The organism is Thermobacillus sp., from assembly GCF_003390775.1.
In the GTDB taxonomy this organism is placed as follows: Bacteria; Bacillota; Bacilli; order Paenibacillales; family Paenibacillaceae; genus Thermobacillus; species Thermobacillus xylanilyticus.
This window is the reverse complement of sequence record NZ_QEWA01000035.1, coordinates 1-57,671: the sequence shown is the minus strand read 5'-3', so window position 1 is coordinate 57,671 and position 57,671 is coordinate 1. Positions and strand designations below refer to the sequence as shown.

The following is a 57,671-nucleotide window of genomic DNA, read 5'->3' as shown; positions in this document are numbered from 1 at the left end:
AATCGACAAGATCAGAAACAGCAGAAGGAGCAAGAGCAGAATCGGCAAAAACAACAGGAGCAGTATCAACAGAAAAGGAGCTCAAACGACAAATATCGGAGTTATGGACAAAATTCCCGCGGCCGGCATGACGGAGCAGGCGAGCGGAAGGCGGAACGGCAGCAGGACGATCGACCCGGCTCCCGGGATGTTCAAATGGCCGGATTTATGCGGTCCGGAGCAGATTCCGCCGCTTATGCCGGAGGCGAAGGTCCGGGTCCCAGGCGGCAATGAGCGGCCCGGACCAGGAAGGAAGAAACGGCTTAAGCGACCACACAAATCGACAAACTCTTCGGTTGACACGCTGTCATGCCCGTCTCTATGATTAGGGTAACCGAGGTTTGGAATGACTGCGCATCCAGGATCAACAACGGAGGCGATGCCGATTGGTTTGGATGGCGGGTGGAACCCTTAGCCCAGGTGCCGACTTTTCCGTCCGGAATGCGGAGGAGGGCGGTTTGATGTTGTCGACCAGCAGGCGTTATTTTCCCGCGCTTGCAGCCTATTTGCGAACCGAATCGCCGGTCTCGCTTCAGAATGCGGTCGAATTGGGCCGTACATTGGAGGGGGTTCAGCCGGAAGATATCGTCGCGATGCACCACGCCGCCGTACAGATGCTGATTGCCAATGCGGAGCCGGAGGAAGCGCTTGGCATCTATGACCGGTCGTTTCCGTTTCTAATTGAAACCATGACGGCTTTCCGCGGCAAGAAACTGCAAACCGGACCGACGTTTGAATGGTACACGGAAATGAAGGAGCAGCTAAACCGCTCGCGCCGCTCGGTTGTTGATGTCAAAAACAAGTATGAAAGCGTTCTGCAGCACATGGATTGCGGCATCGCTCTGTTTGACAGCGAAGGCACGCTGTCCTTCATCAATCTGCAGGTGGCGAAGTTGCTCGACGTTCCGAGGAAAACGCTTGCAGGCTGCAACCTGCGCAATATTCTTTTCCACCCGCAGCTCAAGCGTTCCGTCAAACGGATGATTCTCCGGATTTGCAAGGAAATGGTGCTGAAGCGCTCCCGGTATTTCGAAATGCAGGACGCGCAGGGGCGCCATCTGCTCATCACCATCACGTACGGCGACCAACTGGACGGCCAATATCTGGTCAGTGTCAAGGATGTGTCCGAGTTCAAGCAGATCGAGCAGACGGCCTATCAGAACGACAAGCTCGCCATGCTCGGCAAAATCGCGGCATCCATCGCGCACGAGATCCGCAATCCCCTCACGTCGATCCGCGGCTTCATTCAACTGCTCAGGCCGCATCTGATGACGCTCGGCAAAGAGGAATACGCGTGCATCATCCTCGACGAGATCGACCGCGCGAACGACATCATCTATGAATTTCTCAACTCGAGCAAGCCTTCCGCACCGATGGCGCAGATCGTCACCATTGAATCGCTGCTGAAGGAAGTCATGCTGCTGTCGGAGAGCGAAGCGATCATGCGAGGCTGCCAGATGCATCTTGAAGCGTACGACGCACAGGCGAAAGTATCGATCGATGTCAAGCAGATCAAGCAGGTGATGCTGAACATCGTCAAGAACGCGCTCGATGCGATCACCGAACTCGGCGGCGCAAGGAGCGGGCGCATCGACATCATCGCACGGAAAGACGGCGCATTCGTCGAGATTGCCGTCCGCGACAACGGCAAAGGGATGGACCAGTCGACGATGAGCCGCCTGTTCGATCCGTTCTTCACGACGAAACAACAGGGTACCGGGCTGGGACTTTCGGTCAGCTACCGCATCATCCGAAATCACGGCGGAACGATCCGGGTGAACAGCCGTCCGGGCGAAGGAACGGAGTTCAAGATCTATTTGCCTTCGGTGGATTAAAGCATTAGAATCGGGTTAGCGCCCGATTCTTTTGCTTTTCATGGGATGGGCAAAGCATTGCGGTTTGGAGGATGGATCTTGGGAATCGAATTTCATTATACAAGCGGTCTGCAGGAAGCGCTGGAATCTGCCGGGACGGCCGTCGTCTTCGCGGGACCGGAAGCCGGAGAGGCAGCCGGCAAGGCTGACGGCCCGCTTCCCCCCGCACTGGCGGAAGCGATCGGCCGGTTCCGAACGTCCGGCCTGTTCAAGGGCGAGGCGGGCGGCACCCAGACCTTCCCGACGCTCGGGACGATGAAAGCCGGATATGTCGTGCTCGCGGGCATCGGCGACGGTACGGCCGATGCGCTGCGCCAGGCGGGAGCGGCCGCGGCGAAAGCTTGCAAGCAGCTCAAGACGGAGAACATCTGCGTCCTCATCGGCCCGGAACTGCTGAAGGGCGGGGCGGAGAAAGACGCGGAGGAGGCGGTGCGGCTCCGCGCGCAGGCGCTGGCGGAAGGCTTCATGCTCGGCGCCGCCGCCCGCGTGCCGCAGCGCCGGGAGCAGCCGGAGGAGCCGAAGCTGCGCGTCGTGTTCGCACCCGCGGAACCGGCGGCGGACCCTTCGGCGGAGGCGTTTCAGGCGGGCATGCGCCGGGGACGGATGTTCGGCGAAGCGGTCGCCTATGCCCGCCGGCTCACGAATCTGCCGGGCAACATGCTGACGCCGGAGATGCTGGCGCTCGAAGCTGAAGCGCTGGCCAACGAATTTGAGCTCGACATCGAAGTGATCGATGAATGGACTGCGGCGGAGCTGGAGATGGGCGGGCTGCTCGGCGTCGGCCAGGGTAGCGCCAATCCGCCGCGCATGATCGTCCTGCACTATGAAGGCGCGCCGGATGCGAAGGAGAAGCTTGGCCTCATCGGCAAAGGCATCACGTTCGACACCGGGGGCATTTCGCTCAAGCGCGCGGACGGCATGGAGGAGATGATCTCCGACATGGCCGGCGCCGCTGCGGTGCTCGGCGCGATGCGGGTGATCGCCGAGGCGAAACCCGCCGTCAACGTCGTCGCCGTCATTCCGGCGGCGGAGAACATGCCGTCGGACCGGGCGCTGAAGCCCGGCGACGTGCTCAAGACGATGAGCGGCCGGACGGTCGAAGTCGTCAACACCGACGCCGAAGGCCGGCTCGTGCTGGCCGACGGGCTGACGACCGCCATCCGGCGCGGCGCGACCCGGCTCATCGACGTGGCGACGCTGACCGGCGCCGTCATGGTCGCCCTCGGCGACGTCGCGACCGGCGCGGTGACGAACGACGACGCGTTCCTCGCCGAACTGATCGAAGCTAGCCGCAGGACGGGCGAGCGGATCTGGCAGCTGCCGTCCTGGCCGGAATACCGCAAACAACTCGAGAGCGATGCCGCCGATCTGAAGAACAGCGGCGGCCGCCATGCCGGCACGATTACGGGCGGGCTGTTCATCGGCGAATTCGCCGACGGACTGCCGTGGATTCACCTGGACATCGGCGGAACCGCCTGGTTGTTCAAGGACAGAGGCTGGGACATGAAGGGGGCAACCGGCGTCATGACGCGGACGCTGGCCGAATATGTACTGCAGCTCGGAGCGGCTCGGACAACGGCATGACGAAGACGTAACACCCGAGAAGGAGCATCGATATGCCGCAGATTGCGTTTCTGAAGGCGTTCCGCTTCCGGCGGAACGCCACCGAGCAGCGCCGCTGGCTGCAGACGTCGGTGATCGAGGGCATTCCCGCCACGATCATCGGCAACATTCTGGGCGGTCCGATTCTGACCGCCTTCCTTCTTTATTTGAAGGCGGGGTCGACGGCGGTCGGCCTCGTGCTCGCCATCCAGTCGCTCGCGAACATCGTGCAGGTGTTCGCCGCGTTCTTCATGCAACGGATGGAGAACCGGAAATTCTGGATGGCGCTGTCCGGGATTCTGCACCGGATGTTCTGGGTGCTGACCGGACTGATTCCCGTGCTGCTGCCGGTGCCGGCGCGCGTGCCGGCATTCGTCGCGCTGTTCGCCTGCTCGTTCATCAGCGCCGCCGTGAGCGGCGTCGTCTGGTCTTCGCTCATGAGCGACATGGTCCCTGCGCAGGTGCGCGGACGCTATTTCGGCGTGCGGAATACGGTGCACTGGGCGTTCGCCAGCATCGCGCTGCTCCTGTCGGGTCAAATTCTGGAAAGCGCCGGTTCCCCGGGCGCCGGATTCGCCATCCTGTACTTGACGGCGGCAATCTGCACGGTATGGAACGGAATCATGCTGCTCCGCTATCCGAATCTGCCGTTTGAGAAATCGCAGGAGACATCCGGCGTCGGCCGGCTGCTGAAGCCGGTCCGCGACCGGGCGTTCATGACCGCGACCGGATTCATCGCGCTGTTCATCCTGATCCAGAACGCGGCCGTCCCGCTGTTCTCCTACGTCATGCTGGATATACTCGGGGTCAGCTACACGGCGGTTACGGTCGTCACGACCGTCCAGATGATCGTCATGATGATCAGCTACTACGCCTGGGGAAGCCTGAACGCACGGTATCCGGCCTTCAAGCTGCTTCTGTGCAGCCTGCCGTTCATCGCGCTCGCGTGCCTGCTGTGGGCAGGGCTTGCGTTCCTGCCCGTGCTCGCCGTGCTGGTGCTGGTCCACGTTGCCCTCGGGATCGGACAGGGCGGATACAATCTGCTGAACTTCACCTTCCTGATCGGCGATACGCCGAAGGCGGACCGGCCGATGTATATCGCCGTATTCGCGGCGGCCACCGGACTTATGGGGTTCGTCGGGCCGCTCATCGGCGGCATCCTTTACGACGCCATTGCCGATGGTCCGGCCTGGATGGGACAGTACGGCGTCTCGATGTTCACGGGACTGATCATGATGGCGCTGACGGGAGCGGGACCGTTCATTCTGTCGGCTTCCCGGCGTTCCCGGTGATTTTTGCGGATTTTCATGCATTTTATCCATGATTTCTGAGACTTGTGCAGTAGACGCGCAGGCGCACCGGGGGTAAAATGGGACTCGTATTGTGACAATTGTGCGAAGGATTCCGGACAGAGAACGGCATCGCGATTATGGAGCGGGAGGCAGCATGGGCATACGGAGCAAGGAAACGCCTGATTTCGAACGCGTGTTCATGGACGCGGGCGGCCGCAAGGGCCGGCCGTTCAGGACGTTGTGGAGGCTTTATCGGGGACAGCGCATCAATCTGCTGCTGTCGCTTCTCTTTTTCATCATCAAACATTCGCCCGTATGGATCATGTCGGTGCTCACCGCGGACATGATCAACATCATCAGCAAGCCGGATGCCGATCTGAAGTGGTTCTGGATCGACGCGGCCGTCCTGTTCGTGGTCGTGCTGCAGAACATCGCCACGCAGACGCTGCATGTCAGCTTCATGAGCCGCTCCTCGCGGCTGATGGAAGCCGGGCTGCGCGGCACGATGATGCGGAAGCTGCAGCATCTGTCCATGTCGTATCACAGCGAGCTACGCTCGGGCAAAATGCAGGCGAAAGTGCTGCGCGACGTCGAGCAGATCGAGCTGCTCAGCAAGCAGGTCATGTATTCGTTCGTGCCGGCGATCCTGAACATCATCGCCGCCGTGACGATCGCGGCCGCCACGAGCCTGGCCGTCGCCTCGCTGTTCATCGTGCTGCTGCCGTTCGCGGGCGGACTCGTCTATTTCTTCCGGAACAAAATCCGCCAGCGCAATCGGGACTTCCGGCGGCAGATCGAGGAAATGTCCGGCGCCGTGGCCGAGTCGGTCGAGATGCTGCCGGTGACGAAGGCGCACGGGCTCGAGGACATCGAGATCGAGAAGGTGAACGGCACGCTCGTCAATCTGCGCGGCAAGGGGTACCGGCTCGACATCACGGAAGCGGTGTTCGGCGCCTCGGGCTGGGTGACGTTCACGCTGTTCCAGGTCATCTGTCTCACGTTCACCTGCATGCTGGCTTATCAGGGCCGGATCCAGATCGGTGACGTCGTCATGTACCAGGGGCTGTTCGGCACGATCATGATGTCGATCAGCAACCTGATCAACGTCTATCCGCAGTTCGCCAAAGGTTTCGAGTCGATCCACTCCGTCACCGAAGTGCTCGCCTCGACCGAGACGGACGAGTATCAGGGCACGAAGGTGCCGGACAACATCCGCGGCGAATTCCGCTTCGAGAACGTCCACTTCCACTACAAAGATACGGACAAACACGTGCTGAACGGCTTCACGCTGCACGTGAAGCCCGGCGAGACGATCGCGCTCGTCGGCGAATCCGGCGCGGGCAAGTCGACCGTGCTCAATCTGGCGATCGGCTTCTACCGGCCGACGAACGGCCGCATCCTGCTCGACGGCGTGCCGTTCGACGAGCTGGACATGCGCGCCTACCGCCGCCAGATCGCGGTCGTGCCGCAGAACACGGTGCTCTTCTCCGGCACGATCCGCCAGAACATCACGTATGGTCTTACGAATGTGTCGGAGGAAGAGCTCGAGCGCGTCATCCGGATGGCGAACCTGCAGGACGTCATCGCCGCCATGCCCGACGGGCTGGACACGATGATCGGCGAGCACGGCGGCAAGCTGTCCGGCGGCCAGCGGCAGCGGATCGCGATTGCGCGCGCGATGATCCGCAATCCGCGCATCATCTTCCTCGACGAAGCGACCTCCGCGCTCGACAACATCTCGGAGTTCGTCGTCCAGAAGGCGATGCGCGAACTGATCCGCGGCCGGACGACGTTCATCGTCGCGCACCGGCTGTCGACGATACGCGACGCCGACCGGATCGTCGTCATGAAGAACGGCCGCATCCAGGAAGTCGGCAGCTACGAAGAGCTGATGCAGCGGCGCGGGGAGTTCTATCAATTGAAACAGCTGCAGGCGTGACAATCGTTCGGCGAAGTCCGGAAAATACAGGGATGTTAATCCTGTATTTCCGGACTTTTTTAGTTTGTGTGAAGCGTGAGAATGGTCGTGTGTCCAATATGGAACCAAACCTTGCAAATTTTTAGGTTTAACGCAATAACAAAAGACGATTCATCATGCAAATCGCATACGGCTTTTACAGTGTTGAAAGCACTTTTAGTTATTGCATCATTGTCGTTCCTCCGGCAAATCCCACATCAGATGATTGCAAAGGGGATGCAAAGAACATGAGAAAGCGGACGGCCGTTGCGGTTGCCTGTTTGTTGTTCCTGACGGCATGCCAGTCGGCGCTGCCCGGCATCAGGCAGGATGAAAAAAGCAATCTGAGCGGCACGCTCAGGGTGGCGCTGCTCGGAGGGGCTGAGACGAAGGAGAGGGAACGAATGTGGAGATTGAAGTGCTGGATCTGGACTATTTTTTTGGGGAACACGAAGACCGTGAAGACGTTGCTGGAGAGCACGGCGGAATGGCAGCCGGACATCATCGAGATGACGCCCGCAGAAGCCCGGACCTTGGCGCAGGATCAGGTCGTCAGTCTGGCGGAATGGATCTGAGCCGATGGAAGGATGGACGATGACGGAGTTCGGCGAGCTTGTCCGGACGCTTGTGGATGCGAACGCACAGGTGTTGCTGACGTCCGATCTGGAAACGGCGCAGCCCTTCATCGAAAATCTGGGCGGTTCGTTCCCGGCCCAGTACGAGGCGACTGCGGGCATTCTGGATAGCGACGCGAACGCTGCGGCGCTGAAAGCTTACCTGAGCGTCGTACCCGAGGCCGCCTTGCTCAACAATCCATATCTCATGTCTGACGGCCTGCCCGCATTGGGTGTCGCCTGGGCGTCCCGGCATTACAAAGTGGACGGATCCGCTTTTCGGGTGGTAAATTGAAAGAAAATGCCAGAAAGCGGATCGGAGCGTGAACGGAGTGGGAGAAAGCCGTACATCGGTGGATCTTTTTCAGAGCGCATTGTACAAGACGAACGCCGCGGTGATCGCGACTGAAGATATGGTGCTGGTCGTCGACCCGTGCTGGCTGCCGGGAGAGGTGGAGCGGATCCGGGCGCATGTCGGGGACATCCGGGCCGGACGGCCGGTGTATCTGCTGTTCACCCACTCGGATTTCGACCATATTCTCGGCTGGGGCGCCTTCCCCGGCGCTTCTGTCATCGCGAGCGAAAGCTTCGCGGCCAAGCCCGGGAACGAACGGGAAGCAATCCTCGAAGAGATCCGCGCCTTCGACGACGGCTATTACCTTGACCGGGACTATCCGATCGCTTACCCGGCCGTCGATCACGTCATCTCCGGCGACGGCGCTACGCTGGACATCGGTGGGACGCGGCTCGTCTTCTACCAAAGCCCGGGCCACAACCCGGACGGACTGTTCACGATCGTCGAGCCGCTCGGCGTCTGGATCGCGGGAGATTATCTGTCCGATGTCGAGTTTCCGTTCATTCATCACAGCAGCCTGCTGTACGAGGAGACGCTGGCGAAGGCGGAGCCGATCCTCGGGCGGCATCGGGTGAGCCTGCTGATCCCCGGGCACGGATCCTGCACATCGGACGTCAATGAAATCCGGCGGAGGCGGGACAGGGACATCGCGTACATCGCGCGTCTCAGGGAGTTGGTCAGGGAGGGCGACCAGGCGGCAATCGACGCGCTGATCGATGGTTACGCCTATCCGCGGAACATGCGGGACGATCACCGGAAGAACCAGGAGCGCATCCGCGGCGAGCTTGGAATCTGAATCATGGCCGGCGTGTTACGGCTGGCCGCCGCCGAAGGGATGGTCGACGATATAGCGCCAGGTGCCGTCCGGCTGCCGTCTGACGATTTCCGAGGTATAGCCCTCGATTCGAATCGGACGGCCGTCCGGACCTTCGGCCCGAAAGACAAAGTGCCCGCGCAGCAAGGCGATGTTTTCGAAGCGGATGCAGTGGACGTTGCGGGATTCCATGCGGCCGTTCTGCCGCAGCAAATCCTCAAGCTCAATCTGAATCTGTCCGGTTCCCCGAAGCGGATTGCCGTCCGGTTGAACCAGTACGGCATCGGGTTCGTACAATGCGAGCAGGTTGTCGATGCTGCCGGAGTTGCAGGCTTCCGCAAACGCGGCGTTCATGTCTTCCGGATTCATGACCGGTTTCGGTTGAGCGGATGGATTCATGCCGGACGCCTCCTTCAATGGCATGTTGTCGTTTGCAAGTGTATCTGATTTTGATCAACCCGGGAAGTACGCAGAATATGTTGACTCAGTCAGCAAAAGCTGACCGCGGGAGGCGTGAAGTAATGCCTTATCAGGGCGGGGTGTACGGCTGTCCGGTCGAAGAGGCGCTGCACATGATCAGCGGGAAATGGAAGCCCCGGATCATCCATGAGCTGCTCGGGCAGACGAGGCGATTCAGCGAGCTTCAGCGGCTCATCCCCGGCATGTCCCGGCATGTGCTGACGACGCAACTTCGGGAATTGGAAGCCGACAACATTGTGGAACGCACCGTTTACCCGACCGTTCCCCCGAAGGTGGAGTACAGCCTGACCGATTTCGGGAGAAGCCTGGAGCCCGTGCTGGAGCAATTGGTCGGCGTCGGGGAGCGGTATATTTCGTTGCGGAAGAATGAAGCAGTGGAGAAATGATCGGAAGGAGAGGAGAAGCGTGAAAAAAGCGTTCCTGCTTGCGCTCGTCGCCGCTGCCATCATGGCAACCGCCGGCTGCATGAACGGCGAAGGCATGCAAGAGCAGAGCGGGCCGCTGCCGTTGCTGCAATACGAGCACATGCGAAAATCAGCGAGGGCAAGACAGGATTCGAACAAGCCGGAGATTCCACCATCCGGTTTCTGGAGATCGACCTGGAACAGGATCAGATTGAACGCATCATGGACTGGTACAATGATGTGGCTTCCGAAAGACACGCATGGCTGGCCGATGCCGAAGGTCATAGTGCCAGCGTCAATTTGGGATCGTGTTCCGTCTGGGCTCCCGTGATGAGGTTCGAATTCAATACACATCAAGCGGGGACACCCTGATCACGGCCTTTCATCCTTTCTAGGCCTGCAAGATCAACGACCAGGAGATCGCGGTGTTTTTCAATGAATTGTTGCATTCCCCAATATAAAATGGCGCTTCCGTGACGGCCTCAAAAATCTGTTATAATTGATCCGAACGATACAGATGATTCAGGGAGGGGCAGCTTTGGACACAGCAAAATACGGCATCCCGCTGCCGGGATTCGCCGAATTCTGTCGGAAGGTCGCGGCGGAAGGCGCGGTATTGCTGAAGAACGACGGACAGGTGCTGCCGCTTCGGCCGGGCGACAACGTCGCCGTATTCGGACGATGCCAAATTGACTATTACCGCAGCGGCACCGGATCGGGCGGCAGCGTGAACGTGCCGTACACGACGAATCTGCTGGACGGCCTCCGGAGCAAGAAGCAGATTCGCGTCAACGAGGAGCTGGCGTCCGTCTATGCGCGGTGGATCGGGGAGAACCCGTTCGACAACGGCGGCGGCGGATGGGCGGCCGAGCCGTGGCATCAGAAGGAAATGCCGCTGACGGACGAACTGGTGGCGGCCGCCCGGGCCGTGTCGAACAAGGCGGTCGTCGTCATCGGCCGGACGGCGGGCGAGGACAAGGACAACGTCATCGAACCGGGAAGCTGGCTGCTGACCGATGACGAGCTGGCGATGCTGGAGCGGGTGACGGCGCATTTCGAGCAGACGGCCGTCGTGCTCAACGTGTCGAACATCATCGACATGAGCTGGCTGGACAGCGGGCGCTTCAAGCATCCGATCCCGTGCGTCATCTACGCATGGCACGGCGGGATGGAAGGCGGCAACGCGATCGCCGATGTGCTCGCGGGCGATGTGACGCCGAGCGGCAAGCTGACCGACACGATCGCCCGGTCGATCGACGATTACCCGTCGACGCGCAATTACGGGGACGAGTTCCGGAATTATTACCAGGAAGATATCTACGTCGGGTACCGCTATTTCGAGACATTCTGTCCGGACAAGGTGCTGTTCCCGTTCGGGTACGGCATCTCCTACACGACGTTCCGGATCGAGCCCGAAGAGGCGAGACTGGCCATCCGGGACGGAGAAAAAAGAATCTCCCTGGGCGTCACCGTCACCAACACCGGCACGGAATACGCGGGGCGGGAGGTCGTGCAGCTTTATTACGAAGCGCCGCAGGGCAAGCTGGGCCGGCCGGCGCGCGAACTGGCAGCGTTTGCAAAGACGCGGCTGCTGGGGCCCGGCGAGTCGGAGCGGCTCGTGCTCGAGTTCCCGGTGCGCCGAATGGCCGCCTACGACGACGGCGGCGCGACGGGGCACCGGTCCGCCTACGTGCTGGAAGCGGGGACATACGTCCTGCATGCCGGGACGAGCGTCCGGGACGCGGCCCCCGTCCGCTTCGAGGGCGGGGAAGGCTATACCGTGCCCGAGCTCGTTGTCGTGGAACAGCTCGAGGAAGCGCTGGCGCCGACCGAACCGTTCAAGCGGATGAAGCCGGGGGCGCGCAAGGCGGACGGCACGTATGAGCTGGCATACGAAGAGGTGCCGACGCGCCGCATTTCGCTCGCCGAGCGGATCCGTGAGCGGCTGCCCGAGCCGATTCCGTATGCCGGCGACCGCGGCTATACGCTGCGGGATGTCGAGGCGGGCAAGGTGAGCCTGGAAGACTTCGTCGCCCAGCTGACCGACGAAGACCTGGCCGTCCTCGTCCGCGGCGAAGGCATGATCAACCCGCTGGTTACGCCGGGCACGGCTTCCGCCTTCGGCGGCCTGAGCGACCGGCTGTTCCAGAAGTTCGGCGTGCCGATCGGCTGCACGGCCGACGGCCCGTCGGGCATCCGCATGGACAGCGGGCACCAGGCGACGCAGGTGCCGATCGGCACGCTGCTGGCGGCCACCTGGGATGTTGAACTGGTGGAAGAGCTGTACGTGCTCGAAGGCAAGGAACTGGTCAGCAACGACATCGACGTGCTGCTCGGTCCCGGCATGAACCTGCGGCGCAACCCGCTGAACGGCCGGAACTTCGAATATTTCTCGGAAGATCCGCTCGTGACGGGCCTGTTCGGCGCGGCCTGCGTGCGGGGCATCATGCGCGGCGGCTCGAATGCGACGCTGAAGCATTTCGCCTGCAACAACCAGGAGAAATATCGGACGAAGGTCAACGCGGTCGTCTCGGAACGCGCGCTGCGCGAACTGTATTTGCGCGGCTTCGAAATCGCGGTGAAGCAGGGCGGCGCGAACGCGATCATGACGGCCTACAATCCGGTCAACGGCGTCTGGACGGCGTCGAACTACGATCTGAACACGACGATTCTGCGCGGAGAATGGGGATTTGAGGGCATCGTCATGACCGACTGGTGGGCGAGCATGAACGATCCCGTGGAAGGCGGCGAATCCAGCCGGCAGAATACGGCGGCCATGGTGCGCGCGCAGAACGACCTGTACATGGTCGTGCCGAACTACGGCGCGGAGACGAACGCGATGGGCGACAATACGATGGAAGCGCTGGCGGCCGGCAAGCTGACGCGCGGCGAACTGCAGCGCAGCGCCCTGAACATCCTCCGCTTCCTGATGCAGGCGCCGGTGTTCCGGCGCAAGCAGGAGCCCGAGAAGACGTTCGAAGCTTCTCCGGCCGATCCCGCGCAGGCGCCTTCGCCGGATAAGGTGCAGTCGGCTGACGGGCAGCATCAGATCAAGCTGCCCGCGGACGGCCCGGCGTGGCTTTCGATCAGCCGGTCCGGCGAATACCGGATGCTGGCGGGCGTCATGTCGCCGGAGTTCTTCACGGCCCAGAGCGCGTGCAACGTGTATCTGAATGGCCGGCTCACGGCGACGGTGCAGACGAATGGCACGGCCGGCCAGTGGATTCCGCGGAAACTGGCGAAGGTTCGGCTGGAAGCGGGGCTTTACGAGCTCAGGGTCGAACCGGTCAAGGCGGGCATCCAGGTGGATTGGATCGCGTTCAAACCGATTGAAGCGTAGTTTTTGGACAGCCCGGGATTCGGCATTTGCCGGATGCCCGGGTTTTTTTTCTCGGCCGGAAGGCGGGCTTGCCTCATAAGCGGCGACCGAACGGGAAGAAAGTCTCAGTTTCGTGGAAGCATTTTCCGATATATATACCGTCAATCTACACCAACACACGACATGGAGTGGGAAGAAATTGGAATATCTCAGAAACGGATGTCACAAAATCGCAGCAGCAATCGTCGCAGCAAGTCTCATGTTCGCCGCGTCGGCCACGGCCCTTCAGGCCGGACCGAAACAATTCGCCTATCTGGATGAGGATACCGGCAGGACGTTCGTCCCGCTGCGGCTGATGGGCGAATACGCCGGAGCGGCTGTCGACTGGCAGCCGGAGGCGGAGCGGATCGTCCTCCGCAGGGAAGGCAAGGAGATCGTGCTGCATCTCGGCTGGTCCGAAGCCGGTATCGGCAGCGAGGCCATGCCGCTTGACGCGCCGCCGTTCGCGCTGGACGGCGCAACTTACGTCCCGCTGCGGTTCGTCGGCACCGCCCTGGGGCTGTCGGTCGAATGGCAGAAGGAGATCAATGCGGTGCGCATTGCGCAGCAGGACGGAGATGTCCGGCTTCCGGTCGTGCCGCTCGGCTCGATCCGGACGGACAAATCGCCGATCGTCCATGAATCACGCACGTTCAAGGTGGGCGGCAAGTCGTTCAAGGCGCAGATCATCACGATCTCGCTCATGGACCCGCGCGTCGAGCTCGATGTCGTGCCGGCCGGCGGCAAGATCGGCCGGACGGAAGCGCTGAGCAGCATCGCCGAACGGCACGGTGCAATGGTCGCGATCAACGGCGCGTTCTTCGACGCTTATACGGAATCGGACATCAAAATGCCGTACGGATGGATCATGAACGACGGCGAAGTGCTGAACCGGGGCACCGGTGAAGTCCGCGCCACGTTCATCTATGACAAGAACAACCTGGCGGAAGTGGCGGATGGCGGCGATATGCCCGAGCTCATCCGGGAAGGAAACATCGATGGCGCGATCCAGGCGGGACCGCGGCTGGTGAGGGACGGCAAAGTGACTCTGGACGTCGAGGGCGAACGCTTCCGGGACCCGAAGATTCTGACCAGCAGCGGAGCGCGAAGCGCCCTCGGCATTACCCGCGACCACAAGCTGATGCTGGTCACGGTCCCGGCGGCGACGATCCCGCAGCTCGCGGAGATCATGCGCCAGGCGGGCGCCTGGCAGGCGATGAACCTCGACGGCGGCGCATCGAGCGGTCTGTACTACAACGGGAAATATGTGACGACGCCGGGCCGGCTGCTCAGCAACGTGCTCATCGTGAAGCTGGAACGCTGACCCGCCGGATGCCGGGCGGCTGCGGCGTCATTCGGGGCGGTCGCGCAGGGCGAACCCCGGTTCCGGTGCGAACGGGCGGAATCCGGCCATCCCTTCGGCGGCGAAGGCGATCGGCCGGCTGCTGCCCGCAAGCAGCACATTGCCGTACGGGCGGCCGGGCGATTCCGGCAGGAAGAAGGCGGCGGTATGGCGGAACGCCTCGGCAAGGGATGCGTGGATGGACGCAATGCGGCGGTCGCCGCGCATCCTGCCGGCCAGATTGAGGAGCACAAGGCCCGGGCTCCGCAACTTGCCGCCGGCCATGCGGAAACATTCGACCGTCGTCAGATGGCGGGGCGTACCGTCCTTCGTGAACGCGTCGATCAGGACGACATCGAGCGAAGCCGGAGGCTCCGCTTCCAGCAGCCTGCGCCCGTCGCCGATGACGACATTGTCCCACGGGTAGCCGAAATATTCCCGGCTCAGCGTAACGACCCGTTCGTCGATCTCGGCGATCGTGAACGCGCCTGCGGGATAACGCGACGGGATCGTGCCGATGCCGTGGCCGATCATGAACGCCCGCCCGAATCCCGGCGCATTCCGCTCCATCAGATGGATGAGCGCCCGGGGGTATTCCAGCACGATCCGGCCGGGATCTTTGAGGTCGATCGCTCCCTGCACCGCTTCGTCGGCAAAGCGGAGGCAGCGGAACCGGCCGGTCCTTCCGAACAAGGCGCCCGTCTCATAGACGGTAATCTCGTTCCAGAGCGTTGTCTCGTATGCGAGCCGGTACATGGCTCATCACAGCAGTTTGCGGATATCCGCTTCGATCTTCTCCGGCTTCACGGTCGGCGCGTACCGTTTGACCACGTTGCCCTTGCGGTCGACGAGAAACTTCGTGAAGTTCCACTTGATGGCTTCCGAGCCGAGAAAACCGGATTTCTGGCGCTTGAGCAGACGGAACAGCGGATGCTGGTTCGGGCCGTTCACGTCGACTTTGGCGAACAGCGGGAACGTGACGCCGAAGTTGAGCGAGCAGGCCGACGCGATCTCGGCGTCATCCCCTGGCTCCTGACCGGCAAATTGGTTGCACGGGAACCCCAGCACGGCAAACCCCTGATCCTTGTACTTCTGATAAAGCTCCTCCAGCCCCGTGAACTGCGGCGCGAATCCGCAGCGGGTGGCGGTGTTGACGATCAGCAGCACCTGTCCTTCGTACTCCGACATGGCAATGTTCCGGCCGTCAATCGTTTTGACCTCGATGGCGTAGATTTCCGACATGCGGCACCATCCTTCCCGGCTTGATTTTGGTATGATTGTAGCTGTCGGGAGATAAGCCGTCAACGCGAGCGGAAAACTGTTACCAAAGTTGTCACAGTTCCCGGACGGAAGGAGCGCCGGCGATGCCGTTCGAATTTCAACCGCACAAGTATCCGGAGCGGCCGGGCTGTTACATCATGCGCGGCGAAGACGGGCGCGTGCTCTACATCGGCAAGTCCGTCAATCTGCGCAGCCGGCTCCGTTCCTATTTCCATCAGCCGCAGAAAAGCCCCCGGTTCCGCGAACTGGTCCGAAACGTGGCCGCCATCGAGATCATCCTTGCAACGAACGAGACGGAAAGCCTGACGCTCGAGAACCATCTGATCAAAATGCACCAGCCGCCCGTCAACCGCGCCCTGAAGCGGGAAGACAGCGGGTTCGGCGAACTGGTGCTGACGAGCGGGCCGCACCCGATGCTGCGGGCCTGCTTTCGCAGCCGCAGAGGCGACCGGCCGGAACCGGATGACGACGGAGCCGTCGTCCGCTTCGGTCCCGCCGGGGAATGGTGCCTGAAGACGCTCGCCGAGTTCCTCAGCGATCGCTTCCGGCTTCGAACATGCGATCCGATGCCGGATGAAGTCTGCTTCCGCTGGCACCTCGGCCGCTGCGGCGGCGTCTGCGCGGGATTGCAGACGGAGGAGGAGTACGCGGGGCAGGCGCGGTATGTTGCGGAGTTGCTCGCAGGAGACGGGAGCGGGCTGGCCGGGCTGCTGCGGGCCGAGATGGAGCGGAGCGCGGATCGGCTCGATTTCGAGCGGGCGGGGGAGCTGCTGCGCCTGATCCGCGCGCTGGAACGCGAGACGGACGCGCAGGTCGTCGACCTGAAGACGCGGCACGATCAGGACGTGCTGTATCTCGGGGAGGACGGGATGCTGATCGCCCGGATCAAGCGCGGCATGCTGTCGGCGATGGAATATCGGGAGGCGGAGCGCATTGGCGGGGTGCCGGACGATCGGGCCATCATTGAATATTACGGCTCTTCGGGGGCTCACGTACCGGACGAGCTGATCGTCAACCGGATCGGAGACGTCCGGGGGACGGCGGAGCAGCTTCGGCGATTGAAGGGAGCTTCCGTACGCATCACGGTGCCGAAGCGCGGCACGAAACGCGCGCTTCTGGAGCTGTGCGAACTGAATTACGCGTATCGGCGCGAGGCGGCCGCATCGTGTGGCGGGATATGGGTGTAGGCTCGCTTGCGGGGCGGGATTGGTTAACGGAACGCTGCTCCGTTAATGGCGGTTTGCATGCGGTGTCGGGTCCGAATAACGGAACGCCGTTCTGTTACAGGAGGGCGCTGGCAATAACGGCAATTCGTGCCGTTATTGCGTGTCCGCACGGGGTGGCTGGCCCGATTAACGGCAAAATGTGCCGTTAGTGGTGGCGCGAGGCCGCCGGTCCAGGGCGAAGGAGGGCGATAACGGCAATTCGTGCCGTTATTGCGTGTCCGCACGGGGTGGCTGGCCCGATTAACGGCAAATTGTGCCGTTAGTGGTGGCGCGAGGCCGCCGGGGCCGGCTGAAGGCGGGCGGTAACGGCATTTCGAGCCGTTAACAGCGGCGTGAAACCACCAGGACCGGTCATAGGTGACCATCGTGACCGGCGGATCATGCAGGTCGAAGCTGCGCCGGCCGCCGGTGTGCAAGGGTGTTCGGTGCCGCTTTCCCCGCGGTGGACGAGGCGCTTCTGCCCGGGCCGGGATTTGCCTGCGCGGAACGCGCCCGCGGACACGTCCAAGCGTATCGCGGCAAAACGGACCACGAGCGGGCGTTCCGGGTGGCGTGTGGCGGATCGACTCTTTTTTTTTTGCAGAAAAAGTTTTGCGTTGCGGCGATTTTTTTCGTATGATGAGAAATTATAGATCGCAACGCGAAGGAGCTGGACAAGCCGATGACTTCCAACACCGGTCACTGCAAGATTGTCGACTGCACGATCCGCGACGGCGGGCTCGTGAACAACTGGGATTTCAGCGTCGAGTTTGTGCAAGATCTGTACCGCTGGCTGAACGAAGCCGGCGTCGACTATATGGAGATCGGGTACAAGAACTCGCCGAAACTGCTCAAAGGCGCCGATTCGGCGGGGCCGTGGCGGTTTCTCGATGACAAGTTCCTGCGCGAAGTCATTCCGCAGAAAGGCGAGACGAAGCTGTCCGCGCTCTGCGACGTCGGCCGCGTGGACGAGAATGACATTCTGCCACGCGAAGAAAGCCTGCTCGACCTGATCCGTGTCGCCTGCTACATCCAGGATGTGGACAAGGCGCTCCGGCTCGTCGAGCTGTTCCGCCAGCGGGGCTACGAGACGACGCTGAACATCATGGCGCTCTCGAACGTCATGGAGAACCAGTTGATCGAAGCGTTCAAGGCGATCGCGGACAGCCCGGTCGACATCGTGTACATCGTCGATTCGTACGGCAGCCTGCTGCCCGACGACGTGAGTTACCTGGTCGACCAGTTCCAGAAATATTTGCCGAACAAGCGGCTCGGCGCTCATATGCACAACAACCTGCAGCTGGCGTTCGCGAATACGCTGCTTGCGGCCGGCAAAGGCGTGGAGCTGCTGGACGCGTCCGTGTACGGCATGGGCCGCGCCGCGGGCAACTGCCCGACCGAGCTGCTCGTCGCGAAGCTGAAAAACCCGAAATACGAAGTGCGTCCGGTGCTCCAGATGATCGAGAAACATATGATCCCGCTCCGGGAAAAAGAAGAGTGGGGCTACATCATTCCGTACATGATCACGGGACTGCTCGACGAACATCCGCGTTCGGCGATGGCGCTGCGCAATTCGCCGGACAAGGACAAGGCGGTCGATTTCTACGACAGACTGACGACGCCGGAGACGGTGCGCAGCTAAGGCTTCGCATCGGGCTGCAATCCGGCATCGGGGGAGGGAATCGGCATGAGCTTGAGAGCGAAGGCGGAAGAATGGATGCGGCAGCTCGAAGCGCGCAGGCCGCTGCTGCCGCTTGCGCCCGAAGGTCCGGCGGACCGGGCGATCGACGAGGCGATCGGCAAGCTGCAGGCGGAAGCCGGCGGCGACCCGGACGCGCTCGCGGTCGTCTCGGGCCTGCTGCTGTGGAACGGCAATCTCGACCGGTCGCACACGATCTCCCAGGGAATCGAGAATCCGACGGGCAGTTACTGGCACGGCATCATGCACCGGATGGAGGGCGACTACTGGAACTCGAAATATTGGTTCCGCCGCGTCGGCCGCCATCCGGCCATGAGCCGGCTGCATGACGCGGCACGGGATCTGCTGGCTTCGTTCCGCCCGGGCGCAGGCGCGCCGGAAGCGGATCGGTTGATCGGCAAGCTGGCGACCGCGGGCGAGTGGGATCCGTTCCGGTTCGTCGACGCCGTGGAGGCGCAGGTTCAGGGACGGGGCAGCGACGACGCCCGCGCCTTGCTGGAGGAGCTGCAGCATCTGGAAATGTCGGTGTTGCTGAATTATTGCCTGGAGCGCGTCTGAACCGGGCGGCTTTGCGGGAGGTTTTCCCGCGAAGCCGCCTTTGTTTTTGGCGGACTGCAACCTTTTTCCAGCCGGCGCGTCTAGAGATTAAAAAAAATTTCATGGGGGTCTGCGTATGCCGGGAAAAAGACGCATGCGCCCGGTCTGGACGGCCGGTGTGCACCGATTGCTGCTGGCGGTGGTTTTGCTCTTGGTCGTTATTCTGGCGGGTTGTTCGGGAGCGGGAAGGAACGATGCGGCCGATGGAAGCGCTTCAGGCGAATCCCGCCCGGCGTCGGATGCGGCTTCTTCCGGAGGTACCCCTCGCGCCGATTCGGCCGACCGGCCGGCGGAAGGCGAGGCGGGGGGAAGGACATCCCGGATCGCCGGGAATCCGCAGGCGGCGCCGGGTCAGCTCACGGCCGGCGAATGGCGCGACGTTGAACGGTGGGAGGACTGGCAGAATCTGCTCCGGAGCCGTGAAGGTACGGACAACCGGCGTTACTGGGCGTATTACCGGTTCGACCGGCTTGTCGTCCGGGCCGAGGCGGGCGGGCAGCCGGTCGTCGACGCCGATGTCATCGTGAAAGACGCGGACGGCCGGCTCGTCTGGCGGACGAAGACGGACATGGACGGGTACGCCTATGCGTATGCCCGGATGTTCGAGCGGGACTACCCGGGCGTGAACATGCCCGAACCGGCAGAAGACCAGGGTTCGATGCCGACGCGCGATCGGGGACAGTACGAGGAAGGCGTGAGCCGTGCGCAGCCCGGCTACGACGTGGAGGTGCGCGCGGGCGGCGAGTCGAAAATTTTCAGCCATGTGCCGATTCCGCGCGAAGAGCCGCTCGTCGTCACGTTCGAACAGCGGCCCGAGCCGTCGGACGCAGTCGATCTCATGTTCGTCGTGGACACGACGGGATCGATGCAGGACGAGATTGATTTTCTGCGGGAAGAGCTCAAGGATGTCATCAACCGCGCGCGGAAGGGCGCCGGGCAGCTTGATATCGAAGTGAGCGTCAATTTCTATCGGGACCGTTACGACGATTACGTCATCAAGCCGTACCCGTTCACGGCCGACATCGACGAAGCGGTGAGACGCATTGCGAAGGAGAAGGCCGAGGGCGGCGGCGACTATCCGGAAGCGGTCGAGCAGGCGCTGACGAACGCGGTCAGCGGGCATGAATGGCGGCGGTCGGCGCGGACGCGCCTGCTGTTCCTCGTGGGCGACGCGCCGCCCCGGAACGAGCCGCAGATCGTGGACGAACTGCACGAGACGACGCTGGAAGCGGCAAAGCTCGGTATCCGGATCGTGCCGGTGGCTTCGAGCGGCGTCGACGTGAACACGGAGTATCTGATGCGTTTTCTGGCGGCGGCGACCGGCGGCACCTACGTTTTCCTGACCGACCACAGCGGCATCGGCAACGACCATCTGGAAGCGGCGGTCGGCGAGTTCGAGGTGCGTCCGCTCAACGATCTGCTGGTCGAGATCATCCGGCGCTACGCCGGCCTGCCGGAGGAGAACGGGTGAGCGGTGAGGTGCATGTGGTGCTGGCGTGAGCTGCGGCGAGCGAGGCCGCATGAGGTGCAGGTGGTGCAGGGTGTAAGCTGCATGCGGAGCGGGATGCGTGTGTTGCATGCTGTGCGGGATGCGTAGTCATCCGAGGCGCGTAGGTGCGGGTGTTGTGTATCAGCGTTGGGCGCTTGCGGTGCACATTCTGCGGCGGGTATGGGGGGGCATGTGGCGCAGGACGCGTAACTCATGTGACGGAAGTGCGGCTGTTGATGCACCGGGAGGAGTCGGCCCCTGGGCGTCGGAACGGGTCCCGGGACTGTTCGCGGAAGTGCGTGTGAGCACCGGAGAGCTGTCTCGGGCGGGGTAACGAAATGGGGAATCTTTATTTGTGAAAAAGGCGGGCGTTTTGGAATGCTAACGAAACCAGGGCGCGTTATTCGGATGAAAACGAGTCAAACTCCGCCCGCGTGAGGCAGATAAGAATACCTGGTTTCGTTAAGGATGCAAAAGAGGCCATGGATGGCGAAATAACCACCATGACTTTACAGTCATCACTATGAATGAAAATGGATCCGCCAGACGATCCCATCATCCTTCTTGCAAACCGACGATATATAGAGGACCGGTCAAAAGACGGTAAACGTATTGGTGCTCCCGTGAAATAACCCGTCTTCTATTGCAGCTCCGAGAATCGCCTATTGTCCTGAGGCTGAAATTCGCACTTTCGGCACAACCACTCGCGAAATCCTGGAGTTGCAGGATTGGCTTATGGAACGGGAGTGCCGGGGAGTCGCGATGGAAAGCACCGGCGTCTTGTTGATCCCCCCCCCTATGAAAAAGAGGTGAATTTGGTCGACACCATTCCCGGGATTGATCGTTCAGCAGCGATCATCCTTCTGGCGGAGATCACTCCCCGTGACGGAATATTTTTCATCCGATGCGAAACTGGCTTCGTGGGCGGGAGTAGCTCCCGGAAACAACGAAAGTGCAGGCGTAAAAAAGACCGCGCGGTCTCTCCATGGGAACAAATACGTCAAAGGCATTTGGTGTCAATGCGCATGGGCCAATTGCAGAAGCCCAAATCGAATCGGCGCACATTTCCGACGCATACGGAAACGACGAGGAGAACCAAAAGCGTCGGTTGCCACCGCCCATCTCATGATCAGGATCGTCTATGCCATTCTGAGAGACCGCGTAGAATACCGGCATATCGAGCAAACCATGTTCGAAGACTCCGCCGCAAAAATGGCGGAACGATTGACCTATCAACTGAAACAGTTAGAGTTTGAAGTGGAGTTAAAACCAACTGGGACAGGGTCCATTTAAAAAAATCGAACGTGATTTCTTGGTGCGGTGGGGCTTTTTTTGCCTTCTTTCGATTCGCATTTTCGTATAAACGGTAGGTGGTTTCGTTGGGGGCGCGTGTCCCTCTCGTTGAAGCCGGCATGACGCGAATCGCGCGGTTGTGCCGGTTTTTTTATAAGCGGGATGGCCGTGGCGGGGGGTGCAGCGCAGGTCATATGGACAGAAAATCGAAAATAGCCGAAACTGTAAAGTGGAAGTTGCAACATGCAAGACGGAGAGAGACAAAAAGCGGGGAGGAAAGCATGATGCGATGGGTGCCCGCGGGCGACCGGGCGGCCGTGGCCGAATGGGACGGCGGTGAAGCGGACGCGGAAATCCGTCCGGCGGCATGCGCGGTCCGGATCGAGGCGGCGCGGCTGCCGTGGGTCGTCGACGTCGTTCCCGCCTACGATACGGTGACGGTGATCTACGACCCCGTGGCCGCCGCGGCGCAAGCGCCGGTCGCGGGCGGCGAGCCGGCGGTATGGCCGTTCGTGGAATCGGCGCTTCGGCGCATTCTGGAGAGCGGCGAAGCGGGCGCGGAGGTGATGCCGCGCGTGGTCGAGATCCCGGTGCGCTACGGCGGCGCGGACGGCCCCGATCTGCAAGCGTGCGCGGAGCGGGCCGGGCTGGACCCGGACGCGTTCATCGCGGCGCACGCGTCGGCGCGCTACACGGTCGCGATGATCGGATTCATGCCGGGATTCCCGTATTTGAGCGGGCTGCCGGAGCGGCTGGCGCAGCCGCGCCTGGCCGTGCCGCGGCGCCGGGTTCCGGCCGGATCGGTCGGCATCGCGGGCGGGCAGACCGGCGTGTACCCGTTCGATTCGCCGGGCGGGTGGCAGATCATCGGCCGCACCGATCTCAAGCTGTTCGATCCGCATGCTGCCGAGCCGTCCCTGCTCCGCGCCGGCGATATCGTCCTGTTCGTGCCCGTTGCGGACGGCGGTGCGCCGGATGCGGACGCCCGAAAGGAGGGGTGCCGATGGGGCTCATCGTCCGAGCGCCCGGACTGCTGACGACGGTGCAGGACGGCGGAAGAGCAGGGTACCGCGCGATCGGCGTCACCGCGGGCGGTGCGATGGACGAGGTCGCGTTCCGTACGGCGAACCTGCTCGTCGGCAATCCCGAAGGGGCGGCCGGATTGGAGATGACGCTGGGTGGCGCCGAACTGGAAGCGGCGGATGATCTGCTCATCGCGGTGACGGGCGCCGAGATGCCGCCGGCCGCGGACGGGGGCCGGCTTCCCTTGCGGCGCCCGGTGTGGGTGCGGCGCGGGACGGTGATCCGGTTCGGCCGCGCCGCACGGGGCTGCCGCGCGTACGTCGCGGTCGCCGGCGGCATCGACATGCCGCCGGTGCTTGGCGGGCGCGGCACCGACGTCCGCGCCGGCTTCGGCGGCGCGGACGGCCGGCCCCTCCGGGCCGGCGATGCGCTGCCCGCGGGCGCGCCCTCGGCGTGGGCGGCCGCCTGGGCAGCGGCGCTGGCGGCGGAGGCCGCCGCAGCCGGGCGCGCGTGGGCTGCGCCCGGTTGGTGCGCGCTGCCGGAAGGCTTCGCCGGAGGCGGCAGCGCGCGGGATGCGGCGGACGGCGTCGTGCTGCGCGCCGTGCCGTCCGCCGGCCCGGAAGCGTTCACGGCGGAAGCCCGTGAACGCTTCTTCCGGGAGCCGTACACGGCGGCTCCCGATTCGGACCGGATGGGCGTGCGGCTCACGGGGCCGCCGCTGGAACTTGCGGTCCGCACGGAGATGCGCTCGCGCGGCGTGCTGCCCGGCGCCGTGCAGGTGCCGGCCGGCGGGCAGCCGATCGTGCTCGGCGCCGACTGCCAGACGACCGGCGGCTACCCGGTCATCGCCCATGTGGCAGCCGTCGACCTGCCGCTGCTCGCGCAGCTCCGCCCCGGCGACCGGGTGCGGTTCCGCCCGATCGGGGTGGACGAGGCGCACCGCCTGCTGCTCAGGCGGGAGGCGGAGCTGCGCCTGCTCGCCGCCGGCATTCGCTGCCGGCTTCCGAATCGTTGAACCATGCGGGAGGCGAATCATTGACCATGTCGAATGCCAGAACCATCGATCTGAACGGTGATGTCGGCGAAGGCTTCGGCCCCTATGCGATCGGCCGGGACCACGAGCTGATTCCACTCCTTTCGTCGGCGAACATCGCCTGCGGTTTTCACGCCGGTGACCCGCGCACGATGCGCGAGACGGTCGAGCGGTGCATCGAAGCCGGCGTCGCCGTCGGCGCCCATCCCGGTCTGCCGGACCGGGCCGGCTTCGGCCGACGGGCGATGGCGCTCACCGCGGAGGAAGCGGCCGACGACCTGCTCTACCAGCTCGGCGCGCTCGACGCCTTCGTGCGGGCCGCGGGCGGCCGCATCCGCCATGTGAAGCTGCACGGCGCGCTGTATCATATGGCGGACCGGTCGGAAGCGCTGGCCGAAGCGGTTGCACGGGCCGTCCGGAGGTTCGACCCGGCGATCGGCCTGTTCGTGCCGCCGGGCGGGCTGCTTGAGCGGGCGGCCGAGGCGGCCGGCCTGAAGACGGCGGCCGAAGCGTTCGCCGACCGGCGCTACGGCGCGGACGGCAGCCTGCTGCCGCGCGGCTCCGCCGGCGCGGTGCTGGAGCAGCCGGAAGAAGCGGCGGCGCAGGCGCTCGACATCGCGTCCCGCGGCGTCGTGCGGACGGCGGAAGGCGGGACGGCAGCGGTCCGCGCCGGCACCCTCTGCATTCACGGCGACAGTCCCGGCGCCCCGGAGATCGCGGCCGCGGTGAGGCGCGCGCTCGAGCGGGAAGGATGGCGGATCGCTTCCCCGTTCGTGCCCTGAAGAAGCGGGACGGCCGCGCCGGGTCGGATGAAGTCGGAATAATAACTTCCAAAACATGAAAAATATGCATTTCCGGCAGGAATCTGCAGATTGCGCGTGGAAATGGTTAGCAAGTTGCGAAAACACACGAATGAGTCCGAAATGTAGTTGATACGGGCACGGGGGTCGGAGCAATGTCGGTGAACAAGGCGGAGAAGCAGACCGTTTTGGTAATCGGCCTGGTGTTGATGTCGTTTGCAGCCATGCGATTGTTCCATGACATCATCCATCGATGGACGGAAATGCTGGATTTGCTGCTTGTCGCGACATTGCTTGGCTATGCGATCGTGGCTTTCTGTTTTGCGATGGTGCTGCTCGGCTGGGCGTTTTTCGTCCGGCAACTTACCCGAATCCGGCTGCATACGGCCAGCCTGTTCACCGTCGTCGGCATTCTGGAGCTGGCGCATGCGCTGACCTTCTTCGGCCAGCCGTTCTACCGCGATGCCGGCGACACGTCGCTCACGATGGTGTACGGCGCGGCGGCGCAGGTGATCGGCGCGGCCGGCCTGCTCCTCCTGCTCAGCCAGGCGGACGGGAAGGCGCACGGCGGCGAACGGCGGCGGTTGCTCTGGCTGGCACCCCTGTGCGGCATTGCCGTTGCGGCGATCGTGGCGGCGGCTGCGTTTTTCCGCGAGGGCGCGCTGCTTGCGGGGCAGGCGCTGGATATTTTGCGCGTCGCGGCCATCGTGATCATCCTGGGCGGCTATGCGGCTGCCGGGTCGATAATTCTGTACCGGAACCGGAGCACCCGTCCGCAGGCGCTGCTGAAAATCGTGCAAGCATTGTGCCTGCTCTGGTTCGCCAACCTGCAGGTGCTGTTCGTCGACGAACTGCTGGACGCGGACATGCTGCTGGCGCAGATGTTCAAGGCGGGCGGCTATTTTTTCCTGATGCAGGGGATTTACCTGGTGACGATCGAAGGCCCGATGCGCCAGCAGAAGCGGGCGGAAGCCCAGATCCAGTATCTGGCGTACCATGACGAGCTGACCGGACTCGGCAACCGGCGGCTGCTGACCGAGCGGCTGGAGGCGGAACTGAACCGCGCGGAGCGGTCCCGCACCCGGCTCGCCGTCCTGCTGCTGGACATGGACCGGTTCAAAACGATCAACGACACGCTCGGCCATTCCTGCGGGGACCAGCTGCTCATCGCCGCGGCGGAACGGCTGAAGCAGGCGGTTGCACCCTTGCCGCATGTCTATCGGATGGGCGGCGACGAGTTTACGGTATTGCTGCCCGGACTGACGAGAGTCGAAGAAGCGGAAGAGATGGCGGCCCGGCTGCTGAAGGCGTTCGAGACGCCGCTGTCGTTCGACGGCACCGGATACCACATCACGGTCAGCATCGGCATCGCGGTCGGGCCGGAGTTCGGGAATACGCCGGAGCTGCTGCTCAAGCATGCGGATGCGGCGCTGTACAGCGCGAAAGCAGAGCGGAACGCCTATCGGATCTATACTCCCCGGATGAGCGACCAGGCGCATGAACGGCTCAAGCTGGAGAACGATATGCGGCGGGCGCTCGAGGAGAACCAGTTTTATCTGGTCTACCAGCCGCTCGTCGACCTGCATTCCGGTAACGTTACCGGCGTCGAGGCGCTGCTTCGCTGGGAGCATCCGGAGCGCGGCGTCATTCCGCCCAATCTGTTCATTCCGATCGCGGAGGAGACAGGGCTCATCAACGAAATCGGCGAATGGGTCATCCGCACGGCCTGCTTCCAGAACAAAGCGTGGCAGGACGCCGGTCTGCCGCCGTTCATCGTGTCCGTCAATCTGTCCATGCGCCAGTTCCATCAGCACGATTTTGCCGACCGCATCCGCGCGATTGTGGAAGAGACCGGCCTCGAACCGCACTGGGTCGGCCTGGAGATCACCGAGAGCATGATGGCCGATGTTGAATTTGCCTACGAGACGCTGCGCAAATTGAAGGAAGTCGGGGTACAGATCAGCCTGGACGATTTCGGAACCGGTTACAGCTCGCTCAGCTATCTGAAGCGCTATCCGATCGACAAGCTGAAGATCGACCGCTCCTTCGTCGCGGATCTGGAGCGCAACGGGAACGATGCGGCGATCGTGTCGACGATTGCCGCGATGGCCCGCCACCTGAACATGCGCGTGACGGCCGAAGGGGTGGAGAGCGAGGAACAGCTTCGCTTCCTGCGCGCGGAATTATGCGAGGAAGCGCAGGGCTTCTACTATACCCGCCCGGTCACCGCCGACGCGTTCGTCAAATGGTACCACGAGCACCGGCAAGTCCAGGAGGCTTGCAGCGAACGATGATCCGCGCCGTGAATGTGTTCGTCTACGGCTCCCTGCTGCCCGGAGAGTTCAACCGCGGCATCGCGGCCCCCTGGGTGCTGGATGCGCGGCCGGGCGAGGTGCGCGGCAGGCTCGTCGATTGCGGCGCCTGGCCCGCGCTGGTGCGGGGCGAAGGCGCGATGGCGGGCCGCGTGCGGGGAATGTGGCTGACGGTCAGGCCCGAGGCGCTGGCGAAGCTGGATGAGCTGGAAGACTTCATCGGCTCGGAATCGCCGAACGAGTACGAGCGGATCTGGGTCCGCGACGCATCCGGACAGCCGCTGGAGGGATGGGCGTACGTCTGGCCGGATGCCCGGGGATTGCCGTACATGACCGGGACGTATTGGCCCGATCGAAGGAAAAAGCGTTAACGGCCGCCATGCCCGCAAGGCGCGGGTTGGGCGGCCGTTATTGTTGTATCCGGATTGGTGAATTTCGCGATTCCGGCCCTTATGCGGTGCCCGACGCCATGCCCGCGGCCGCGTGCCTGCGGCCCGCAGCCAAGGCCGCCGGCTTGCCGCTGATGGCGGGCCGGATGCACGCGGGTCCGCAGGCCTGCACCCAGGCGTGCTCCACCGGCACGCCGCCGTCCGGCACGGCCGCGGGCAGCAGGACGCGGAGCATGTCTTGCAGCACGTCGCTGTCCGTCAGGTCGAGCCTGACGGCATCCCGTCCCTCGGTGAGCGCGGTGCGCAGCACGCGCAGTTCGCCGAGCTTCTCGTCGGCGAACGCCAGCGCGTGGCGGGGCAGTCCGCGCGGCGCCGGCCCGCGCCCGAGCGCCACCGGCGCATGCAGCAGGCTGCAGGACGGCTGCAGCGCCAGCCGAACCTGCGGGATGAGGCGCCGCAGGTTCTCGAGCAGCGCGCACGCCGCCGTAAGGTCGGACCGCCAGACGCTCCGGCCGTCGACGATGCCGACGCCGAGCACCAGGGCGGCCGGGAAGCCGTGCTTCGCCACGGCTTGCAGCGCGCGGCCCCCGTCCGCCGTAAAGTCGAGGCCGATGCCGGCGGCGGGCAGCTCAAGCAGCCGCGCGCATTCGTCCGGCAGACCGAACGTGAGCTGCAGCATCAGGCGGAGCGGCGGCGCCGCGTCGTGCAGCGCCCGGTAGGTCCGCTCGATGAGCGGCCAATGCCGCGGCGGCACGGCCCGGGCGAGCTCCGGTTCCTCGAGCTGCACCCAGGCCGCGCCGGCCTCATGCAGTCCGCGCAGCGCCTCCGCGTACGCCGGCGCGATCCGTTCAAGCGCCTCTTCCGGCGGGAGCCCTTCCGCCAGTTTCGCGAATGTATAAGGGCCGATCATGACCGGCACGGGCAGCGCCCGCAGATGCGCGCGCGCCTCGCGGAACGCCTCGGCCCACGGATTGCGGACGAGGCGCGGCGCCGTGTCCGTGTCCGCCGCCGGTTCCGGCACGATGTATCGGTACGGCGTGCCGTACCACGGCTTCGTCCGGCAGGCCGCCGCTCCCGGAGCGCCTTCGGCCATGGCGAAGGCGAGCGCCGCCGGCCCGCGCGCGGCCGCCTCCGCGAACCGTTCCGGCACGAGGCCGAACGCGATGCTGTGGTCCAGCACATGATCGTACAATGCGAAATCGCCGACCGGAATCCAGTCGACGCCGGCTTCCTGCTGTTTCAGCAGACGGGCGAGCCGGACCGCCTTCAGCCGTTCTTCCAGCTCCCGTTCGCCGATGTTCCCCGCCCGGTACGCTTCCAACGCCGCTATGCCTTCCAGCCGTTCGCCGATTCTCGGGTAACCCAGGTTTGCAATGACAAGGTCAGGTTTCTCCACTTCCGATCCTCCCCGCGGCATGATCCGCAGTCAGTCTTTTCAATAAATATACACCAATAAGAATATTTATTCAACCAAGGCGCAGCAAACCGGGCAAATCCCCATGACCGGCCAACGGCGGCGGGCAGCGGACGTCCCTGCGGCTCTGGCGGCGGAGCCCGGCATGGGCGACGATGGAAAATGAAAAAGCTTGATAAAACGCCCAAATCGGTTTATAAATAGATTAGAATTATTATTAAATAGATTTAAATCTAACGGAACGGGAGAGATGGGAATGGACACGACGGCAAGCACCGGCAAATGCCCTTTTTCGCACGGCAGCGTCACGAGCCACAGGCCCGAGGCGACCACGAACAAACATTGGTGGCCCAACCGGCTCAACCTGAGCATCCTGCGCCAGCATGACCGGAAATCGAACCCGATGGGTGAAGATTTCGATTATGCGAAGGAGTTCTCCAAACTCGACTACTTTGCTTTGAAAGAAGATCTGCGCAAACTGATGACCGACAGCCAGGAATGGTGGCCGGCCGATTACGGGCATTACGGTCCGCTCATGATCCGGATGGCCTGGCACTCCGCCGGCACGTACCGCACCTTCGACGGCCGCGGCGGCGGGAACTCCGGCACCCAGCGGTTCGCCCCGCTGAACAGCTGGCCGGACAACGCCAACCTGGACAAGGCGCGCCGGCTCCTGTGGCCGATCAAGAAGAAGTACGGCAACAAGATCTCCTGGGCCGACCTGTTCATCCTCGCCGGTAACGTCGCGATCGAGTCGATGGGCGGCCCGACGATCGGTTTCGGCGGCGGACGCGTCGACGTCTGGCATCCGGAAGAGGACATCTATTGGGGATCCGAGAAAGAGTGGCTCGGCGACAACCGGTATTCCGGAGACCGCGAGCTGGAAAACCCGCTGGCGGCCGTTCAGATGGGCCTGATCTACGTCAACCCGGAAGGCCCGAACGGCAATCCGGACCCGGTCGCAAGCGCACGCGACATCCGCGAGACGTTCAGCCGGATGGGCATGAACGACGAGGAAACCGTGGCGCTCATCGCCGGCGGCCACACGTTCGGCAAGGCGCACGGCGCGGGCGACGCCGCGAAGGTCGGTCCCGATCCGGAAGCTGCGCCGGTCGAGCACATGGGCCTCGGCTGGATCAGCTCGCACGGTTCCGGCAAAGGCCGCGACACGATCAGCAGCGGCATCGAGGGTCCCTGGACGTCGAATCCGACGAAATGGGACAACGGCTTCTTCCAGAACCTGTTCGGCTATGAATGGCAGTTGACGAAGAGTCCGGCGGGCGCCTGGCAATGGGAGCCCGCCGATCCGAAGCCGGAACATCTGGCTCCGGACCCGGAAGATCCGTCCATCCGCGTCAAGCCGATGATGACGACGGCGGACATGGCGCTGCGGTTCGATCCGGTCTACGAAAAAATCTCCCGCCGTTTCATGGAAAATCCGGAGGAATTCGCCCGGGCGTTCGCCCGCGCGTGGTTCAAGCTCACGCACCGCGACATGGGTCCCCGAACGCGGCTGCTCGGTCCGGAAGTGCCGCAGGAAGACTTCATCTGGCAGGACCCGGTGCCGTCGGTCGATTACACACTGACGGAAGAACAGATCGAGGACATCAAGCAGCGGATTCTCGACTCCGGCCTGACGGTGAGCGAACTGGTCACGACGGCGTGGGCAGCGGCAAGCACGTTCCGGCATACCGACTTCCGCGGCGGCGCGAACGGCGCGAGAATCCGTCTGGCGCCGCAGAAGGATTGGGAAGTCAATCAGCCTGAACAGCTTGCGAAAGTGCTGCGGATCCTGGAAGCCATCCAGGAAGAGCTGGATCCGAAGGTCAGCCTGGCCGACCTGATCGTGCTCGGCGGAAGCGCGGCGGTCGAGAAAGCTGCGCGGGACGCCGGATTCGACGTCAACGTTCCGTTCGCGCCGGGTCGCGGCGACGCAACCCAGGAGCAAACCGATGTCGAAAGCTTCGCCGTGCTGGAGCCGCTCGCCGACGGTTTCCGCAACTACGTGAAGAAGGGCGTTCCGGTGAATCCGGCGGAGCTCCTGATCGACAAGGCGCACCTGCTGGGTCTGACCGCTCCGGAAATGACGGTGCTCATCGGCGGCATGCGCGTGCTCGGCACCAACTTCGGCGGCACGAAGCACGGCGTATTCACGGACCGCGTCGGTCAGCTGACGAACGACTTCTTCGTCAACCTGCTGGACATGAACATCCAGTGGAAGCCTGCCGGCGACGGCGTGTACGAAGGACGCAGCCTCAAGACGGGCGAAGTGCTGTACACCGCGACGCAGGTGGATCTCGTGTTCGGCTCCAACTCCGAGCTGCGCGCCATCTGCGAAGTATACGCCCAGGACGACAATCAGGAGAAATTCGTGCGCGACTTCATCGCCGCCTGGGTCAAGATCATGAACGCGGATCGCTACGATCTGGCTTTATCGCATTGATCGAAACCATAAGCAAGGAGCAGTATGGACGACATACTGCTCCTTGTTTTTGCGGCTCAGCCAATATTCAGCCGATATTCGTATTCATTTCGCTGTCCAGCCGCTCGTAGACGACGGCGCCTTCCGGGGCATGGGTCGTCAGGTTCATTTGCCTTGCCCGTTGAAGCAGCCGGTAGAGCGTCTCGAGATCGGACTGGGCGGCCGCGTCGCTGAGCGCTTCGAGCGCGGCGATCCGCTGGCGCAGCGCCTTGTTCTCTTTCTCCACCGCTTTCACGCGGTCGCGATAGCTGGTCAGTTCCTGGGCCAGATTCGCGAACAGCACCTGCACTTTCGGCACGGCGTCCAAAAGCTGCGAAAGCGCGGCGGGGAGCTGGGGCGTCTTCGCCAGTCCCTTCGTGAGCGCGGCGCTGTCCGCCGGGGCGGACGCCTGATTTCCGGCCGCTTCCTGGCGTTTCTGGCGCCGGCCGCGCCGCGGCTGCACGGGCAGGGTGTAATGGTTTTTGAGTTCGGTGTTCCAGCGGAATCCGCAGGCCGCCGCCGATCTGCCGGGCAGCAGTTCCGCAGCCGCGGCAAATGCCGCCGTCAGCGATGAACCGGATTCCAAATGCTGACGGATGACGCCGACCAGCGTCTCATCCTCGCCGGGTGTCCATCTTGCGCGTGTTTTCTCCGAAATCACTGGCATACACTCCCTTCGAATCTGTTAACCATTGTTGCCGAATCCGGACAATCTATTCTTGCGAAACTCGGAATTTCCCGAAATCGATTCGTGCAATTCACCGGATATGCGAGATGGCGTGCGGTAAAAATTTTTTCAAAAAGCCGCTTGACTCTCACGTTACGTGATACTGTAGATTGGGGTGCGAAAGGAGGTCAGACCTTTCCATGCGGGTGAAAGAAGTGGCCGAACTGGCCGGCATCAGCGTGCGCACGCTCCATCACTACGACGAAATCGGCTTGCTCGTGCCCGACGGGGTGACGGAAGCCGGTTACCGCATCTATTCCGAGCGAAATCTGGAAACGCTCCAGCAAATCTTGTTTTTCCGCGAGCTCGGTTTTCCGCTGAAGCGGATCAAGGAGATCATCACGGATCCGGATTTTGACCGGCTGGCAGCGCTGGAACTGCACCGGAACATGCTGGTGGAGCGGAGAAAACGGCTGGACAACATGCTCGCTACGCTGGAAAAAACGATACGACACGCGAAAGGGGAAATTGAAATGTCGGTGAAAGAACGATTCGAAGGGTTCGACTTCAGCAAGAACCCGTATGAAGAGGAAGCCCGCAAACTTTGGGGAGACGAGGCGGTCGACCATTCGAACGCGGCGCTCCGCAGCCTGTCGAAGGAAGAAATGGCCGAGCTGCAGGACGAGATGAACGCAATCTACCGGAAGCTGGCCGGGCTCAGACATACGGCGCCCGATTCGGATGAGGCGCAGGCTGCAATCGGAGAATGGTATAACCTGCTCCAGAGGTTCGGCAGCTATTCGCCCGAAGCGTTCCGGGGCCTCGGCCAAATGTATGTGGACGATGAACGGTTCACGAAGAACATCGACAAATTCGGTGAAGGACTTGCCGCATTCATGCGCGACGCGATGGCCGTTTACGCGGATCGTATGCAGGCGTGAAGCGGCGGAAGGCAAAGCCCGGAGGCTTTGCCTTCCTTGTGTTCCGCGGCCTGATTCGGCCGGATTAATCGGCTGAGCCTTCGCCGGCCGCGCCCGCTTCCGCTTCACCGGATTCGGCCGGCATGACGACCATGCCCGATTCGACCGAAACGCCGGCTTCGTTTCTGCCTGCAGCACCATTCGCTTCCTGGTTGGCAATCGCTTCATCCAGCGCCGCCTGCAGCCGGGTCTGCATGCTGGCGAGCGCTTCCGCCACGGTCTTCTGGTCGCTCGTGACGGCCTTCATCTCTTCCGAGCCGATCGTGTAAAATTCGTTGAAGAAGTTTGACGGCAAATCTTCGAAGCCGGGATATAATTCGGTGCCCGACGGTTCCAGCAGGTAGAACGCGGCCAGGTTCCGGCCCTCATCATCCCGGATATATTTCGTGCGGACCGGGAACTGGCCGTTGAACGCTTTCGACGTGACCCGCGCATATTCGTCGCTGTGGATGTAACGGATAAAGTCCCATGCCGCGTCGCGATTGGGCGACTCCGCATGGATCGCGAAAATGTTATAGAACGATACGTTGTTCGTATAATCGGGGTTGGCCGGATCGACCGGAATGGTGACGAGATCCCAGTTTTTGACCGCCTTGTCCGGAATGACCTCTGCGGCTTCACGGATTTGCTGCATCAGATACGTGCCGTCGATCGCCATGGCGACTTTGCCGCTGACGAACGGATTCTGAAGCAGATATTCCTCGTAAGATCCGCTGAAGCTCATATTCTCATTATTGTACAAGGTGCCGGACCGGATGGCCCTGAGCGCTGTCTCGTACGCGTTGACCCAGGATTCGGAGTCGATCGAAACCCGCTTGTCAGCCGGGTTCACCATACGAAGTCCCGAGGTCGATCCAATGGCAAGTCCAAGCTGGAACAAGTCCGTCGAATAACCCACTCTGAGGCCGTAGATCCGGTCTTCGTCCGATCCGTCCGTCGGGAACCGGCCGGCCAGGTTGAGCACTTCCTCCCAGCTCATTTTGTCGGTCGGATATTCGATGTTGTACCGGTCGAACAGGTCCTTGTTGTAATAGATAGCCTGGGAGTAGAAATTCGGCGTCAGGCCGTACAGTTCGCCGCCGCCCTTTTCCCGCATCAGATCGATGAGCCCCGGTATGAATCCTTCCAGATCCAGCTTGTCCCGCGTGAGATAGGATTCGAGCGAGACGAGCCGTCCGTCGGCGGCGAATTTTTCATATTGTTCCTGGTTCAGCATCAGAATGTCCGGCTTTTCGTCCTGGATGAACTGCTCAAATTTCTTCTCGTACTCTTCGCTGCTTTCGATTTCGGAGACCTGGATTTTGTTCGTGCTGACGACTTCGAACTCGACATTCGGATTCAGCGCGTAATACAGCATGCCGTATTCGGAGTTGAACGATTGCTCGTTCCAATGCATCACTTTGAGCGTTACCGGCTCGCCGCCGGATTCCCGGTTGCCGTCGCCCGAACTGCATGCGGTCAGCAGCAGGGCCAAGGCGAGCACGGCCGGCAGCCAGCGCTGCAGGAGCAGCCGGATCGTGCTGCGTTGAGTTGAGCGAATCAAGGAAAAACTCCTCCCCCTGTCCAGTATGTTTTGTACGTTGCGGTAATGTGTCGTTTTTCCGCAGGCAAAAGTCGACTCTTTATATAGACGTTGGACAAACGGGTTTGGTTTCATTTGGAAGATTTGGAGGGTCCGGGTTGTGGACAAAACCACCCGCCGCGCGGATAATGGAAGCGGGAGGAGAAATTCGTGGCAATTTTGCGGAACGATTGGGCCGATTACCTGGAGGCGGAGTTTTCGAAACCGTACTATCAGCAATTGCGCAAGTTTCTTGTCGAAGAGTACCGGACGCGGGTCATCTATCCGGATATGTACGATATTTTCAATGCGCTCCACTATACGTCCTATGCCGATACGAAGGTGGTCATCCTCGGGCAGGACCCCTATCACGGCCCGGGGCAGGCGCACGGCCTCTGTTTCTCGGTGAAGCCGGGCGTCCCGCAGCCGCCGTCTCTGCAGAATATTCTCAAGGAACTGCATGACGATCTCGGCTGCGCGGTGCCGCAGCATGGCTGCCTGGTCCGCTGGGCGAAGCAGGGCGTCCTGTTGCTCAACACCGTGCTCACGGTGCGCGCCAATCAGCCGAATTCGCACCGCGGCATGGGCTGGGAGACGTTCACGGACCGCGTGATCGAGACGCTGAACATGAAACAGGAGCCGGTCGTGTTCCTGCTCTGGGGCAGCCATGCGCAGAGCAAGGCGCAGCTCATCACGAATCCGCGCCATCATCTCATCCGCTCGCCTCATCCGAGTCCGTTGTCGGCGTACCGCGGCTTCTTCGGCAGCCGCCCGTTCTCGCGCGCGAACCGGTATTTGCGGGAGAACGGCGTGACGGAGATCGACTGGCAGCTTCCGCTCCATGCGGACGAGGCGATGTGACGGCATGGCTTGTATGCGCGGAGGCGTTGGGCGGAACAGCCGCCGCAGGCCGGGCGCAGCCGGAAGTGGTGCAAATCTGCACCAGATGAAGCTTTTTGGCATTACCGGGTCAAATGTAGTGCATTTGTGCACCAGAATGCCCATTACCGGGCAGGCGCCCGCCGCACCCTCCGCAACCTTTCCCCAAAACAATGGTTGACAGACCGTCGCCCCCGTGTTAAAGTGTTGGTCATCAGCCTATACCCACTAACCATATTGGAATTATAATAAATTTGTCGACCATTCCCGTGGAGACTTTCTGCTGCCCCCGCACGCGGAAAGTCTCCGCTCTGTTTCAAGGAAGGAATACCGATGGCTGATACCATGGGAGAGGTCATTCACTGGCCGGACTACAAGTTCGCGGAGTATTGCAAGAGCCGCTATCGGGTCAACCGCGGCGTGTACAATACGATCGATGTCTGGCTGTACGAGCACGGCTGCCGCGACATCGGGGAGCGCAGGCGGCTCATCCTGCTGTTTCTGGCGGCGTGCAGCGAGCAAGCCGACGAGGAGGACGGCAAATTCCTCAAATTCGGCAAAGGCGGTTTGACGGACCGCATCCGCCAGTATGTTTTCGGCGCCCGGCAGGCCGGGAGCCGGTTGGTTCACTGAAAAAACGATAACGTCGACCGTACGGACGGAGGCATTCTCGAAGCGGAGGATGCCTCCGTTCCGCTTGGGACAGGGAAAGGATGATTCGATGAGCCAGAGCCGGGCGGATCAACTCGACATTCGGCACGTCAGCAAAACGTTCATCACGCAGAAAGGCAGCGTCCACGCGCTCGACGACGTCAGCCTCCGCGTGCGGGAGGGCGAGTTCATCACGCTGATCGGTCCGAGCGGCTGCGGGAAGAGCACGCTGCTGAAGATCGTCGCGGGGCTTGACGACAGCTACGAGGGCGACGTGCTGCTGGAAGGGCGCCGCGTGGCCGGCCCCGGCATCGACAAGGGGTTCGTGTTCCAGGAGCCGCGCCTGTTCCCGTGGCTGACGGTGGAGCGCAATATTGCGGCCGACCTGTCGCTCCGGGATCCCGGGGTGCGGAAGCGGGTCGACGAGCTGATCGAGTTGGTGCGGCTGCAGGGATTCGCGAAGGCGTATCCGCGCGAGCTGTCCGGCGGGATGGCGCAGCGGGTCGCGATCGCGCGGGCGTTGCTCCGCAGCCCGAAGGTGCTCCTGCTCGACGAGCCGTTCGGCGCGCTGGACGCCTTCACGCGGGCGCACATGCAGGAAGTGCTGCTCGACGTCTGGCAGACGAACCGGACGACGATGCTGTTCGTCACCCACGACATCGACGAGGCCGTGTTCCTCGCGAACCGGATCGTCATCATGCGGCCCAGGCCGGGCTCGATCCGCGGCGTCATCGTGAACGATCTGCCGTATCCGCGCAAGAAGGCGAGCAGCGCGTTCCAGGAGATGCGTTTCCGCGTGCTGAGCGAATTCGAGAAACCGGAAGAGCCGGTCGCCGCGGACTGGGCCGGACTGTGACCGCGGCGCGGAGAGGAGGGTGAACATGGCCAAACCGATCGAATCCGGAGTCCGCCGGGAGCCGAACCGGGCGACGATCGTCGCGCTCGGCTCCATCCTGCCCGTCCTGCTGCTCGGCGGATGGCAGCTCGCCGGCGACATGGGCTGGATCTCGACGCTGCTCTTCCCGACGCCGCTCACGATCGCGGAGACGTTCGTGCGGCTTGTATCCGGAGGCGAGCTGTGGATGCATCTGCGCATCAGCTTCGTGCGCGCCGCCCTCGGGTTCGCGCTCGGCGCGGGGCTCGGCCTCTTCTTCGGCCTGCTCGTCGGGCTGTTCCGCCGGGCGGAGCGGTCGCTCGATCCGTCGATCCAGATGATCCGGATGATTCCGCATCTCGCCGTCGCGCCGCTGTTCGTGCTCTGGTTCGGCATCGGCGAGGAGTCGAAGGTGCTGCTGATCGCGAAAGGGGCTTTTTTCCCGCTCTACATCAACACGTTCCTGGGCATCCGGGGCGCGGACAACAAGCTGTTCGAAGTCGCGCGCGTGCTCGGGTTCAGCAGGGCGAAGCAGGTGATGCGGCTCGTCATCCCGTCGGCGCTGCCGAACATTCTGCTCGGCGTCCGGCTGTCGCTCGGCGTCGCCTGGCTCGGCCTCGTCGTCGCGGAGCTGATCGCGTCGACCTCCGGCATCGGGTACATGATGTCGGACGCGCGCCAGTTCAACAAGACGCCGGTCGTCTTCGTCGGCATCATCCTGTTCGCGCTCGTCGGCGTGCTCGTCGACGTGTTCGTCCGGCTGCTCGAGCGCCGGCTGCTGCATTGGCGGGAAGGGTACAAAGGCTGACCGGCCGGGACAGGCCGGCCGATGATCTCAGCCGATCATTCCGGCGAAAAGGAGGCTTACCATGAGCGAAAACATTGAAACGCTGCGCCCGGGACAGATCCGGGATGCGGCCGCCCCCGCCCGGAGAGGCTGGGGCGGGCGCCCGATCCGGCAGGCCGGCGCGGATTTCCTGGCGGGCGCAGCGCTTCCCGTCGCCGTCATCGCCCTGTGGCAGCTGGCGGGCGACGCGAACCTGATCGACCCGTTCTTCCTGCCGACGCCGCTCGCCATTCTGGAGGCGTTCCGCGACCTGATCGCCTCGGGCGAGCTCGCGCACCATCTCGGGGTCAGCGTCCGGCGCGCGGCCGTCGGGTTTCTGTTCGGCGGCGGGCTCGGGCTCATCCTCGGGCTGATCGCCGGGTTCAACCGGAACGCCGAATACGTGCTGGACCCGAGCATGCAGATGCTGCGCATGATCCCGCACCTCGCCATCGCGCCGCTCGTCATCCTGTGGTTCGGATTCGGCGAGACGTCGAAGATCATTCTCATTGCGAAGGGAGCCTTTTTCCCGCTGTACATCAACACGCTCATGGGGATCAGGGGCGTGGACGAGAAGCTGGTTCAGGTGTCCCGCATTCTCGGCTTCGACCGGCGCATGCAGCTGACGCGGCTCATGATTCCCGCGGCGATGCCGGGCATCCTGCTCGGCCTCAGGCTGTCGCTCGCGCTCTCGTGGCTCGGCCTCGTCGTCGCGGAGCTGCTCGGCTCGACGAACGGCATCGGCTTTCTGATCAACGCCGCGAAACAGAACGGAACGACGGAGATCATTTTCGCGGGCATCGTCATTTTCGCAATCGTCGGCAAATTGCTGGATTCGTTCGTGAGGCTGCTCGAGCGCAGGCTGCTGCACTGGCGCGACAGCTATCACGGATAAATCATAGATGAACAAGCATGAGGGAGGATGAAACCATGAGCATTGCGCACGCACGGCATAACGAGCTGTCCCTGGAAGCGGACGTGCTGATCATCGGCGGCGGTCCGGCGGGTACGTGGGCGGCGATCAGCGCGGCTTCCCGCGGCGCGAAGGTCATTCTGGTCGACAAAGGGTACTGCGGCACGAGCGGCGCGACGGCGCCCTCGGGCACCGGCGTCTGGTATGTGAAGCCGGATCCCGTCCTGCGGCGTCAGGCGAAGGAGAGCCGCTACGCGCTCGGCGGCTTTCTGGCGGACAACCGGTGGATGGACCGGGTGCTCGATCAGACGTACACGAACATGAACCGGCTGGCGGAGTGGGGCTATCCGTTCCCGCTTAATGAATTCGGCGAGCCGCACAAGCGCGGACTGCAAGGGCCGGAATACATGAAGCTGATGCGCAAGCTGGTGAAGAAGGCCGGCGTCAAAATTCTCGACCACAGCCCGGCGCTCGAGCTGCTGGCGGACGAATACGGCGTCGGCGGCGCGTCGGGCATCCGGCTCGAGACCGGCGAGCCGTGGACGGTGCGCGCGGGCGCGGTCGTCATCGCCACCGGCGGCTGCGCGTTCTTGAGCAAGGCGCTCGGCTGCAACGTCCTGACCGGCGACGGCTATCTGCTCGCCGCGGAGGCGGGGGCGGAGCTGTCCGGCATGGAATTCTCCAACGCCTACGCGATCTGCCCGGTCTTCTCGTCCGTCACGAAGACCGCGTTTTACCGCTACGCGACGTTCTATTACGAAGACGGAACGGTCATCGAAGGCGCGGGCTCGCAGCGCGGCCGCTCGGTCATCGCGCGCAAGCTGCTCGAAGGGCATCGGGTGTTCGCGCGGCTCGATCAGGCGCCGGAGGACATCCGGCCGCTCCTGCGCGTGAGCCAGACGAACTTCTTCCTGCCGTTCGACCGGGCGGGCATCGATCCGTTCCGCGACCTGTTCGAGGTGACGCTCCGGCTCGAAGGCACGGTGCGCGGCACCGGCGGCATCCACATCACGGACGAGACGTGCGCGACGAAAGTGCCGGGGCTGTACGCGGCGGGCGACGCGGCGACGCGCGAGCTGATCTGCGGCGGCTTCACCGGCGGCGGCTCGCACAACGCGGCGTGGGCGATGTCGTCCGGCACGTTCGCCGGCGAAGGCGCGGCGGATTACGCGCTGAAGCTCGGACAGCGCGGAACCGGGCGGCGGCTGCGCGGGCTGTCCTCGCAGGCGATCGCGGGCCGGCAGGGACAGACGCCGCAGCGGACGGCGGAGTTCATCCGCGCCGTCCAGTCGGAGGTGATGCCGTACGACCGCAACCTGTTCCGCACGGAGGAGCGGCTGAACGACTCGCTCGTCCGGCTTGACGGGCTGTGGCGCGACATCCGCAGCAGCAGCGTGCCGCTCACGACGGATGCGGTGAAGGCTCGCGAAGCGGCGGCGATGACCGCGACCGCGCGCTGGATGTACCGGACCGCGCTGCATCGGACCGAGACGCGCGGCATGCACAAGCGGGAGGACTTCCGCACGCTGGACGAGTCGCAGAAGCACCGCCTGGTCAGCAGCGGGCTCGACGAGGTCGCCGTCCGGACCGAGCAGGTCGGGAAGGAGGCTGCGCTGGTTTGATCGAGATCATCAGCGAAACGAAATGCACCGCCTGCAACCAGTGCGTGAACGTCTGCCCGACCCGCGTGTTCGACCGGACTGACGGCATCCCGGTCATCGCGCGGCAGGAAGATTGCCAGACCTGCTTCATGTGCGAGCTGTACTGCCCGGTCGACGCCCTCTATGTGGCGCCCGAGGCGGAAACGCCGTCCGGCGTCCGCGAGGAGGAGCTGGAGCGCTCCCGGCTCATCGGCGGCTATCGCGAGAAAGTCGGCTGGGGACCGGGCCGGACGCCGGTCGCGCAGCATGAATATCTGTATCAGCTGTACGTCAAGACGAATTTTGGCTGAGCCCGGGGAGGACGCGAATCAACGTGACAGCGAAAAAAAGACGCATGCGAAGACGAACCCTGTGGGCGCGCGCGGCCGCGGCGGGCGTGCTGGCCGCCGCCGCGCTGCTGCTTGCGGCATGCGGCGCGGGCAGCGGCGGGGCCGTGAGCGGAGACGCGGAATCCGGCGGCGGCGTGCCGTCCGTCATCACCTACGGCTACATCGGCCTGAACGATCTGAACCTGCCGACCGGCGCCGAAGGCTGGGGGTTCCACAAGGGCATCATCCAGGAAGAATTGAAGAAGTACGGCGTCGCCGAGGTGAAGCTGGTCGGTTTTCCGAACGGTCCGGACCAGAGCGAGTCACTCATCAGCGGCCGGATCGACTTCGGCAGCCTCGGCGACACGCCGGCGATCCTCGCCCGCTCGTCGGGGGCGAAGTCGCGGCTCATCGCGCAGGGGCTGACGGAAAACATCGGCTACCTGATCGGCAAGAAGGACGGGCCGAAGTCGGTTCAGGAGCTGAAGGGCAAGACGATCGCCACCCAGAAGGGCTCGTTCATGCACCGGTATCTCGTCGGGCTACTGGAGAAGGAGGGCGTCACCGACTACAAGCTGGTGCACATGCTGCGGCCGGACGGGGAGGCGGCGCTCGCCCGCGGCGAGGTGGACGCGATGACGAACAACGGCGTCAACGCGCTGAAGCAGATCGAGCAGGGATTCATCCACATCGACGACGCGTCGAAGCATCCGGAGTTGTACGGCACGAGCGTGACGGTGGCGTCGGAAGATTTTCTGAAACGGTTCCCCGATTTTCCGCGCGTCTGGAACGAGATCCGGCTGAAGGCGCTGGAAGATCTGCTGCAGCATGAGGAGGAGTACTACGAGCTCGTGGCGCAGATCCAGAAGACGACGCCCGAGCTGGTGAAGCAGGTCAGCCCGGTCTCGACGATCAAGGACACGCCGTTCACGGAGGAAGGGCTGAAGCTGCTCGAAGGCACGAAGGATTTTCTGGTGAAAGAGAAGCTCGCGGACAACGACTTCGAGATCGAAGACTGGATTCTGCGGGCGGAATAGGAGGGAGAGCGAAATGGGCACGCAGACGGCGGTCACACTCGCGCCGTTCAAGCTGGAGCAGGCGGACGGCACGGTGCTGGAGGGCGAAGTCCGGGTGATCGAAGGCGGCGGGCGAAAGCCGGCGCTGCTGCTCGGCCACGGTTTTCGCGGGCACAAGGATTGGGCGTTCTGGCCCGATATCGCGGAGCGGTTCGCCCGGCAAGGATATTACGCGGTGACGTTCAACTTCGCGCGCATCGCCGCGGCGAAGTCGGGCGACGCGCGGAAGGCGGCCGAGACCGTCACGCTGTCGCGCGAGCTGGAGGATTGGCGGACGATCGTGCGGTCCGCGGTCCGCGGGGAGCTGCCGCTGGCTGAGGGGGCCGACCTGGGGCGGCTGGCCGTGCTCGGCCACAGCCGCGCGGGGACGAGCGGCCTGCTGATCGCCGGCGAACTGACGGAGGTGAAGGCGGCCGTCGTCTGGAACGGCGGCGGCGCGCCGATCCGCCCCTCGGCGGAGGAGGGGCAAGAGCTGACGCCCGCGCAGCAGGCATTGATCGACGACCTCGACCGGAACGGCGAACGGTTCGACGCGCGGCGCGTGTTCGCTTCGCTCGCGATTCCCGTGTTGATCGTGCAAGGCGAAGCGGACGGCGAGCGGCTGTTGGAAAATTTCAAGGCGCTGCGGGATCTGGCCCCGCACCAGTCGTTCGTCGCCATTCCCGGCGCGGATCACCGGTTTGGCGCGGCAGACCCGTACGCGGGGACGACGCCCGCGCTTGACATCGCGGTCTCCGAGACGGCGGCGTTCCTGGACCGCGTCTTCGGCTGATGGCGCCGGGCTGGCTGCGGCAGTTCGGCGCGCTGCTCGCCGTGCAGCTGCTCATCTCGACATCGCACGGGATTTATGCGCCGATCGTCTCCCGCCATCTCGCCGAACTGGGACTGTCCGGAACGGCGCTCACGACCTGGACGGGCATCGCCTTCGCGGCCAACTTCCTCGCGATGATCATCATGCTGCCGATCCTCGGCCGGCTCGGCGATCGGATCGGGCGCAAGCCGATCATGGTCTGGTCCGGCTTCGGGATGGCGGCGGTCACGTCGCTCATGGCGTTCGCGAGCCATCCGGCCGAGCTGACGCTGCTCCGCTTCCTGCAGGGCTGTTTCACCGGAATTTTGCCCTTCTCCAACATTCTGGTGCTGACCGGCGCGCCGCGCCACCGGGTCGCGTTCTCGGCGGGGCTCATGCAGATGATGGGCGAGAGCGGCCATGTGCTCGGGCCGATCCTCGGCGCCGCCGCGATGACGGCGCTCGCGCCGCGCGAGACGTTCCCGCTCATGAGCGTGCTGCTCGTGGCGGGCGCCGTGATCGTCACGCTGCTCGTGCGGGAACCGCCGCGGCGGCCGGCGCCGGAGGCGGCGAAGACGAATCTCATCCAGGACATCGCCGCGATCTGGCGCCGGAAGCCGTTCCCGCATTTGCTGCTCGGCGCGTTCTGCACGAACTTCTGCATCACGGGCACCAGCCCGCTGCTCGCGTTCTACATCGAGCGCGCGGAGCACCGCTGGTGGGAGGGCGGCCTCAATCTCGGCTTCGCCCTCGCGGTCACGTCGCTCGCCGTGATCCTGTTCTCGCCGCTGCTCGGGCGCGTCGCGGACCGGATCGGTCCGCCCGTGCTGCTGAAAGCGGCGACGGGGCTCGCGATCGCGCTCAGCGTGATCCAGGCGGTGACCGACAGTTACGGCGTCATCGTCGTCTGCCGGTTCCTGATGGGCTTGTGCGTCGCCGGCATGCTGCCGAACATCCAGGCGCAGATCCGGCGGAACGTCGCGCCGGGGATGGAGAGCCGCACCTACACGATCGCGAACGCCTGGCAGTTCACGGGCAGCCTCGCCGGTCCGACGATCGGCGGCGTCATCGCCGGGCTGCTCGGCATCCACGGCTGGTTCTGGGCGATCGCGCTCGTGTTCGGCGTCAGCCTTTGGCAGGCGCATCTGGCCGGCCTGTCCGCGGCGGCGGCGCCCGCGGATCGGGTCAAACGCCCGTCGGCGGTGCAATCGTGAATGTGAAAAAAGCTTCCCGATGATCCACGGGTCGGATCAGCCGGGAAGCCTTTTGCATTTTCATTCCATCTTCAGGTCCAGATCCAAATACATCGCGATCGTGCTGCGTTCCGGCTGTTCGGGCTCCGCGATGTGCCCTTCGGCCAGCGCATGGCGCAGGCAGATCATCCGCATGTCGTACAGCTGCGCGCCGGAGACGTATTTGAGCTGTTCCGCGAGCCGCGCGGGGCAGCCCTGGCCGATGAGGTGGTGCACATCCCGGTACAGCCCGTTCATGATGTCCAGCAGCCTGATATAGGCGGGATGCTCCTTGTACGAGCGAAGCGCTTCCCTATGTTCGCGCCGGAACACGGGGAAGTTCGGGATGATCCGCTCCGGATGGTCGGCGAGAAAGCCGCGTTCGATCAGATTGCGGATCACGCCGGCTTCGACGCGGCTCAGGTTTTCCTGCGCGGCGCCTGCGCGGATGGCGTCAGCGAGGACGCGCGTCTCGAAATGGTTCAGTTCGCCCGCGCGGTCCCACAGGCCGGGCAGCCCGAGCTTGTAATGAAACATGATGCCGCGGCCTTCTCCGCTGCCGTTGTGGCCGATGAACAGGTTGTACGGCAAGTCGCACTTCTCGTATCCGACGATTTCCCATCGGCCGCCGTGCGGACGGAGGGTGTAGGCATGATAATCCGGCACGCCGCCGCCGCGGTGTGTTTCGGCGGCGATGCTGTCCACCGCCAGCGGAATCAGCGTCCAGAGCAGGAACCCGCGTTCGAACCTTTGTCCGATGGCCCGCTGCACATCCTCTATCGCCGCATCGAGCAGTTCGATGAGCAGCGGGGCGAACGTCCGCCCGGTCTCCTCCAGCTTGCGGAAAATGGCAAGCCGCGTGTCCTTGTCCAGAATGATGAAATCCGTCTCGTACCTGCCTTTCGCCACTTCCCTGAGCAGCGTCCCTTCCGTGAGCAGCCGCACCTCTTCTTCCATGTACGGCATGGCGACTCCGAGCTCGAGGGACAATTCCTCCAGCGTCATTGGGTTCCGGTATGCCGCGAGCAGAATGTTCTTCGGAATAAGCCGGTTGATCAGGCTCCACGGCGAGCCGTCCCGTCCGTTCGCTCCGCTCTTGCTGAAATCCACCTGCTCGGCTTTGAAGCTCCGCACGCCCGTCTCCCTGGCCATCTCGATCCCCTCCCGGATAGTCTTCCGGCAATCGTGAAGCCGCCGCTTGACCGTGCCTTCCGGCACGCCGAGCCGCGCCGCGATGTCCGCGATCCGCTCGCCCGCGAAATAGTAGGCGACGACGATGTCGCGGTATTCCGCCGTCAGCAGTGCCAGTTCGCGCCGAAGCGCTGCGATCTCGCCGGCCCGGACGAGCGAGGCTTCGGCGGAAGGGCTGTCGTCGGTCTGCGCGGACAGGACGCGTTCGTCATGGACGTCGGCCGAGCGCCTGCGCCGCTCCTTCGCCCAGCGGGCATAGCGGTTGCGCGCCACCGCCCAGAGCCACCGGTCGAAGTCGGCCGGACGGCTGCCGCCGGCGAGGCTCGCGAGCGCCTGCACGGCGATCTCCTGCGCGAGATCTTCCGCTTCGTGGCGGCTGCCCGTCTTCCGCAAGGCGAAATAGTACAGTTTCTCCAGATGGCTGCGCTCCAGCGCCGCACCCGCCGTTGCCGGAACATCAAGGTTTGCCACGCGGCTTCACCTGCCTTTCATGGATACAAGTGTCGCCCGGATCGGGTTGGTTCGGTGCAGGGAGAACATTTTTTTAAAAGGATATCGCCGGCGAACGGGGAGGGTCAATGATGAAATTGTCAGAATCTTCATTTGCAACAATAAATATTGTTTCAAATCTTTTTTAGTGGACAAATGAATTGTATATTGCAAAAATAATTGTCCCAAATTATAATTAAAAGCGATTACAAACAATAATATTTGTTCTAAACAACCTCTTTTCGAGTATGGTACAATTTTTATTGTCGCAAATTGAAGAAAAGAGGGGAAACCGATGAAAATCGAACGGGACGATTCCAGCCAGGAAAAGCTGAACCGCATTCTGACAACAAATCTTGATGAATTCATTCATATCGCGAAGGCGCTTTCAACCGACTTGCGCGTGGAGATCTTCAAGGCGCTGCTCGGGCAGCCTAAGAACGTTGTGGAGATCGCCGAGATGTTCGGCCTTCCCGCTTCGACCGCGGCGATCAACATCCGGAAGCTGGAGGAAGCCGGGCTGATCCAGACCGAGATGGTGCCCGGCACCCGCGGCACGCAGAAGCTCTGTTCGGCCGTGTACAGCCGGATTGTGGTCGACCTTACGCACGTCAGGTCCGAGCCTTCGGAATCGAGCGTGGAAGTGTCGCTTCCGATCGGCCAGTTTGTCGATTCACAGGTATCCGCCCCATGCGGCATCTTGAGCGAACATTCCATCATCGGGGAAATGGATGACCCCCGCGCGTTCTTCGAACCGGAACGGATTCAGGCGCAATTGATCTGGTTCCGCCGCGGCTATCTGGAATACCGGTTCCCGAACCGGGTTCCGCGGGGGGCGGTCACCCGCCATCTGGAACTGTCCATGGAAATCTGTTCGGAAGCGCCGCTCCACAAAAGGGATTGGCCTTCAGATATCACGCTGTGGATCAATGGAAAGGAGGTGGGAACCTGGACGAGTCCCGGCGATTTCGGAGGCGAGAGGGGTATGCTCACACCGGAGTGGTGGGGGGTTGAAAACACGCAATACGGACTTCTGAAAACGTGGCGCGTCAATTCCGAAGGCTCCTTCATCGACGGCAGGCATATTTCCGGTCTGACGATCGACGAACTGGAACTGGATGATCTGCCTTACCTGACGGTCCGCATCGGGATCAAACCCGACGCCGTGAACGACGGCGGCATGAATCTGTTCGGACGGAAGTTCGGCAATTATGAGACGGACCTGCGATTGAAACTGGATTATGTCAGACAAAACCAAAACTCGGGGGATGATTCGACGTGAAGCGTTTGAAATGGCTGCATTTCGCCCTGGCGGCATGTCTTGTCCTGGCGCTGACGGCCTGCGGTTCCGGGAAGTCTGATTCCCAATCCCAAACCCAGGACAATAACCAGACGGGCTCTTCGAATTCGTCCAAGCCGTCCGACACTTCCGCTCCCAAGGGCAAGACGGAGCTGGTGTTCTGGTCGCCGTTCTCCGGTCCCGACGGCCCGTTCATGAAGAAAATCGTGGACGCTTACAACGAGCAGTCCGACAGCTACCAGGTCAAATTCCAGATCCAGCCGAACGGCGACTACTACAAGCTGCTTGACAACGCGTTCGGCACGAAGAAAAACATGCCGGACCTCATGATCATGCACCTGGACGCCATCCCGACCTACGCAGGCAAAGATTTGCTGCAGCCGATGGATGATCTGGCCGCCAAGGCCGGCATCAAGAAGGAAGACTATGTCGAAGCGGCCGTCAATTACGCCACCATTGACGGCAAATGGTGGGGCATCCCGCTCGACATCCATCCGCTGATCATGTATTACAACAAGGATCTGTTCGCGGAAGCCGGCATCGAGCATCCGCCGACCAACCGGGAAGAATTCCTGGAGGCCGCGAAGAAGCTGACCGATCCGTCGAAAGGGCAATGGGGTTACGCCGTGCCGACGCTTTGGCCGCAGCAGTTCATCTTCCCGTCGCTCATCTATCAGCAGGGCGCGGATCTGGTGGACGCCGAAGGCAACCCGAATCTGAACTCGCCGGAAGCGGTGGATGCGCTGGCGTTCCTGAAGAGCCTTATTTTCGAACACAAAGTTTCGCCCGAGAACGTGGCCCAGGACGGCGAAGTGAAGCTGTTCCTGCAAGGCAAGAACGCGATCCAGTTCAACGGTCCGTGGATGAAGGACCAATGGGACAAAGCAGGCATCAACTACGGTGTCGCGCCGGTTCCGGTGTTCTTCGACCAGCCGGGCGTCTTCGGGGGTTCCCATACGTTCGTCGTGCCGAAAGAACAGACCGATGCCGCCAAGCTGGAAGGGATCGGCGACTTCCTGAAATATGTGGCGGGCCACTCGCTCGACTGGGCGGAGTCCGGCCAGGCCGTCGCGTCGAAACAGGTGCTCGCAAGCCCCGAATTCCAGCAGCTCACGCAGCAGCAAACGGAAGTGGCGAAGGAGTTCGACTATGTGCATTTCGCGCCGCCGATCCCGGACTGGGGTTCGATTGTCGGCGAGCTGTGGACGCAGGTCAACCTGACGCTGCTGGGCAAGGCGGAACCGCAGAAGGCGCTTGACGAAGCGCAGAAGAAAGCGCTTCAGGCGGCAGAAGCCAAAAAACAATGATGGACGTTCGTGCGCTTGAGCGGGCGGGTAGCAATACCCGCCCTGTCATTGACAAGGGGTGGTGGATCGGATGCGGGGCAGCTGGAAATCGAAATTGACCTCCAGTTTATTTGTCCTCCCCTATTTCCTTTGCTTTGCCGTGTTTCTGCTGTATCCGCTCGTTTCGGGCATCGTGCTCAGTTTCCAGGATTACGATATGCTCGGCTCACGCGAGTTCATCGGCCTGGAAAACTACAAGAACATCTTCACGCCGGACACGTACATTCACGACCAGTTCGTGCGCGGATTGACCGGAACGTTCAAGTTCGTGCTTTACTCCGTTCCGTTCCTCGTGGTCGTCGGGCTGGCGCTCGCGCTGCTCGTGAACGCGCTGTCGTCCCGGGTCCGGGGCCTTTACCGGACGATCTTCTTCATGCCCTACGCGATCTCGGCGACGGTCATGGCGACGATCTGGATGCGGGTGTTCGATACGGACACGGGGTTCCTCAACATCCTGCTCGACAGGCTGGGCTTTGCGGGTCCGCACATCGGCTGGCTGAACGATACGCCGTGGGTGTGGATTGCGCTCGTCTTTTGCACGATCTGGTGGACGGTCGGGTTCAACATGATCATTTTCATCAACGGTCTGAACGAGGTGCCCGAGGAGTTGTACGAAGCGGCGAGGCTGGACGGCGCGAACGGCTGGCAGCGGCTGATCCACATCACGCTCCCTTCGATCCGCAACATCAGCACGGTGGTGCTCATCATGACCGTCATCGCCTCGTTTAACGTGTTCGCGCAGCCGTTCCTGATGACCCGCGGAGGACCGGGCTACGAGACGACGGTGCTCTTGATGAATATTTTTGCCGTGGCATACGGACAGCATCAGGGCGGCGCGGCGTCCGCGATGGCCATTCTGCTCGGGCTCATCATGCTGGTCATCTCGACGGTCATCTACCGTCTCCTGTCGGGAAGGAGGGGTTGAGCGATGAGCGCGAAGATTCGCGGTTCGCTGCTGATCCTGCTGGCGACGGCGATCGGCGTCATGTTTATCGTGCCGCTGATCTGGATGGTTACCATTTCGCTGAAAACCGACATCGAGGCGTTCCTGCCCGATCTCAGCTTCATTCCGAAGGAACCGACGATGATCAACTACATCGAGGCGCTGAGGGGCGGCGATCTGGACGTGCCCATTATCCGCTGGATCTTCAACTCGCTGATCGTGTCCACCGTCGGGACCGTGCTCGTGCTGACGATCGACGCGCTGGCGGCGTACGGTCTGGCGCGGCTTGACGTGCCGTTTCGCAAGGCGCTGATCTCGTTGTTCCTGAGCACGATGATGATCCCGGGGATTGTCTGGTTCGTGCCGCAGTATATTTTGTTCCAGGATTTGCACCTGATCGGCACGTACGCCGCGTTCTTCCTTCCCGCCACCGCCGGCGTGTTCGGGGTGTTCCTGCTCTACCAGTTCTTCCTCGGGTATCCGGCGGAAATCGAGGAAGCGGCGTATATGGACGGGGCGAACAAATGGCAGATTTTCGTCCGGATGTTTCTGCCCGCCTCGAAATCGATTCTGTGGACCCTCGCCGTCATTACGTTCATGGGTATTTTCAACGACTACATCTGGCCGTATTACGTTTCCGGCGGGGACGAAGACATGCTCACGCTGACGGCGGGAATCGCGGTCATGACCCACGGCAGCTATGTGAACTACCCGAACAAGCTGATGGCGCTGTCGGTGATCGCCACGCTGCCGATCCTGATCGTCTTCCTGCTCGCCCAGAAGTCGATCGTGAAGGGCATCATTCATTCGGGCATCAAATGACGGACGGGGGAGGACGGGATGGCAATCGCAATGCGAACAAGATGGCCGTGGATCGCCGTGTGCGCGGTGCTGGCCGCCGCGGCCGCGATCGGCGTCCGGCTTGCGGTGAAGCCGCAGGCAGCCGAGAAGGCCCAGACCCCGCCGGCGCCCTATCAAAACCCGGTGTTCGAGCCGGTGCTGGCCGACCCTTCCGTCATCCGGGGGGAGGACGGCTGGTTTTACGCCTACGGCACGGAGGACACCTGGGACGACGGCACCGCGCACCTGGTGCCGATCATCCGGTCGCGCAACCTGACCGAATGGGAGTTCGTGCGGGACGCGTTCGAGGTGAAGCCGGATTGGAAGGACGAAGGCTGGCTGTGGGCGCCGGACATTTCTTTTCACGAGGATACCGGTAAATATTACCTGTACTACTCGTACTCCACCTGGGGAGACCCGAGTCCGGGCATCGGCGTGGCCACGGCCGACAGACCGGACGGGTCGTTCACCGACCACGGGGTGCTGTTCACGAGCGAGTCGATCGGCGTCGCCAATTCGATCGACCCCTTCTATTTTCGGGATGACGACGGGACGCCGTACCTGATCTGGGGCAGTTTCCACGGCATTTACGGCATCGAACTGTCCGCGGACGGCCTGAGCACGGTGGGCGAGAAGTTTCAGATCGCGGACAACCAATATGAAGCGCCGTATATCGTCAAACGCGGCGGCTATTACTTTTTCTTCGGCTCCGTCGGCTCCTGCTGCGAGGGAGCATTCAGTTCCTATCACGTCAAGATCGGGCGGGCCGAATCGATCCGTGGTCCGTTCGCGGACCGGGACGGCCGGGATTTGCTGACGGGCGGAGGCACAACCATACTGGCGGCGAACGCGGTTCCGGATCCGGAAGGAAGGCAGTTCGTCGGTCCCGGGCACAACGCCGTCGTCACCGACGACGCGGGAAGCGACTGGATCGTCTACCACGCGATCGATGCGGACGATCCCACGCTGCTCACGGGGGCGACCCGGCGGCCGATGATGATTGATCCGCTCATCTGGGAGGACGGCTGGCCGACCGTGCATCTGCAGGAACCGGGAACGGCGCCGCAGCCGGGACCCTTCGTACGGGAGAAATGAAGCAAGATACAGACACCAAATGGAATCAGGAGTGGTATGATGGCACGCCGCAACGAATATCCGAGACCGCAGTTTGTCCGGAAAGAGTGGCAGAATCTCAACGGCACATGGCAATTTGATTTCGACGACGCGGACATCGGGGTGAAGGAAAAATGGTTCCGCCCGGACCACCAGCTTTCCCGCCGCATCGAGGTGCCGTTCGCCTACCAGTCGAAACTGAGCGGCATTCATGATCCTTCGTTCCACGATTGGGTGTGGTACAAGCGCGGGTTCAAGGCTGACGCGGCCTGGAAGGGCAAGCGCGTCCTGCTCCATTTCGGCGCCGTCGATTACCGCGCGTGGGTATATGTGAACGGTCAGTATGTGGGGATGCATGAAGGCGGGCATACGCCGTTTCATTTTGACATCACGGACGCGCTGACCTGGGAGGAAGAGCAGGTGGCCGTGCGCGTGGAAGATCCTTCGACGGACGAGACGATTCCGCGCGGCAAGCAATTCTGGCTGGAGAAGCCGGACGCCATCTGGTACACGCCGACGACGGGCATCTGGCAGACGGTGTGGCTGGAGGCTGTATCCGACGCGCATCTCGCCCGGGTGAAGTTCCAGCCGGACCTGGACCGCGGCGACGTGATCGCGGAGTTCGAGACGACGCGCGCCGCGGCGGGCGCAACGCTCGAAATCGAAATTTCGTTCAAAGGCCGGACGGTCGTTACGGATCAGATCGTGATCCACGAGCCTTATGTGAAGCGGTCGTATCATCTGATAAACCGGAACATCTTCCGCACGGCGGTCCACCATGACGGCTGGACGTGGACGCCGGAAAATCCGAACCTGTTCGACGTGAAGCTCACGCTGAGGCAGAACGGCCGGGCGGTCGATGAGGTCGAATCGTATTTCGGCATGCGCAAGATCCACACCGAACGCGGCATGGTGTACCTGAACAACAAGCCGTACTATCAGAAGCTCGTGCTCGATCAGGGCTATTGGCCGGACGGCCTGCTCACCGCGCCGAGCGACGAAGATTTCAAGCGGGACATCGAGCTGGCGAAGGCGATGGGCTTCAACGGCTGCCGCAAGCACCAGAAGGTGGAGGATCCGCGTTTTCTCTATTGGGCGGACCGGCTGGGCTTCCTCGTATGGGGCGAATGCGCGTCGGCGCCTTCCTTCTCCACGGACGCGGCGGCGCGTCTGACGCGGGAGTGGATCGAGATCGTGGAGCGCGACTTCAACCACCCGTGCATCGTGGCGTGGGTGCCGCTCAACGAAAGCTGGGGCGTGCCGGATATCCGCAGCAGCAGGCAGCAGCAGTTCCACAGCCTGGCGATGTACAGTCTGATCCATTCGCTGGACCCGACGCGGCTGGTCGTCTCCAACGACGGCTGGGAGCTGACGAAGACCGATATTTGCGCCGTTCACAATTACAACCACGGCCAGCCGGATGAGATGGACAAATACGAATATTTCAAGGCGTCGCTGTCGACGAAGGAAGAGATTCTGCGGTCGCAGCCCGGCCGGCGCGCCATCTACGCGGGCGGGTTCACGCACGAAGGCGAGCCGATCATGCTGACCGAGTTCGGCGGCATCGCCTACCGGGTCTCCGATGAGCAAGGATGGGGATATACGTCCGCCGGCAGCGAGGAGGAGTTCGTCCGGGAGTATCGCCGGATCATGGAGGCGGTCTACGCATCCAAAGTGCTTCACGGATTCTGCTACACCCAGCTCACCGACGTGGAGCAGGAAGTGAACGGGCTGCTTACCTACGACCGCAAGCCGAAGTGCGATCCGGAGCAAATCCGTCGGATCAACGCGATGTGGCATCCGGGCGTCCTGCGGGAGCAGACATGAGTTGAATCCAGACGGGGAAAGGGGTGCTCAAACGGATGCAGACCGGTTTTCGAACAATCCGGACGGTGGACGTGAGCGGCATCCATATGCGCGATCCGTTCGTGTTTCCGTATGCCGCCGAGAAGAAGTATTATCTGTTCGGCACGACATTTGCGGACGGCTGCGGGGACAAGGATCCGATCTTTGAAGTGTACGTCAGCGAGGATTTGCGGAGCTGGACCGGGCCGTACGTCGCGTTTCAGCCGCCGAGAGGGTTCTGGGGCGTCCGGCATTATTGGGCGCCGGAAGTGTTCGAGGTGGACGGCAGGTTCTATATGTTCGCCTCGTTCAAGGGCGGCATCGGCGAAAACCGCGGGACGGGCATTCTCGTTGCCGACCATCCGGCGGGGCCCTACCGGCCGCACAGCGATGGTCCCGTGACCCTGCCGGGTTGCGAATGCCTCGATGGCACATTCTACGAAGACGATGAAGGGCAGCGCTGGATCGTGTTCTGCCACGAGTGGACGGAAATTTACGAAGGCAAGATCAAGGCGCTGCGGCTGACCCGCGATCTGAAGGCGTCCTGCGGCGAACCGGTGACGATCCTGAACGCGGCGGAGATGAAATGGATCCGGCTGTTCGGCGATCCGCGCATCGAGAAGCAGGGTTATCTGACCGACGCGCCGTTTCTGTACAAGGCCCGGAACGGGGAGCTCATTCTGCTCTGGTCGAGCTATTCGGTGCCGAACTACGGCGACGCGGGGCTGGGCGGCTATACGGTCGCGATTGCCCGCTCTGCAAGCGGCAGGATCGAGGGACCCTGGACGCACGACGACCGGCTGCTCCTTGACCGCAACGCAGGGCACTCGAGTCTGTTCCGCGATTTTCAGGGGCAATTGTGGATCAGCACGCACCATCCCGACACGCCGCACGGCCAGGAACGGCCGCTGTTCCTGCCGGTTGAGGAAATCGGGAACGGACTGAAGCTGCGGGAGTAAGGCTCCCGCAGTTTTTTTTGGCGGCCGGCTGCTCCTTTGTCAAGGTTCGGCCGTGTAGATATCCGACCCTTGCGCTCCGCGGTAATAAGGATAGTCCATGCGGCGCTGCACGTTCCTCACCGCTTCGGCGCCCGTCAGTTGTTCAACGACATAGAGGCCCAGATCGATGGAGGAAGAAACGCCGCCGCCCGTGATCACATGGCCGTCTCTGACCACCCGCGCCTTCACGACTTCACCGCAGTACGGCGCCAACAGATCATAAGCGGATGCGTTCGTCGTTGCCCTTTTTCCCTGCAAAAATCCCGCCGCGCCGAGCAGCAGGGCGCCCGTACAGACGGAAATCTTCCACTTGGCCGATTCCGCCGTCCGGATCCATCCGACAAAATCGTCATCGTGCCGGAGCGTTCTCGTGGCCATTCCGCCCGGCGCGAAGACGAGATCGTACCCGGACAGATCCGGCCGGACCTTGTTGACGCGGTACGTGATGCCCCGGTCGTCGGCGACTTCTTCCTTCACGGCGCAGAAATCCCATGACACGTTTTCGCCGCCTTCCATCAGCCGAAGTTGGGTTGCCGCCTCGAAAAAACCGATCCAGTCCAGCGAGGTCATGCCGTCGAACAGGATAAATGCCATCTTCAAGCATATCGCCCCCATTTTTTGACGTTATTGTACAATAGAAGAATGGCGAGCGACACCCCGCCATGTGGGAACAGCTGGTGCGCACGTATCCGGACGGCGATTACGACCGGATCTGGAACGCGCTGTTCGAGATGGCGGATCTGTTCCGGGCCGCCGCGGCGGCGGTGGCGGAGCGCTGCGGCTTCGCCTATAACCGGAGGGAAGATGAGCATGTCACGGAGTATCTGCGTCGTGTGAGACAGATGCCGCGTTGAGCGCGGCATTTATTATTGGCGGGCGGCGCGGTCTGCAGATGTTGCCGGCCGCTTGCACGGCGGATGCCCTGCACTTGACAAACCGGAGCCTGCCAGCTGCGTCCCCGCCGGCAAGCGCCGCGCGCCCCGGCAGCAGCAAAAAATCCGGCACAACCTGTGCCGGAATTCCGTTTTTGACAGTATTAAAGTAAGGGTGCGTTTTCCGCTCCTTATGATAGTATTATAACTCATCATTTTTTATAAGTCTATACTTTTCTTTCTCCTTTGGATATATTTTTTTCTGCAATTTGGGGACCAAACAGATCCAAAGGGGTGAAAACTTGAGTCTCATTACTATGCAGGGCATCGGCAAGTCGTTCAAAGTGGCGAAGCGATCGGCGGGGTTCGCGGAAGCGGTCAAGGCGCTCTTCGTCCGCGAGCATACGATCGTGGAGGCGCTGCGGGACATCTCGTTCACCGTCCGCGAAGGCGAGATCGTCGGCTACATCGGCCCGAACGGCGCCGGCAAGTCGACGACGATCAAAATCATGAGCGGCGTGCTCGTGCCGGATGCGGGATCCAGCTCCATCATGGGCTACACGCCCTGGAAAGACCGCGTCCGCTACGTCCGGCACATCGGCGTCGTGTTCGGCCAGCGGTCGCAGCTCTGGTGGGATGTGCCGGTCATCGACTCGTTCGAGCTGCTGCGCGACATCTATGCCATTCCGCCCGGCATCTACAGAAAAAATCTCGACATGCTGACCGAAATGTTAAGCCTCGCCGACATCCTCTGCACGCCGGTGCGGCAGCTCAGTCTCGGCCAGCGGATGCGCTGCGAGATTGCCGCTTCGCTGCTGCATGACCCGGCGATCCTGTTCCTTGACGAGCCGACGATCGGCCTCGATGCCGAGAGCAAGATCGCGGTCCGAAACTTCATCAAGGCGATCAACCGGGAACGCGGCGTGACCGTCATCCTGACGACCCACGATATGCACGACATCGAGGCGCTGGCCGGCCGCATCCTGATGATCGGCAAGGGAACGCTGCTCTACGACGGCAGCTTGTCCGAACTGCGCAGCCGCTACGGCACACAGAAGACGATCACGGTCGACTACAAGGCGGGCGCCAGCCCGATCGACGTGCCGGGCGTGCAGTGCCTGTCCTGGTCGTCCGGACGGGCGGTCTACACCTTCGACTCCGATCGGATCGACATCACCGATCTGATCAATCGGCTTTCGGCCGGAGGCGAACTGGCCGATGTCGAGATCGGATCGCCGCCTGTTGACGAATTGATTCTGCAACTGTACAAGGAGCATTGCGTATGAATGCGCCGCTGTCCCTTTTGAAAATGCGGTTCCTGACCGGCCTTCAGTATCGGGCGGCCGCCGCGGCCGGCATTCTGACGCAGCTGTTCTTCGGCCTCATCTTCATCATGGTGTATGTTGCCTTCTACACGCATAACGGCGCGGCGCAGCCGATGTCGCTGAAGGAAGTGGTCGCCTACGTCTGGCTGCAGCAAATGTTCTTCGCGCTGATCGTGCTCTGGCAGTTCGACGGCGAGCTGTTCGAACTGATCACCGGCGGCAACATCGCGTATGAACTGTGCCGGCCTTGGCGGCTTTATCCGATCTGGTACGCCAAGCTGCTGGCGGCGCGCCTTTCGTCCGCTTCGCTTCGTTGCCTGCCCGTCGCGCTTGTCGTCTTCATCCTGCCGGAACCGTACCGGATGCCGCTTCCGACGTCGCCGGCCGCGTTTCTATTGTTCACCCTGGCGCTGCTTTCCGGCCTCCTGCTCGTCGCGGCCATCTCGATGTTGGTTTACATCTCCGTCTTCTGGACGATGTCGCCGGTCGGTTCGGTGCTCATGATCGCGGTGGCGGGTGAGTTTTTCGCGGGGATGATCGTGCCGGTACCGCTGATGCCGGGCTGGATGCAGACGATCGCGGGTCTCCTGCCTTTCCGCTGGACGGTCGACTTTCCGTTCCGGGTGTACACCGGCCATATCGGCGTGCAGGAGGCAATTGCGGGAATCGGAATCCAGATGATCTGGCTTGCGGTGCTCGCCGCTGCCGGACAATGGCTGATGGGGCGGGCGCTCCGGCGCGTCGTCGTGCAGGGAGGATGATTCGGGATATGCGCCTCTATTTCAAATACATGTCCATTCTGTTCAAATCGCAATTGCAGTACCGGACATCGTTCTGGCTGCTCTGCGCCGGCCAGTTCTTCGTGCCGTTCACCGTATTCGCCGGCATCTATTTCCTGTTCGAACGGTTCGGCAAGCTGCCCGGATGGACGTTCCACGAAGCGGCGCTCTGCTTCGGCGTCATCCATATGGCGTTCTCGGTGTCGGAATGCTTCGTGCGCGGCTTCGACGCGTTCTCGAACCTGATTGTGCGTGGCGACTTCGACCGGCTGCTCGTCCGGCCGCGCGGCACGGTTATCCAGGTGCTCGGCTCCAATTTCGAATTCACCCGTTTCGGCCGGATGCTGCAGAGTGCGGTCGTCCTCGGGATCGCGGTATCGGGGCTTTCCGTCCAATGGACGCCGGCGAAAATCATCACGCTGATCCTCATGATATTCGGCGGGGTGGCCGTCTTCAGCGGCATCTACATCCTCGCGGCCACATTCTGTTTCTGGACGGTGCAGGCGCTGGAAGTCGCGAACATCTTCACGGACGGCGGGCGCGAGATGGCGCAGTATCCCCTCGACATCTATGCCAAATGGGTCACGCGTTTCTTCACCTTTATCATCCCGTTCGGCGCCGTCAGCTATTTGCCGCTGCTCTACATCCTCGACCGGACGGACGGCCCGGACCTGCTGTACATGGCCATGCCGCTCGCCTCGCTGCTGTTCCTCGCGCCGTGTCTTGCGGTATGGCGCGTCGGGGTAAGGCACTACCGGTCCACGGGATCGTGATGTTTGGGAGGTATGCTGTTAGACTGAAAAGTGGACACTCCTTAAGGGAACAACCCTTTATTATTTAAACTGAGCCTTTTGCATAATTTCGTTTTGAAGCCAGCTTCATAGGGAGTCCTCAACTAGCAGAAGTTAATTCCTGGCTTTAACGTTTAAAAATGTGTAATTGGAGTTTATTGGTCATAAAAATGGGCAGACCTGCAGAATTTTCGGGAAACGCTCGTTTTTAAGCGACCGCTTTTGCCAAGCGAGATGCGGCTACTGCAGATGCAAGCAGAACGATGGCGTTCAGATACAGGTGAGTTGTTACTT

Annotated in this window: 53 protein-coding genes (1 of these 53 running past the window's edge); 45 read left to right on the top strand and 8 right to left on the bottom strand. The window is 62.5% G+C overall.

Annotation, left to right across the window (positions count from 1 at the left end; genetic code table 11):
* The 8 genes from C6W55_RS08090 to C6W55_RS08055 form a co-directional block, all read left to right on the top strand.
* Positions 1 to 273, top strand: the final stretch of a protein-coding gene (locus tag C6W55_RS08090) for an anti-sigma factor domain-containing protein (protein WP_286892285.1). 1,530 nt of this gene lie to the left of the window's left edge; 273 of the gene's 1,803 nt are visible here — the last part of the coding sequence; its start codon lies off the left edge, out of view; its stop codon occupies positions 271 to 273.
* Positions 274 to 500: 227 nt separating this feature from the next.
* Positions 501 to 1,874 (top strand): ATP-binding protein, encoded by a 1,374-nt coding sequence (locus tag C6W55_RS08085; protein WP_286892284.1) that lies wholly within the window; start codon positions 501 to 503, stop codon positions 1,872 to 1,874.
* Positions 1,875 to 1,952: 78 nt separating this feature from the next.
* Positions 1,953 to 3,497: a leucyl aminopeptidase gene (locus C6W55_RS08080; protein WP_286892283.1), complete on the top strand. Its 1,545-nt coding sequence runs from the start codon at positions 1,953 to 1,955 to the stop codon at positions 3,495 to 3,497.
* A gap of 32 nt (positions 3,498 to 3,529) precedes the next feature.
* Positions 3,530 to 4,807, top strand: a complete 1,278-nt coding sequence (locus C6W55_RS08075) for an MFS transporter (protein ID WP_286892282.1) — start codon at positions 3,530 to 3,532, stop codon at positions 4,805 to 4,807.
* 154 nt (positions 4,808 to 4,961) lie between these two features.
* Positions 4,962 to 6,746, top strand: coding sequence for an ABC transporter ATP-binding protein (locus C6W55_RS08070; RefSeq protein ID WP_286892281.1), 1,785 nt, complete (start codon positions 4,962 to 4,964; stop codon positions 6,744 to 6,746).
* A 266-nt stretch (positions 6,747 to 7,012) separates the two neighbouring features.
* A complete protein-coding gene (locus tag C6W55_RS08065) occupies positions 7,013 to 7,339 on the top strand; it encodes a hypothetical protein (protein WP_015253965.1) in 327 nt (108 codons plus the stop codon).
* Positions 7,340 to 7,358: 19 nt separating this feature from the next.
* Positions 7,359 to 7,673, top strand: a complete 315-nt coding sequence (locus tag C6W55_RS08060; RefSeq protein WP_015253966.1) for a hypothetical protein — start codon at positions 7,359 to 7,361, stop codon at positions 7,671 to 7,673.
* 58 nt (positions 7,674 to 7,731) lie between these two features.
* Positions 7,732 to 8,529 (top strand): MBL fold metallo-hydrolase, encoded by a 798-nt coding sequence (locus C6W55_RS08055; protein ID WP_232427752.1) that lies wholly within the window; start codon positions 7,732 to 7,734, stop codon positions 8,527 to 8,529.
* A gap of 15 nt (positions 8,530 to 8,544) precedes the next feature.
* On the opposite strand, the gene C6W55_RS08050 is transcribed toward C6W55_RS08055, so the two are convergent.
* Positions 8,545 to 8,946: a YybH family protein gene (locus tag C6W55_RS08050; RefSeq protein WP_015253968.1), complete on the bottom strand. Its 402-nt coding sequence runs from the start codon at positions 8,944 to 8,946 to the stop codon at positions 8,545 to 8,547.
* A gap of 122 nt (positions 8,947 to 9,068) precedes the next feature.
* Between C6W55_RS08050 and C6W55_RS08045 the strand changes: the two genes are divergently transcribed.
* From C6W55_RS08045 to C6W55_RS08030, 4 genes are all read left to right on the top strand, one after another.
* Positions 9,069 to 9,413, top strand: coding sequence for a winged helix-turn-helix transcriptional regulator (locus tag C6W55_RS08045; protein WP_015253969.1), 345 nt, complete (start codon positions 9,069 to 9,071; stop codon positions 9,411 to 9,413).
* Between the two features lie 19 nt (positions 9,414 to 9,432).
* Positions 9,433 to 9,762: a hypothetical protein gene (locus C6W55_RS08040; protein WP_286892280.1), complete on the top strand. Its 330-nt coding sequence runs from the start codon at positions 9,433 to 9,435 to the stop codon at positions 9,760 to 9,762.
* Positions 9,763 to 9,969: 207 nt separating this feature from the next.
* On the top strand, positions 9,970 to 12,771 hold the full coding sequence (locus C6W55_RS08035) for a glycoside hydrolase family 3 protein (protein WP_015253971.1): 2,802 nt from the start codon (positions 9,970 to 9,972) through the stop codon (positions 12,769 to 12,771).
* Between the two features lie 178 nt (positions 12,772 to 12,949).
* Entirely contained in the window at positions 12,950 to 14,113 is a 1,164-nt protein-coding gene (locus C6W55_RS08030; protein ID WP_015253972.1) for a phosphodiester glycosidase family protein, read from the top strand.
* A gap of 27 nt (positions 14,114 to 14,140) precedes the next feature.
* On the opposite strand, the gene C6W55_RS08025 is transcribed toward C6W55_RS08030, so the two are convergent.
* Positions 14,141 to 14,887, bottom strand: a complete 747-nt coding sequence (locus C6W55_RS08025; RefSeq protein WP_015253973.1) for a spermidine synthase — start codon at positions 14,885 to 14,887, stop codon at positions 14,141 to 14,143.
* Between the two features lie 6 nt (positions 14,888 to 14,893).
* On the bottom strand, positions 14,894 to 15,373 hold the full coding sequence (locus tag C6W55_RS08020; protein WP_286892279.1) for a glutathione peroxidase: 480 nt from the start codon (positions 15,371 to 15,373) through the stop codon (positions 14,894 to 14,896).
* A gap of 122 nt (positions 15,374 to 15,495) precedes the next feature.
* Between C6W55_RS08020 and C6W55_RS08015 the strand changes: the two genes are divergently transcribed.
* The 10 genes from C6W55_RS08015 to C6W55_RS07975 all read left to right on the top strand — a co-directional run bounded on the left by C6W55_RS08015 (position 15,496) and on the right by C6W55_RS07975 (position 27,234).
* Positions 15,496 to 16,599 carry a GIY-YIG nuclease family protein gene (locus tag C6W55_RS08015; RefSeq protein ID WP_286892278.1) on the top strand — a complete coding sequence of 368 codons (1,104 nt, stop codon included), beginning with the start codon at positions 15,496 to 15,498 and terminating at the stop codon, positions 16,597 to 16,599.
* Positions 16,600 to 17,299: 700 nt separating this feature from the next.
* A complete protein-coding gene (locus C6W55_RS08010; RefSeq protein ID WP_286892277.1) occupies positions 17,300 to 18,259 on the top strand; it encodes an aldolase catalytic domain-containing protein in 960 nt (319 codons plus the stop codon).
* 45 nt (positions 18,260 to 18,304) lie between these two features.
* Positions 18,305 to 18,874, top strand: a complete 570-nt coding sequence (locus tag C6W55_RS08005; protein WP_286892276.1) for a hypothetical protein — start codon at positions 18,305 to 18,307, stop codon at positions 18,872 to 18,874.
* A 133-nt stretch (positions 18,875 to 19,007) separates the two neighbouring features.
* Complete coding sequence (locus C6W55_RS08000; protein WP_286892275.1) at positions 19,008 to 20,384, top strand: VWA domain-containing protein; 1,377 nt, start codon at positions 19,008 to 19,010, stop codon at positions 20,382 to 20,384.
* Positions 20,385 to 21,284: 900 nt separating this feature from the next.
* Positions 21,285 to 21,695, top strand: coding sequence for a transposase (locus C6W55_RS18085; protein WP_353682022.1), 411 nt, complete (start codon positions 21,285 to 21,287; stop codon positions 21,693 to 21,695).
* A 281-nt stretch (positions 21,696 to 21,976) separates the two neighbouring features.
* Complete coding sequence (pxpB, locus tag C6W55_RS07995) at positions 21,977 to 22,732, top strand: 5-oxoprolinase subunit PxpB (protein ID WP_286892273.1); 756 nt, start codon at positions 21,977 to 21,979, stop codon at positions 22,730 to 22,732.
* Positions 22,699 to 23,733, top strand: a complete 1,035-nt coding sequence (locus tag C6W55_RS07990; protein ID WP_286892272.1) for a 5-oxoprolinase subunit C family protein — start codon at positions 22,699 to 22,701, stop codon at positions 23,731 to 23,733. The genes pxpB and C6W55_RS07990 overlap by 34 nt, the downstream gene beginning before the upstream one ends.
* Positions 23,734 to 23,759: 26 nt before the next feature.
* Positions 23,760 to 24,533, top strand: coding sequence for a LamB/YcsF family protein (locus C6W55_RS07985; RefSeq protein WP_286892271.1), 774 nt, complete (start codon positions 23,760 to 23,762; stop codon positions 24,531 to 24,533).
* Positions 24,534 to 24,706: 173 nt separating this feature from the next.
* The gene (locus C6W55_RS07980; protein WP_286892269.1) at positions 24,707 to 26,845 is read left to right on the top strand and encodes a putative bifunctional diguanylate cyclase/phosphodiesterase; all 2,139 of its coding nucleotides are present in this window, start codon (positions 24,707 to 24,709) and stop codon (positions 26,843 to 26,845) included.
* Positions 26,842 to 27,234 (top strand): gamma-glutamylcyclotransferase family protein, encoded by a 393-nt coding sequence (locus tag C6W55_RS07975; protein ID WP_286892267.1) that lies wholly within the window; start codon positions 26,842 to 26,844, stop codon positions 27,232 to 27,234. Before C6W55_RS07980 ends, C6W55_RS07975 begins: the two co-directional genes overlap by 4 nt.
* Before the next feature lie 79 nt (positions 27,235 to 27,313).
* Here C6W55_RS07975 and C6W55_RS07970 read toward each other — a convergent pair whose 3' ends face one another.
* A complete protein-coding gene (locus tag C6W55_RS07970; protein ID WP_286892266.1) occupies positions 27,314 to 28,648 on the bottom strand; it encodes a hypothetical protein in 1,335 nt (444 codons plus the stop codon).
* 274 nt (positions 28,649 to 28,922) lie between these two features.
* Here C6W55_RS07970 and katG point away from each other — a divergent pair, with 274 nt between their 5' ends.
* Positions 28,923 to 31,109 carry a catalase/peroxidase HPI gene (gene katG / locus C6W55_RS07965; protein WP_286892264.1) on the top strand — a complete coding sequence of 729 codons (2,187 nt, stop codon included), beginning with the start codon at positions 28,923 to 28,925 and terminating at the stop codon, positions 31,107 to 31,109.
* 67 nt (positions 31,110 to 31,176) lie between these two features.
* On the opposite strand, the gene C6W55_RS07960 is transcribed toward katG, so the two are convergent.
* A complete protein-coding gene (locus C6W55_RS07960; protein WP_286892262.1) occupies positions 31,177 to 31,788 on the bottom strand; it encodes a hypothetical protein in 612 nt (203 codons plus the stop codon).
* A gap of 206 nt (positions 31,789 to 31,994) precedes the next feature.
* Between C6W55_RS07960 and C6W55_RS07955 the strand changes: the two genes are divergently transcribed.
* The gene (locus tag C6W55_RS07955; protein WP_286892260.1) at positions 31,995 to 32,735 is read left to right on the top strand and encodes a MerR family transcriptional regulator; all 741 of its coding nucleotides are present in this window, start codon (positions 31,995 to 31,997) and stop codon (positions 32,733 to 32,735) included.
* 64 nt (positions 32,736 to 32,799) lie between these two features.
* Here the strand turns inward: C6W55_RS07955 and C6W55_RS07950 are convergent, their stop codons facing one another.
* Positions 32,800 to 34,317 (bottom strand): ABC transporter substrate-binding protein, encoded by a 1,518-nt coding sequence (locus tag C6W55_RS07950; RefSeq protein WP_286892259.1) that lies wholly within the window; start codon positions 34,315 to 34,317, stop codon positions 32,800 to 32,802.
* 189 nt (positions 34,318 to 34,506) lie between these two features.
* Between C6W55_RS07950 and C6W55_RS07945 the strand changes: the two genes are divergently transcribed.
* From C6W55_RS07945 to C6W55_RS07900, 10 genes are all read left to right on the top strand, one after another.
* Entirely contained in the window at positions 34,507 to 35,196 is a 690-nt protein-coding gene (locus tag C6W55_RS07945) for a uracil-DNA glycosylase (RefSeq protein WP_286892257.1), read from the top strand.
* Positions 35,197 to 35,547: 351 nt separating this feature from the next.
* Positions 35,548 to 35,847, top strand: a complete 300-nt coding sequence (locus C6W55_RS07940) for a hypothetical protein (protein ID WP_286892256.1) — start codon at positions 35,548 to 35,550, stop codon at positions 35,845 to 35,847.
* A gap of 88 nt (positions 35,848 to 35,935) precedes the next feature.
* Entirely contained in the window at positions 35,936 to 36,721 is a 786-nt protein-coding gene (locus C6W55_RS07935) for an ABC transporter ATP-binding protein (RefSeq protein ID WP_286892254.1), read from the top strand.
* Between the two features lie 25 nt (positions 36,722 to 36,746).
* Complete coding sequence (locus tag C6W55_RS07930) at positions 36,747 to 37,547, top strand: ABC transporter permease (RefSeq protein ID WP_286892252.1); 801 nt, start codon at positions 36,747 to 36,749, stop codon at positions 37,545 to 37,547.
* Positions 37,548 to 37,608: 61 nt separating this feature from the next.
* On the top strand, positions 37,609 to 38,460 hold the full coding sequence (locus tag C6W55_RS07925) for an ABC transporter permease (protein ID WP_286892251.1): 852 nt from the start codon (positions 37,609 to 37,611) through the stop codon (positions 38,458 to 38,460).
* A gap of 35 nt (positions 38,461 to 38,495) precedes the next feature.
* A complete protein-coding gene (locus C6W55_RS07920; RefSeq protein ID WP_286892250.1) occupies positions 38,496 to 40,100 on the top strand; it encodes an FAD-dependent oxidoreductase in 1,605 nt (534 codons plus the stop codon).
* A complete protein-coding gene (locus tag C6W55_RS07915) occupies positions 40,097 to 40,429 on the top strand; it encodes a 4Fe-4S dicluster domain-containing protein (RefSeq protein ID WP_286892249.1) in 333 nt (110 codons plus the stop codon). The genes C6W55_RS07920 and C6W55_RS07915 overlap by 4 nt, the downstream gene beginning before the upstream one ends.
* Before the next feature lie 23 nt (positions 40,430 to 40,452).
* Entirely contained in the window at positions 40,453 to 41,484 is a 1,032-nt protein-coding gene (locus C6W55_RS07910; RefSeq protein WP_015253996.1) for an ABC transporter substrate-binding protein, read from the top strand.
* A 13-nt stretch (positions 41,485 to 41,497) separates the two neighbouring features.
* Entirely contained in the window at positions 41,498 to 42,295 is a 798-nt protein-coding gene (locus tag C6W55_RS07905) for an alpha/beta hydrolase family protein (protein ID WP_015253997.1), read from the top strand.
* Entirely contained in the window at positions 42,295 to 43,527 is a 1,233-nt protein-coding gene (locus C6W55_RS07900) for an MFS transporter (protein WP_015253998.1), read from the top strand. The genes C6W55_RS07905 and C6W55_RS07900 overlap by 1 nt, the downstream gene beginning before the upstream one ends.
* A gap of 60 nt (positions 43,528 to 43,587) precedes the next feature.
* On the opposite strand, the gene C6W55_RS07895 is transcribed toward C6W55_RS07900, so the two are convergent.
* Positions 43,588 to 45,207, bottom strand: coding sequence for an RNA polymerase sigma factor (locus tag C6W55_RS07895; protein ID WP_286892248.1), 1,620 nt, complete (start codon positions 45,205 to 45,207; stop codon positions 43,588 to 43,590).
* 313 nt (positions 45,208 to 45,520) lie between these two features.
* Between C6W55_RS07895 and C6W55_RS07890 the strand changes: the two genes are divergently transcribed.
* The 7 genes from C6W55_RS07890 (at position 45,521) to C6W55_RS07860 (ending at position 53,571) form a co-directional block, all read left to right on the top strand.
* The gene (locus tag C6W55_RS07890; protein ID WP_286892246.1) at positions 45,521 to 46,507 is read left to right on the top strand and encodes an ArsR/SmtB family transcription factor; all 987 of its coding nucleotides are present in this window, start codon (positions 45,521 to 45,523) and stop codon (positions 46,505 to 46,507) included.
* Positions 46,504 to 47,832, top strand: coding sequence for an ABC transporter substrate-binding protein (locus tag C6W55_RS07885; RefSeq protein WP_286892244.1), 1,329 nt, complete (start codon positions 46,504 to 46,506; stop codon positions 47,830 to 47,832). The genes C6W55_RS07890 and C6W55_RS07885 overlap by 4 nt, the downstream gene beginning before the upstream one ends.
* 70 nt (positions 47,833 to 47,902) lie before the next feature.
* Positions 47,903 to 48,796 (top strand): carbohydrate ABC transporter permease, encoded by an 894-nt coding sequence (locus C6W55_RS07880; RefSeq protein WP_286892243.1) that lies wholly within the window; start codon positions 47,903 to 47,905, stop codon positions 48,794 to 48,796.
* 3 nt (positions 48,797 to 48,799) lie between these two features.
* Positions 48,800 to 49,636 carry a carbohydrate ABC transporter permease gene (locus tag C6W55_RS07875; RefSeq protein WP_286892242.1) on the top strand — a complete coding sequence of 279 codons (837 nt, stop codon included), beginning with the start codon at positions 48,800 to 48,802 and terminating at the stop codon, positions 49,634 to 49,636.
* 30 nt (positions 49,637 to 49,666) lie between these two features.
* A complete protein-coding gene (locus C6W55_RS07870) occupies positions 49,667 to 50,749 on the top strand; it encodes a family 43 glycosylhydrolase (RefSeq protein WP_286892241.1) in 1,083 nt (360 codons plus the stop codon).
* 39 nt (positions 50,750 to 50,788) lie between these two features.
* On the top strand, positions 50,789 to 52,594 hold the full coding sequence (locus C6W55_RS07865; protein WP_286892239.1) for a glycoside hydrolase family 2 protein: 1,806 nt from the start codon (positions 50,789 to 50,791) through the stop codon (positions 52,592 to 52,594).
* Between the two features lie 35 nt (positions 52,595 to 52,629).
* Positions 52,630 to 53,571 carry a glycoside hydrolase family 43 protein gene (locus C6W55_RS07860; protein WP_286892334.1) on the top strand — a complete coding sequence of 314 codons (942 nt, stop codon included), beginning with the start codon at positions 52,630 to 52,632 and terminating at the stop codon, positions 53,569 to 53,571.
* 39 nt (positions 53,572 to 53,610) lie between these two features.
* Here C6W55_RS07860 and C6W55_RS07855 read toward each other — a convergent pair whose 3' ends face one another.
* Positions 53,611 to 54,210, bottom strand: coding sequence for a DJ-1/PfpI family protein (locus C6W55_RS07855; protein WP_286892237.1), 600 nt, complete (start codon positions 54,208 to 54,210; stop codon positions 53,611 to 53,613).
* A gap of 62 nt (positions 54,211 to 54,272) precedes the next feature.
* Between C6W55_RS07855 and C6W55_RS07850 the strand changes: the two genes are divergently transcribed.
* The 4 genes from C6W55_RS07850 to C6W55_RS07835 all read left to right on the top strand — a co-directional run bounded on the left by C6W55_RS07850 (position 54,273) and on the right by C6W55_RS07835 (position 57,359).
* Positions 54,273 to 54,464 (top strand): aminoglycoside 6-adenylyltransferase, encoded by a 192-nt coding sequence (locus C6W55_RS07850; protein ID WP_286892236.1) that lies wholly within the window; start codon positions 54,273 to 54,275, stop codon positions 54,462 to 54,464.
* Positions 54,465 to 54,784: 320 nt separating this feature from the next.
* Entirely contained in the window at positions 54,785 to 55,768 is a 984-nt protein-coding gene (locus C6W55_RS07845; RefSeq protein WP_286892234.1) for an ABC transporter ATP-binding protein, read from the top strand.
* On the top strand, positions 55,765 to 56,568 hold the full coding sequence (locus C6W55_RS07840) for an ABC transporter permease (protein ID WP_286892233.1): 804 nt from the start codon (positions 55,765 to 55,767) through the stop codon (positions 56,566 to 56,568). Before C6W55_RS07845 ends, C6W55_RS07840 begins: the two co-directional genes overlap by 4 nt.
* An 8-nt stretch (positions 56,569 to 56,576) precedes the next feature.
* Positions 56,577 to 57,359 carry an ABC transporter permease gene (locus tag C6W55_RS07835; protein WP_015254011.1) on the top strand — a complete coding sequence of 261 codons (783 nt, stop codon included), beginning with the start codon at positions 56,577 to 56,579 and terminating at the stop codon, positions 57,357 to 57,359.
* The last annotated feature ends 312 nt before the right edge of the window (positions 57,360 to 57,671 follow it).

Bases quoted from the DNA above. Each gene is read 5' to 3' on its own strand.
- C6W55_RS07925 (WP_286892251.1), top strand. From the start codon at position 37,609: ATGAGCGAAAACATTGAAACGCTGCGCCCGGGACAGATCCGGGATGCG.
- C6W55_RS08060 (WP_015253966.1), top strand. From the start codon at position 7,359: ATGACGGAGTTCGGCGAGCTTGTCCGGACGCTTGTGGATGCGAACGCA.
- C6W55_RS08010 (WP_286892277.1), top strand. From the start codon at position 17,300: ATGACTTCCAACACCGGTCACTGCAAGATTGTCGACTGCACGATCCGC.
- C6W55_RS07935 (WP_286892254.1), top strand. From the start codon at position 35,936: ATGAGCCAGAGCCGGGCGGATCAACTCGACATTCGGCACGTCAGCAAA.
- C6W55_RS08015 (WP_286892278.1), top strand. From the start codon at position 15,496: ATGCCGTTCGAATTTCAACCGCACAAGTATCCGGAGCGGCCGGGCTGT.
- C6W55_RS07860 (WP_286892334.1), top strand. From the start codon at position 52,630: ATGCAGACCGGTTTTCGAACAATCCGGACGGTGGACGTGAGCGGCATC.
- C6W55_RS07990 (WP_286892272.1), top strand. From the start codon at position 22,699: ATGGGGCTCATCGTCCGAGCGCCCGGACTGCTGACGACGGTGCAGGAC.
- C6W55_RS07850 (WP_286892236.1), top strand. From the start codon at position 54,273: ATGTGGGAACAGCTGGTGCGCACGTATCCGGACGGCGATTACGACCGG.
- C6W55_RS07955 (WP_286892260.1), top strand. From the start codon at position 31,995: ATGCGGGTGAAAGAAGTGGCCGAACTGGCCGGCATCAGCGTGCGCACG.
- C6W55_RS07880 (WP_286892243.1), top strand. From the start codon at position 47,903: ATGCGGGGCAGCTGGAAATCGAAATTGACCTCCAGTTTATTTGTCCTC.
- C6W55_RS07890 (WP_286892246.1), top strand. From the start codon at position 45,521: ATGAAAATCGAACGGGACGATTCCAGCCAGGAAAAGCTGAACCGCATT.
- C6W55_RS07865 (WP_286892239.1), top strand. From the start codon at position 50,789: ATGGCACGCCGCAACGAATATCCGAGACCGCAGTTTGTCCGGAAAGAG.
- C6W55_RS08020 (WP_286892279.1), bottom strand. From the start codon at position 15,373: ATGTCGGAAATCTACGCCATCGAGGTCAAAACGATTGACGGCCGGAAC.
- C6W55_RS07900 (WP_015253998.1), top strand. From the start codon at position 42,295: ATGGCGCCGGGCTGGCTGCGGCAGTTCGGCGCGCTGCTCGCCGTGCAG.
- C6W55_RS07840 (WP_286892233.1), top strand. From the start codon at position 55,765: ATGAATGCGCCGCTGTCCCTTTTGAAAATGCGGTTCCTGACCGGCCTT.
- C6W55_RS08085 (WP_286892284.1), top strand. From the start codon at position 501: ATGTTGTCGACCAGCAGGCGTTATTTTCCCGCGCTTGCAGCCTATTTG.
- C6W55_RS07835 (WP_015254011.1), top strand. From the start codon at position 56,577: ATGCGCCTCTATTTCAAATACATGTCCATTCTGTTCAAATCGCAATTG.
- C6W55_RS07985 (WP_286892271.1), top strand. From the start codon at position 23,760: ATGTCGAATGCCAGAACCATCGATCTGAACGGTGATGTCGGCGAAGGC.
- C6W55_RS08025 (WP_015253973.1), bottom strand. From the start codon at position 14,887: ATGTACCGGCTCGCATACGAGACAACGCTCTGGAACGAGATTACCGTC.
- C6W55_RS08005 (WP_286892276.1), top strand. From the start codon at position 18,305: ATGAGCTTGAGAGCGAAGGCGGAAGAATGGATGCGGCAGCTCGAAGCG.
- C6W55_RS07930 (WP_286892252.1), top strand. From the start codon at position 36,747: ATGGCCAAACCGATCGAATCCGGAGTCCGCCGGGAGCCGAACCGGGCG.
- C6W55_RS07975 (WP_286892267.1), top strand. From the start codon at position 26,842: ATGATCCGCGCCGTGAATGTGTTCGTCTACGGCTCCCTGCTGCCCGGA.
- C6W55_RS08070 (WP_286892281.1), top strand. From the start codon at position 4,962: ATGGGCATACGGAGCAAGGAAACGCCTGATTTCGAACGCGTGTTCATG.
- C6W55_RS08050 (WP_015253968.1), bottom strand. From the start codon at position 8,946: ATGAATCCATCCGCTCAACCGAAACCGGTCATGAATCCGGAAGACATG.
- C6W55_RS07940 (WP_286892256.1), top strand. From the start codon at position 35,548: ATGGCTGATACCATGGGAGAGGTCATTCACTGGCCGGACTACAAGTTC.
- C6W55_RS07920 (WP_286892250.1), top strand. From the start codon at position 38,496: ATGAGCATTGCGCACGCACGGCATAACGAGCTGTCCCTGGAAGCGGAC.
- C6W55_RS07875 (WP_286892242.1), top strand. From the start codon at position 48,800: ATGAGCGCGAAGATTCGCGGTTCGCTGCTGATCCTGCTGGCGACGGCG.
- C6W55_RS07905 (WP_015253997.1), top strand. From the start codon at position 41,498: ATGGGCACGCAGACGGCGGTCACACTCGCGCCGTTCAAGCTGGAGCAG.
- katG (WP_286892264.1), top strand. From the start codon at position 28,923: ATGGACACGACGGCAAGCACCGGCAAATGCCCTTTTTCGCACGGCAGC.
- C6W55_RS08045 (WP_015253969.1), top strand. From the start codon at position 9,069: ATGCCTTATCAGGGCGGGGTGTACGGCTGTCCGGTCGAAGAGGCGCTG.
- C6W55_RS08075 (WP_286892282.1), top strand. From the start codon at position 3,530: ATGCCGCAGATTGCGTTTCTGAAGGCGTTCCGCTTCCGGCGGAACGCC.
- C6W55_RS07980 (WP_286892269.1), top strand. From the start codon at position 24,707: ATGTCGGTGAACAAGGCGGAGAAGCAGACCGTTTTGGTAATCGGCCTG.
- C6W55_RS08000 (WP_286892275.1), top strand. From the start codon at position 19,008: ATGCGCCCGGTCTGGACGGCCGGTGTGCACCGATTGCTGCTGGCGGTG.
- pxpB (WP_286892273.1), top strand. From the start codon at position 21,977: ATGATGCGATGGGTGCCCGCGGGCGACCGGGCGGCCGTGGCCGAATGG.
- C6W55_RS07870 (WP_286892241.1), top strand. From the start codon at position 49,667: ATGCGAACAAGATGGCCGTGGATCGCCGTGTGCGCGGTGCTGGCCGCC.
- C6W55_RS08065 (WP_015253965.1), top strand. From the start codon at position 7,013: ATGAGAAAGCGGACGGCCGTTGCGGTTGCCTGTTTGTTGTTCCTGACG.